Raw genomic sequence first — 51523 nt, 5'->3', positions numbered from 1 at the left:
CGAAGCTCCTGGGGATGCTGTTGCTCTTGGTCGACAACGCATCTACCAGGGGCTTCTCTGCTTGTAGGTCAAGATCGAGAGCCTGCAACATGCTTGTGACCTGGCGCTTCAGGATGGAAATGGCTCAGTCGTTCTCTCGGCTTCGAGTGAAACGAACAAGATCTATGAATACGGTCCTGACGTTTGCCCAGGTGCGATGTGGAAGATTCGCAATCGTTGATCTGTAGGACAGAATCTCGAACGCTACTCGTCGCTGGCGCCAGCGTGTTGCCGCGCGTCTAACCTGTGGGTGAGGCCGAGGTGGCGCTTCTGTCCGGATGTCAATAGCGGTGCCCCCCACCCACGCGGTTGCTCGTTGGTTGCTCTTCGGTACATGGCACGTGTCAGCACGTGGGGGCATTCTGGGGTATTGAGCACCCGATAGAAGCCGTCACAGTGCCACAATCAGGTGTATCTGGGCGTGACTTAACACCAGGACTAGCGACTCTTAATCAGCGGGTCCGGGGTTCGAGTCCCTGGCGGCGCACCATCATAGAAACCCCAGTCCAGCGTACTGAGCTGGGGTTTCTTGCTTCTCGGGGAGCCTTGGGCGGGGTCAAGTCTCGCCGATGGTTGCTCGCTGGTTGCTCGTCGGTAGGGTTCCGGCGCATGGCTGGTGCTTCGGTCACCGGTTCGGGGCGACGGGGCCGTCGGGCTTGAGCGCCGACGCCGGCGCTGGAACACCCGCATCGAGCTCGCAAACGCGATCTTCGAATGCCTGGAGATCTGGCACAACCGGCAACGACGACACAGCAGCCTGGGCATGCTCACCCCGATACAGTTCGAGAACACACCCACCGTGGCATGACAATCCAAGAACGCGTCTCCACCGAACTCGGGGCGATTCAGGGATTGTCGTGGGCAATTCGCCCCATCGGCGGTGAACTTCTTGTAGCGGAGGAACTCGTGCTCGGCGGCCTCCGATCGAGTCTTGGCGTAGTGCATGGTCATGGCGAGGGTGAGGCGGCCGAAGTACCTCATCACCACGTGAATGGGAACGCCCGCGTTGATCAAGTCGGTTGCCCGGGTGTGCCGGAAGTGGTGCGTCTGGGAGATGTGAACTGGCCGGCCCATGCTGTCGGTGACGTTCAGCCGCTGGGTGAGGTCTCGTAGCCGTGACTGATAGGTCTCGGCCGGGTAGGGATGCCGGCCGAGCCGGTTGTCGTGCGTGCGCAGGAACAGATAGCGCGGCAGGACTTCGGCGCCGCTCTTCTGATCGTTGAGCATCTGACGTGCGACTTCTTGACCCCGCCTGACCTGGGCGGACTTCCCGATCTTCATGATTGGCAGCCCGCCGGTTGCGTTTAGCCCAGAGCGCCCGGCCCATTCAGCCCGCGCCGCTGCCGGGCGGGTCAGGCAGGCGCGTCGCCGGTGCCGGCGGTGCTCGGTGCCCCTTCGCGGGCGCCGGTTCGATGACCGGGGCCACGGGCTCCAGCCAGTCGAGCCGCTCCGCCAGGTGGCGGGCGCTGTCGATGACGCTGGCGATGTGCGAAGAGGGGTTGTCCTGGTGCCACAGCAGTGACCACGGGTAGTGCGTGGCGGGGTCGGTCAGGGGCCGCCAGGTGGTGCCCGGCCGGTTGGAGGAGCGGAAGGAGGAGGGGACACAGTGCACGCAGCGGTGCTGGAGGACGAGGTCAGCGGCGGCCCGGGAGCTCTCGACGGTGCCCTCGTAAAGGGCGGGCGTGAACCCGGCCGAACGGCACAGCGCGAGCACGAACTGGTTGAGCTCCGGGGTCTGCGACTCCTCACCGAGCAGCAACAGCTCGTCGGCCAGGGCGATGACGGGCACGCCGTCGAGTTCGGCGAAGCGGTGGTCGTCGGGCACCAGGACGCCGAGCGGATCGAGCCGGACGAGCTTGGACGTCACCTCGGCCGGGGCCTGGGAGGCGTGTCCGATGGCGATGTCCAGGCGGCCGTCGGCCAGTTGCCGGTACTGTTCGGGAGTGCCCGCCTCGACCTGGTGGATCGTGATGCCGCTGTGGCTCTCCTGGAGTTCGCGCAGGATCTTCGGCATGGTGTCGTAGCCGGCGTCGATGATGCCGACGCGCAGTGTGGGCGTCGAGGCGGCGGCGTTACGTGCGGCCTGCCCGGCCCTGCTGACGTGGTTGAGGATCTGGCGCGCTTCGACCAGGAACGCGGAGCCCGCCGGGGTCAGGGCGACATGGTGGGTGCTGCGGTCCAGCAGCCGTACGCCCACCTCGCGTTCCAGCCGCTGGATCTGCTGGCTCAGCGCCGACTGCACGATGTGTTCACGTGCGGCCGCCCGACCGAAGTGCAGCTCTTTGGCCAGTGTCACGAAATAGCGCAGTTGCCGTAACTCCATGCCCGCCCCCTTTCTGCCCTGGGCGGCGTCGATGCGGGCTGTCGTCTCCACTGTAGGTCCCCCAGGAGCGGGTGAACCCCGAGGCGGTGCCTGCCGGGCTGAGGCGGCGGAGAGCGGCAGGCCCTTCGGTCAGTCTCCGGCCGGCGCGCGGGCCTGCCGGCGCGGACCGACGCGTCGGCGTTGGACGCGTTCTCGGTCGGGCCAGTGCACGTCACCCGCCCAGCCGAGCCGTTCGAACAGGCCGATCATGGCGGCGGACGGGTCGAGCTGACCGCGGTCGAGGCCGTGGCGGGCGCAGCTCGGTTCGCTGTGGTGGCCGTTGTGCCAGCTTTCGCCGAAGGACAGCAGGGCCAGCGGCCACAGGTTCGTCGAGCGGTCGTGGCGTCGGGTCTTGAAGGGCCTGGCACCGATGACGTGGCACAGGGAGTTGACGCTCCAGGTGACGTGCTGGAGCAGCGCGACGCGGATCAGTCCCGCCCAGAGGAAGGCGGTAAGCCCGCCGTACAGGGTGCCGGTGATCGCCCATCCGGCCAGGAACGGCAGCGCCAGCGACAGCGCGCACAGCGCGGGAAAGGCGCGTGCGACGCGGGACATCGCGCGGTCGGTCAGCAGATCGGGGGCGTAACGTTCGGCCGGGGTCGGATCGTCGGCGAACAGCCAGCCCAGGTGGGCATGGACCAACCCCCGAAGCTGCCCGCGCAGCCCGGTGCCGTACCGGTAGGGCGAGTGGGGATCGCCGGGACGGTCGGTGAAGGCGTGATGGCGGCGATGCACCGCCACCCAGTCGATCACATTCCCCTGGAAGCCCATCGAACCGGTGACCGCCAGCGCCACGCGCAGCCAGGGCCGCGCGGTGAACGAGGAGTGGGTGAGGAGCCGATGGAAGCCGATCGTCACCCCCAGGCCGGTCACCACGTACAGGATCGCGGCCAGCAGCAGGTCAGTGAGCGTGACTCCCCGGCCCCACGCCAGGAGGACCGCGGCGCCGAGCGCGACGAACGGCAGCACCACGATCGCCCCCGTCAGGGCCACCTGGAGCCGCCCGGCCGGAACGTGGTCCTCCGCCTCGGGGAAGGGCGAGGTGCCGTCGTAGTCCTGGTGGCGTTCCGCCACCTGTTCGGAAATGGTCATAGATCTCTTTCCTCTCGTCTCTACGGTGCGGCTATACGGTGCGGCGGTGCACGTAGCACCAGCGCCAGGTCGGATTCGTCCCCAAGGCGGCGGCCACCGGGTGGTCGGTCTCCTGGTAGTGGGCCTTGGCGTGGCCGCCCCGCGAATCGTCGGAACAGGCCACCCAGCCGCAGGTCAGGCACACCAGCAGGCGTGTCCAGGTGCGGCCGAGGGACAGGCACTGTTTGCATTCGGGCGGTCCGTGCCGCACTTGGGGGAGTTGGTCGATGTGCTCGCAGCGTGGGACCTGACCGTTCAGGCCTGCGCGGTCTTTCGCGTCCGTTCCTTGTGCGTCCAGGGTCATCACGACCCCCTCACGGTGACAGCGACGCGAGTTGCGCCGGCTGGTCACTCACCAGTCAAGGCTCTCGGCCGGCTGTGCGGAAACAGGCAATCCCAGCTAGCCTCATCAGCTGAGGCGATCGCGAGCCTGCGGGTACGTTCCCACGATGCCTGATCGAACGTCCCGACTCGGAGCCAAGGACGGCAGGTGGATGATGACCGATGCCCGGCCTCCGCAGCGGCCAGGCCCTGACAGTGGTCTGGATGAGGCCCTGGCCGACGTTTTGAAGGCGGTCAGCACGGCCTCGCGCGCTCTCGCCCTCAGGGACGCGATGAGCATGGCCTGTCATGGTGACCGGCAGCGGCTCGCCGCGTGCCTGGAGGCGATGGCGCCGGGTCAGCTCGCCGAGGTGGCCGCCGCCGCACGCCTGGTCAGCGCCGCAGCCGACCAGGCGCTGGCCGGGAAGGTCCGCGACGGAGGCGCGCCACCGCCCGCCCCGGCCTCTGCCTGCCGTACGGCCCCATGAGCCCGCCACCGCCCGCCTCGGATTGGGTCAATCCTGCTGCTCGGGTCCCTTCTCAGGAGGTACGGGTCGCCCGGGTGGTTTCGGGACCGGTGCTGCCGGGAGGGGAATCGGGTCGTCCTTGAAGAGCTCCGGCACGGCCCGGTAGAGGATTGCGGTGATCGGCACGGCCACGACCGCGCCCGCGATCCCGGCCAGGATGCCGCCGACGGCCAGCACGATGATGATCGCGAGCGGGTGGAAGTGCAGGACCCGGCCGACGATCAGCGGCTGGAGCACGTGGTTCTCCAGTTGCTGCTCCACGATCAGGATGCCGATGAAGATCAGCGCGTAGACGGGGCCCTTCGCGCCCAGCGTGACCAGCGTCGCGACCGCACCGGCGAAGAGGATGCCGACGATCGGGACGAAGCTGGCCAGGAAGATCAGTACGGCCAGTGCCGCCCACAGCGGGACTCCCATGACGGCCAGCACCAGCCCCATGAGCACGCCGTGCACCGCGGCCACGGCCACCGTGCCCTGCACGTAGTGGGACAGCGTGGTCCAGGCGGTCCGCCCGGCCCGGTCGACCCGCGGCGCCATCCGGCCGAACCTCTTGAGGAACCAGGACCAGATCCGGTCGCCGTCCTTGAGCAGGAAGAACGTCACGAACAGCAGGAGCACGATCGAGGCCAGCACCTCGACCACCACCACGGTGCCCACGAGGACCGTCGAGGTGATCTGCTGCTGCCGCTCGGTGACGAACTTGGCGATCTCGTCCACCCAGCCGCTGAGCTGGATGGGCTTCAGGTGCAAAGGCCCGGAGTAGAGCCAGTTCTCCACCGTCTTGGCCGTCTGCCTGACCTGCGTCACCAGGCCGGGGAACTCCGCGTTGGCCCGCACGCCGATGATCCACCCCGTCCCGCCCAGCACGGCCAGGGCGACGAGCATGGTGATCCAGGTGGCGTAGATCGCCCGCAGCCCCGACGCCCGCAGCCGCCGGGTGAGCGGGAACAGCAGCGCGGTCAGCAGCAGGGCGATCGCCACGGGCAAGGCTATGAGGCGCATCGACGCCACGAAACCGAACACGTAGTTGGCCACGACGCCGATGACGATCAGGCACGCGCACCAGGCGGCCATCTTGGCCAAGGTCGCCGGCACTAACCGCAGCAGGCGGTCCTGAGGTGAATCCATGGACGGGTACTTCCCTCCCGGGCGGAATCAGGCGTGCTTCCAGGCTCCCGGTCGGGGAAACAAAGAATAAAAATCGCCTTATGGGTAGGCCATCCGCCCTACCAGCTTCTCACGACGGCAGGGTGAGCCATCTTCTGCGAAACGACCGCGGCACGTGATCACGGCCGTGTCCCCCCGACGTACCGGCTCCGGGCATGAGCGCCGTCCGGCGCTGGGCGGGCTGGCTGGCGAGAGGCTGGGAGCGGGCCAGGAGCAGGTACGGGTGGCTGGATCACGTGGTGCGCGCCCTGATCCGCTACGACAAGGTCGACGCCGGTCGCCTGTCGGCGGCTCTCACGTACTACGCCTTCTTCGCCACCTTCGCCCTGGCCCTGCTGGGGTTCGCCGTCCTCAGCCGCGTCCTGGACCACCCGGCGGTGCTGAGCGGGATGCAGCGCTACCTCAGCGACACCTTCCCGCGCCTTGACGTCCAGGCGCTGCGCGACGCCGGAGGAACAGCCGGGCTGGTGGCCTGTGTGGTGCTGCCCCTGACGGGCCTGTACTGGATGGACACGCTGCGCTCGGCGACCAGGGCGATCTGGCGGCTGGAGGAGTATCCGGGCAACTTCTTCCTGCGCCAGATCATCGACCTGGGCGTCATGGTGGGGCTCGGGACACTGCTCTCGCTGTCGCTCACCGTCGTCTTCGCCGCGGAGTGGGTGCTGAGTCTGCTTGCGGTGAACACCGTGGGCGTGCAGGCCGCCCCCGCCCAATGGATGCTGTCGGTGGCGGCGTTCGTGCTGGGAATCGGGGTCAACACCCTGCTGGCCATGGCGCTGCTCACCGCGCCACCGCGGCTGCACCTGTCGCCGCGACGGGTGATCGGGCCGGCGCTGGTCATCACGATCGGCTTGGAGATCCTCAAGACCCTGGGTCAGGCCGTGCTCAACCTCACCGCCGCGAACCCCGCGTACCAGGTCGTCACCGGGGCGGTGGCGATGCTGCTCTTCCTCAAGGTGCTCAACCAGCTCATCCTGTTCGCCACCGCGCTGGCGGCCACCAGCACCACCGGAGACGTCACCGACCTGGCTGTTCGGGCAGGCCCGCCGAAAGCGTGAGCCGCGATCAGCTCCGGCGATGAGCTTTGCGCGGAACGCCGCTTCGGTCACCGACGTGCCACCGTCGACGACCTCGTCCGGCTGGCCACTGTCAGGGCGTGTCGGGCACGCCCGCCTCGGCGCTGTCTGTCTTCGACACACGCGCCGACACCACGTTGGCGAGGTTGATGACTATGCCGTTAACGTCGGCTTCGCGATCATGTCTTGCCCGGATCAACACCAGGCTGCGCCGCTCGTCTACAGCACGAGCGATCGCCGCCACCGCCTCCGGCTCTCCGTCGAAGTCTCCGCTGATCACGGAGACGTCTTCGCCGCCCATCAGGTGGAATCGAATGATCAGTGCGACATTCTCATGCACGGCCGGCTCCTTTCGCCAGAATCCGCAAGGGGCCCCTGCCTAGGGTCGAACGCTGTAGGCGGTGGCCCTCCGCATTCGCCTACCGTGGCGCGGACGCGGTGCCCTCCAGCCGGGCGGGGATACGGAGTGTCGGTCGCGGCACCCGGTCCGAACCGGTTTGCTGCTCTGGTCAGTGGTCGGTGATGAGGGCGTCCAAGGCGGCTTCCTTGTCGGCTTCGGTGGGGTCGTCACTCAGGCCGACGGCGTCGCCGAGGCCGGTGATGTCGCGGGGGCGCGGTCGCTCAGCCGGCCGCCGCGGTGGTTGAGGAACAGCGCGGCGTGGGTGCCGGCTCCCTTCCAATCGGCGCGGGACTGCAGCCCGTCGGTGAAGTCGTCGATGGCCGACAGGTAGGTGTCGATGGTGTTGGGGGCGCGGCGGCCGTTCTTCAGATGCCGGCGGAAGTCGCGCACGGCGCCGGCTGCGGTCGGGTCGATGAGCGGATCGCCGTCCAGGGCGCAGGCGTCGGCCTGGTCGGCCAGCCAGGCCAGGTGACCGCGCAGCCGGGAGGCGTACTCGGTCTTGGTGGAGCCGGCCAGCGGGGCGTGCGCGAGCGCGGCGGTGTAGTCGGCCAGGACGACAGCGTGCGGAGCGGAAAGCGGCCGAGCCCGCGACCGGCCCGTGTTCCGGAAGCTGCTCCGTCCGGTTCCGCGAGCTCTGCGGGCTCGTTTCCGGATGTCACCCCCTCAGTCCACTTCCGGAATTGCCGAATTTCGGAAGTCATGCCGTACACTGAGAGTACCGAGGTCTTATCGAGCGTTGGCATTCAGGTCCGCGTCGCCCCCGGCGAACCACCACCGGCCTCTTCGGAGGCCTGGACAGGTCAGGCGACCATGACGCCGACGCTTCTTTCTCAACCCGCACCGCTCAGCCCCGCCTCGCCCGCGATCCCTCGGGTCGATTCCGCGCTACGGCTCAGCCTCAGCCCGGTGCCGAACAGGCTGGCTGTGGTGGACGGGGCCTGGTGGCCCTCCTCCCATGACGCGGCCGCCGAACTGCCCGCCCTCATCGCCGCCGTGGACCGGCTGCTGGATCGGGTCACGCTCCGCATAGGCCTGCACCGTCACGTGTGGCAGAACATTCCGCGCCGTATCCCCGCGCGCGGGCGGCAGGTCCGCATCGGCTGGTTCCGCCACACGGACCCGCGCGTGATCACTCTCAGCTTCGCCACCGGCGAGCCGGTCGGCCTGCTGATCGTCCCTTCGGGCACCGCCGCCGGCGCAGCCGAGGCCACGCTCAAGCTCACCGCCCAGGACATCGCCGGCATGAGCATCGACGCCATCCTCACCCTCGCGCATCTGCCCGCCGGCCCCGCTCCGCGTGCCACGGCCGACGGATCGGCCCGCTGGGAGGACGAGGGCGGGTCGGTCATCGGGCAGGCAGCGCAGCCATCCATGGGACGGCCGACGCCGTCGCCATGACCCGTGCCGCCTGCCGGCCGGATCGAGCGGTCCTGGCACCGCCCGTACTGGCGGCGGGCCGATCTCCGGCCGGCAGGCATCTCATCACTTTCAGCTTCTCCCGTGAGGAGACATTCCATGACCGTCATCGACACCGCCCCGCTCGCCGGGGTGAGCGCCTCGGCGCCGACCCTGGTGCATCTGTCAGGGGACATCGACATCTTCACCACAGCCCGGCTGCGCCGCCGGCTGATCAACACCCTCGATCACAGCACCGACCTGCTGGTCCTGGATCTGTCCCAGGTCACCTTCTGCGGGGCAGGCGGGTTGGGCGTGCTGGTCGGCGTGCAGAGCCGTGCCCGGACACGGGGCATCACGCTGGCCCTGACCGGCGTTCCCCCGCGCATGGCTGGATTGCTGCGCATCACCGGCCTGGACCGCCGCTTCCCGGTCATGGCGTGACCGGCATGCCGACCGCCGGCCGCATCGCCGCCGAGGCGGGCTATGACAGCGATGCGCCATTCCCCCGCCCCGCTGCGCCCGTGCGGGCCGGCGTCATCCCGGTGACCCTGACCGCGGCGATCGTCATCGCGCCTTTCCTCGCGCCGGCGCCGGCAAGCACACACTGCGCACCAGCACGCCCGGGAGACGTTAGCCCTGGTCAGCACGCTTGAAACAAGCTCGTACCGCAGGGGGGAGACGATCTATTGTGAGGGGAGAGGCTCCAGGGGAAGGCGTCAAGGTGACGGGTGATGGTGAGCGGATGCTGGGCGGCCTGCTGGACGCCACTGCGAGCGGCTTGAGGCGATCCGGATCGACGCCACCATGGCCGGGCGCGCCTTCCGCGGCGTGGAGATCGTCGAGGCCCGGCATGTGATGGATCCCGCCGCTCCTGAGAGAGTCCCTGCCTCGTCGGCCGGCGAGGGACCGCAGCGACTATGGGTGCCGTTGCTGAGCGGCACCGAACGGGTCGGCGTCCTGGGAGTGAGCGTGCAGCGGGGATCTGAGGCCGCGGCATTGCTGGCCGGCCGGCTGGCCTCGCTCGTCTCGCTGCTGCTGATCAGTAAGCGCCCCTACAGCGATTCCTACGCCCGCCTGGTCCGCGCCCGGCCGATGACGTTGCCGGCCGAGGTGTTGGGGAATTTGCTGCCGCCTGAGGGCTTCGCCGATGACAGGGTGGTGGTCAGCGCTGCGCTGGAGCCGGCCTACGAGGTGGGCGGCGATGCCTACGACTACGCGATCGACGGCGACACCCTGCATGTGTCGATCTTCGACGCGATGGGGCACGACACCGCGGCCGGGCTCACCGCCACCATTGCCATCGGGTCCGCTCGCACCAGCCGCCGCCAGGGCACGAACCTGCCCGCGACGAGCGAGGCCATCGACGCGGCGATCGCCGAGCAGAGCACCGGCCGCTTCGCTACCGGTGTCCTGGCCGATCTCGATCTGCGGACCGGCCGGCTGGCCTGGGTCAATCGAGGTCATTATCCGCCGTTGGTGATCCGAGGCGGCCAGCAGGTCGCCACCTTGACCAGTGTGCCCGACCCACCGATGGGTCTCGGCCTGGACCTGTCCACCGGCCTGCTGCACTACCAGCTCGAACCCGGGGACCGGCTGCTGTTCTACACCGACGGCATCATCGAGGCCCAGAGCCCGAACGGGGAGCTGTTCGGGCTGGAGCTGTGGTCGAGGTCGGCGAGTTGCAGCACCTTGGCCACATGTGGGTGGGGAGCGGCCAGGGCGATGACGATGTCGAGGGCTCCTGCCTGGTCCCGGATCCCGACCACGACGCTCAGCCCGGCAGCATCGCAGAACGACACCCCGGACAGGTCGAGGTTGAGCAGGCCGGTGCTGCGGTGCAAGGCTCCCTGAAGGCGCTCGCGTACGGCCTCGCTGGTGCTGAGGTCGAGCTCGTCACACATGCGCACGACGGTGGCGGCTGCGGGACGAGCCACAGAGCCGCCTCGGGAGAGGGGTCGAGAGTGGTCATGAGGTGTCAACCGGGCCGCGCCGACGCCTGGAGGTCGAGACCGGGTGTCTGGTGCCAGCCGGTCAGCTCGAGCAGGCGTCGCATCTGTGCAGGCGCCGAGCGCAGCGTCAGAACCTGGTCGCCGTCGCCCTTGTGGATGGCGGTGGCGGTGACGACGAAGGCACGCAGGCAGCCGACGTCGATGAATTCCAGGCTGCTCAGATCCACGCAGAAGTCGTCGTCCCCGCTCGCCAGTGCGGCCAGCGCGCGCTTCAGCGCCGGCAGGGTGGCGTAGTCGAGCTCGCCCTCGATCCGCAGACCTGCGCGCTCGGCGAGCGGGGTGATGCGGAGGAGGCCGTCGGTGGTGACGGTGGTGGCGGAGGTCGGGAGAAGCGCGGTAACAAGCCGTTCGATCAGGGCGGCGAGCACGAGTGCGGACGCGCTCGCAGTGTGGGTGTTCATGTCGGGCTCCTACGGGGGGAGACAAGGGGGGCAGCCGGTTCGAGGCGGCGGCGTGAACACGTTGCTGGACGCCGGCGTGAGCGGTGTCGTGCGCGCAGTGCTTCGATCGTCCGGCAGGCCGGTCGGAGCGGTAGTCACCAGACCTGCGTGGCAGCGCGCCTATCGGGTGTCGCCGTGGTTGCTGCCGGGGTGTTTCGTGATGTACTGCACGGCCCAGTGAAGGACATGGTCGGCGACGCGTTCCCATTGGGGGGCGGCAAGGGCGAAGTGCGGCATGCGGGCGAACTCATGGTAGTTGGTGTGCGCGCGGGACTTCTGATAGCGCTGGTAGGTCCTCCGTACCAGGGTGGCGGGGACGGTGTGATCGGCGCCGCCGGCGACCAGGAGCAGCGGGGCGCGCGTGTCGTTGCGCACGTCGACTCCGGTGGCGGGGTGCCGTCGCAGGTTGGCGGTGGCGGCCTGGAACACCGGCCGGCCCGGGGCGGGTACGTGGTAGCGCTGGTAGAGCCCGTCCGACTCCTGCGCGGTCAGGGTGTTGGTGAACGCGTAATGGAACTGTCCGGCGCTCAGCGCCACGGTGCGGGAGCGGTTGGCGGGGTTGGACAGGACCGGGAAGGCCGAGCGCAGGCTGCTGAGCGGCTGTCTCAGCACGCCCTGGATCGGGGTGGGGTGGATCGCGACGCCTGCGGCGCCGAGGCCGCGGTCCAGCAGGATCTGGGTGATGAGGCCGCCCATGGAGTGGCCGACGATGACGGGGGGCTGGGACTGCTCCCTGATGATCTTCTCGTAGAAGTCGGCCACCTCGGTGACGCCCAGGCCGTTCATGACTTCCGGGTTCTTACGCAGCGCCTCGACCTCGATCTCCATCCCGGGCCAGGCCGGGGCGGACACCTCGTGGCCGCGTTCGGCGTAGCGCTCGATCCAGTGCTCCCAGGCGCGCGGGGTCAGCCACAGCCCATGAATGAGGACGACGGGGGGCTTGGCCTCGGTGCTTTCGGTCATGGGTCTCTCCTATGGAGTCATCGAGCAGGCGGCCGGCAGCCAGGAGGTCGAGAGCCGGGCTGTCCCCTTCAGCGCACAGGAGTCCACGGCCAAGGGAAACGGGCAATTCTTGCGCCGCTCATCTGCGGAGCTGATAACCGGTGCCTTCGGTGACCGGCACGGCAGCGGCGCCACCGCCGTGTCCGGCGACGGGCGGCGTACTGTGAGTGTTGTGACCTATCAAGACGTGCCGACCGACCCGCCGCATGACGCGGTGGTCCCGGTGACCGCACTCGTGGACGCCTGCCGGCACTTCGCCACCCACGTACGACTCCTGGCTGACCAGCTCGGTGCGGTGGAGCTGAGCGATGACGACGTCGAGCGGGTCCACAACGCCGTCCATCAGGTTTTCACCGCGGCGGGGCTGGCGGGCGCCCTCGCCACCGGGCTGCAACGGCACACCGGCGAACAGGACTGCCCTCACTACAACGTGCTCACCGACGCCGAATGGGACCCGCTGGCCGAGGGGGGCCGACACGGGCGCAAGGCCGTCTACGGCTGTGAGCTTCAGCCCGGCCACGCGGGCGCCCACGCGGCGCATGTCCAGGTCCTGCCCGGACCGGACCGGTTCATCTGGATCCGCTGGGACCTTCGCGCCCGCGAACTCGTCACGTTGCCGCCGTGCCCGGCCGAACGCGCCGACTCCGACCCCGACCCGCGCTCCCCCTACGGGGACGAGCCGGCGCCCTGCCTGCTGTTCGAGGGGCATGTCGGGCCACACCGCTACTGACCCGGATCCGGATCGCCCGCAGCGGGCCGCCGCCTCGGCCCAGCACGGGTCAGGTGGTCGCGGGCGGCGCGGTCGCAGGATCGGTGACGCGGCCGCCCTCGTTCTCCCAGGAGGCCGTGCCGTCCCTGCCGGGTGAGCCCTTCGCGGAGGCGGCGGGTCGCAGGATGTCGGCGGGGCGGACGCCGACCGTGCCGGAGGCGGCAAACGCGAGTGCGGTCTCGGCGGGGCCGGCCGCGGTGCTGGGCGGGATGACCAGCAGGGTGACGGGTGCGCTTCCCGCGATGCTCAGGGTGATCAGGTGCGGATCGGCGCTGCGGAACCAGCCCACCCTGACCTTGCGGCCCCCGACCGTGGTGCGGCGCGGGATGTGATCCCAGGCGTCCAGATGCACGCCCACACGCAGGACGGCCCTGCCGAGCCGCCGGTCGACGGCGGAGATGAGGGCGGGCAGTTCGGCGGCGGCGTCGCGGGTGTGCGGCCACCACGCCCCGTCGACCGTGCCTCGCCGGTCGAGGGCGGCGTTCAGGCTGAGCCTGGGCGCGGATGGGGTCTCGGGAGCAGAGCCTGCCGGGGAGAGAAGTGCGGTCATCATGGTTGCACGGCCTTTCGGGCCCTCGTCCAGGGGGCCGGAACCGGTCTATCGCCGCGGGCGACGCCAACTCGGATGTCAACGCTCGAAATGTCCTCGGTAATTTCTATTATACCTCTTCGTGCGAGGCCGGAAGAGGCGTCGATCCGCCGCCGGGGAAATCGCCGCGAAAAAGGGTGCTGTTATCGGCTGCGGTGATAATCAGGTCGGTGATTGCCTGTTTCCCGTTCTCGCCGGAAAGGCCACCCTGGAACCAAGGTCGCGTTGCGTCCGGAGTAGTCGAAGGGAAGCGCCATGAGCCTGACCAGGAAGATCAAGTCGAGAGTACGGGCCGTTCAAGGGTGGGTCATGCTCAACTTCGGCCGCGCCACCGGAAACCAGCACCTGGAGTCGAAGGGCTTGGCCATCCGGCCCGAAAATGACCCGGGGCGGCACGACGAGAAATCCGGGGGAACGTTCAGGCGCTGATCCCGGAGATCGGCGACGACATCGAACAAGCGGGCCTGGAATATTCGCGCTTCGGTGGATCAGAAATTGCGGACACAAACCTGGAGAAGCCATGAATCAAGTCATTGTCGTGGGCACGGACGGTTCGGACGCCGCGACCGCGGCTGTCGAGTGGGCCGCCGACGACGCCGCTCGTGCCGGGGCCCGGCTCCGCATCGTCCACGCCGTGGAGCGCACGCCGTACGAGATCGCGAAGTTCTCCGCCCCCGGCCAGGATGATGTCATCGCGCTCAGCGCGCAGAGCGTACTGAGCGACGCCGAGACAGTGGCACGCAAGCGACAGCCCGGCATCGATGTCGACTGCGAGCTGCTCCAGGGCGCCGCCGCGGCGAGGTTGCGCAACCAGGCCGGCGACTCAGCCGAGATCGTGATCGGCGGCAGCGGCCTCGGCGGCTTCCCCGGAGCCGTGCTGGGCTCGGTGAGCACCCACGTGGCCGGGTACGCGCACGGCCCGGTCGTCGTCGTCAGATCCGCCCCCGACACCGCCCACGGGGAGGTCGTCGTCGGGCTCGAGGACTATCACGCCTGCGAGCCCGCCCTTGCCTACGCCTTCGAGCAGGCGATGCTGCGCGCGAGCACGCTGCGCGCCGTCCATGCGTGGCAGCCACCGGCGCACGCCCACATCCCGAAAAGCGCTCATGACCTGGACGAGATTCACGCGGCTCAGTGCCGGACCGCGGCCACCGTCCTCCAGGGCTGGCGGCAGCGGTATCCGCAGGTTCAGGTGATAGAGGACGTCCGTCGCGCCCACCCCGTCGACGCTCTCACCCGCGCTTCTGAAGGGGCGGACCTGGTGGTCGTGGGCTCCCAGGGCAGAGGGGCGATCGGCACCGTGATGCTCGGATCCGTCACCCTCGGGGTCTTGCACGCCGCACGCGCCTCCGTCGCGGTGGTGCGGCCATGAGGGGACCTCACCGCTGCTGAGCCCACCGCGGGCCCGACGCGCGAAGCTGCCGGGCTCGCGTTCTCCCGGCCTCAGCCGGGGCCAGCATGGCTCAGTCGTCCTGCGCCGCGTCGAGAAGGTGCGCCCCGGCGTCGTGCAGGGTGATGCCGTGGCCCACCGCGTGGTCGGCCGGCGCCCCTTCCCGTGTCGCGCTGGTCGCCTTGAAGCGGGTGTCGCGGGTCGGACCGTCGCCGACGAGGTGGCCGAGCAGCTGGCCGGCGCGGTCGTACACGGCCCACCGCCCGGTGCCCACCTGCGGCATGGAGGCCGGGTTGTCCTTGAGCCACTGCGCGTTGGCCGCGTGATCGGGCCGCTCGGCGGTCTTGTCCGGGTGGGAGGATGCCTGTGCGGCATGACCTTCGGTTTTGCGAGCACTGCTCATGTCGCGTCTCGCTCTCTGATGACGGCTGATGTCTCCGAGATGTCGGAGAAGCACTTTCAGCCTTGCACCACAGGGTATGGCACAGATCCCACTGCACGCGTGATCACAGGCGATACCGAGCCAGCGCGTCGGCGGACACAACCGCTCCTCATCGGGGATCACCCCTGATAGCCGACCGTGGACCGCCGGCTGTCCCCGACCGGGAGCGGTACGCCTACCTTGAGAGGAACGCGTGGCCCAGAGCACGTCCGATGATCCAGGTCGGTGGTGGGCGACGCAGCGGAGTTCTGGCGGGAGGATTTCGGCCATCTGGGCGCCGCCTGGCCGGCCAGATGCTCAGGGCCAACGCCGCCCCCGGCGCAGGACTCCCCCGCTCGAGCCGCCCCCGCCGCCCTGTACCGGGCCATGGTCCGCCTCACCCACCCCGTCTCCGGCATCGAGGAAGACACGGAGTAGATCAGACAAGCGTGGCGACCACCAAAGCCCACGCCCTCCATCACGCTCAGGTAGGCCTTCGAGGAACCTGAGTGCAGAGATTGGCGGTAGATAGCTGATCTTGATGCCGGTTCGATGACGGCCGCTGATCCTGCTGATCGCAGGTCATACGGTCCGGGGCCATGCCTTTCGAATTCCTCTCCGATGAGCAGGTCGCCCGCTACGGACGCTTCCCCGAAGAGCCGTCCCCGGCGGAGCTTGAGCAGTTCTTCCGCCTGACCACACAGCACTGGGAGTCTTGGAGACCGAGCGCCGTCCGGCGACCAGGCTGGGATGGGCTGTGCAGTGGGGGACGGTTCGCATGTTCGGGGTGTTCCTGACCGAAGACCCGCTCGCCGTCCCGCCCGAGGCCGTGGCCTTCGTGGCCGAGCAGGATGCGGCTGGATCGGCTTGCCAGGCCGGGATCAGAAGCGTTCGTAGGTGACGCGCCAGCCTTCTGATGCGTCCGTCGGCCTGAGGAGCAGCGTGTCATCCGAGACCTTGAAGGTGCGTGTCAGGCGCTGGCCGATGAGGTCGGGCACCAAGGATGACTGGATCGTCATGGTGAACGTCCGGGCGGTCTCATCGACGGTGTAGGTCCCGTAGTAGGCCTCATAGCCGGTCCTGGTGTACGGCGTGTCCGCGGCCTTGGCATGGGGATTCATGGCCTGCACCGCCACGCCGCCGGACTCGGTGAAGATGATCTGGCCGGAGTGCGGCACGGTTGCGGGTTCCCGGCGGTGCCTGTCTCCAGCGAAGTCATCCGCCACGAGCCGACGAGCGGTGAGGTGCTGTCCGGTGTCGCGCTGGCGGAGGTGCTGGGGGAGGGGAGAATTGAGCGGTGCTGGGCTGGGCGCAGGAAGCGGTGGACGCCATCGTGCGTGCCAGTGCGAACGCGAGCGAGATGCTCTTCAGCTTGCTCATGTACCCAAACACGCTCACTGCGCTGGCTGACCCGTCGCCGAAACGACCCGTGAGCCCTGAGGCCATGGGGTGGTGGCCTGTGCGGTTCAAGAATCGCGCACGGCCCGCGCCTTGGTGGCGATTCCGGCGGCCAGACCCGCGGCCTGCAGCACGGCCAGGACGATGACCCCGGTGCGGAATCCGGCGGCACCGCCCGAGGCCAGGCCGTAGGCGAGGGCTGCAAGTGACGGCCCGACGGTGAAGGCCAGGGTCCGGACGGTCATGCCCACACCGGCGCCCGTGCCGATCATGCCGGGCGGGGTCGCGGCCAGCATGGCGGTGTTGACCGGGACGTTGAACAGGCTCTGCCCGATGCCGACCAGCGCGAGCCTCCACGCCAGGTCGGCCACGCCCGCGTCCTGGCCGAGCGTGAGCATGCTCACCGTACCGGCGAGGGTGAGGGCGCCGCCGGCGCCGAGGACGAGGCGGGGCGGGTAGCGGTCGGCCAGCCAGCCGCTGATCGGCGAGCCCAGCGCAACGGCGCCGATGAAGAACAGCATCGACAGCCCCATCATCCCCGCGCCGCCGTGCAGCACGTCCGAGACGTAAAAGGGCAGCAGGAAAAGCGTGAGCCCGATGTAGGAAGCCATCAGCAGCAGCGACAGCAACGGCAGCCCGAACGCCGGGCGCCGGGCCAGCTTGATGATCGGGCGGGACGACCGCAGCCGCACCCACCAGGCCGTCAGTACCACCGTCAACACTGCCAGGACGGCGGCGGCTGCCACGGCGCCGACCTCGATCCGGTCGAGCGCCAGCAGCAGGGCGGTGACGGCACCGCCGAGCACGAGCGTGTCGCCGAGCAGCGACCGGCCGGGCGCCGGCAGCCCGCCCTTCCCGCGTGGCAGAAGGCGGCCGCCGAGCCACAGCACGAGCACCAGCACGGGCAGCTTGATCAGGAAAACCGGGCGCCAGCCCCAGCCGTCGGCCACCAAGCCACCGAGTGGGGCGCCTGCCAGGGAACCGACCGGCATGATCGTCGCCACGTATCCCAGGGCCCGGCCACGCTGCTCGGGCCGCACGCTCGCCGCCACGATCGGCATGTAGACGGCGGCGACCAGCGCGCCCATGACGCCCTGCAAGAACCGGGCCGCCAGCAGGATCCAGAACGCGGGGGCGGCCGCGGTCACCAGGCTGGTCAGCCCGACCCCCGTCACCGCGAGCAGGAAGACCGCCCGGGCGTCCGCGTGGTCCACCCAGCGCCCCAGCGGGATAGCCAGGGCCGCCGCCGGCAGCGCGTACGCCAGGATCACCCACTTGGTCGCCGCCGAACCGACGCCCAGCTCCGTACCGATGGCCGGCAGCGTTACGGAGGCGAGGCTCATCTCCAGGGTGACCATGAGCATGGCCAGGCCCATCGCCAGGATCGGACCCCAGCGAACGGGCTCGGTGGTCGCCGGCTCCGGGGCTTCATCGGAAAGTCGCGTCATGGCGCCGACCGTAGGAATCCATGCCCGGCCGCCGCCTCTGCCGGACGACTGGGATCGCGACCCGGACACGAACCCGGTCACGTGACCGAGGCGGACCCAGGACGGCCGCTCTTAGCGTCGTCACCAGCAAGAGCACAGCAACAACCGAGAGGATCGACCCGTGTCGAGCGATCCACTGCACGTAGCCGTCATCACCGGCAGCACCCGCGAAGGCAGGTTCGGCCCAACTGTGTCCTCCTGGTTCCTCCAACAGGCCGCCCGCCGCGACGACCTGACGGTGGACGCCATCGACCTGGGTGAGACACGCTTGCCAGACGCGCTCAGCAGCGAGCCGACCCCCGAGGTGGCGGCCGTGTCGCCAAGGCTCGCCGCCGCTGACGCGTTCGTCGTGGTGACGCCCGAGTACAACCACAGCTTCCCCGCCTCACTCAAGAGCGCCATCGACTGGCACTACACCGAGTGGCTGGCCAAGCCCGTCGGCTTTGTCTCGTACGGCGGGATTGCCGGTGGGCTGCGCGCTGTGGAACAGCTCCGGCAGGTCTTCGCCGAGCTGCACGCGGTGACCCTGCGCGACACCGTCAGCTTCCACGCCGCCGGGGAGTTGTTCGACGAGGCCGGGGGACTGCGGCAGCCCGACGCGCCCGCCGTCGCGGCCAAGGTTCTGCTCGACCGGCTCGTCTGGTGGGGCTGCGCGCTCCGCCACGCCAGGACGGTCCAGCCGTACGCCGTCTGAGCCGCCCAGCATCGCTTCGGCGCCGACAGCAGGCCCGCGCCGAGAAGAAACCGACGATGACAGGAGTTCGATCATGCACGCCATCCGACTGTACGAGTTCGGCCCGGCCGAGAACCTGCGGTACGAGGAGGTCCCGGATCCCGAGCCGGGTCCCGGCCAGGTACGCATCGCGGTGAAGGCCGCCGGAGTTCACCTGCTCGACACCGCGCTGCAGGCGGGCCGGGGCGACCTGCTTCCCTTCCCGCTCCCCGAACTCCCGGTGACGCCCGGCCGTGAGGTTGCCGGGGTGGTGGACCAGGTGGGCGAGGGCGTGGACGAAAGCTGGCTCGGCCGTCGCGTGGTCACCCACCTGGGCCTGGTCAACGCCGGATACGCCGAGCTGGCCCTGCGGGAGGTCGAGGCGCTGTTCCCGTTGCCCGACGGACTGACGTACGAGGCGGCGGTCGCGATGGTCGGGACCGGCCGGACCGCGCTGAGCATCCACCACATCGCGCAGGTCGAGCCCGACGACGTCGTGCTCGTGACCGCGGCGGCCGGCGGTGTCGGCACGCTGCTCGTCCAGGCGGCACGCAACGCCGGCGCCACCGTGGTGGGTGTCGCGGGCGGGCCGGCCAAGGTCGAACGCGTCCACGCCTCGGGCGCCCACATCGCGGTCGACTACGACGAGCCGGGGTGGTCCAAGACGGTGCGTGAGGCGCTGGACGGCCGCGACGTGACCGCCGTGCTCGACGGTGTGGGCGGTGCCGCGGGCCGCGAGGCGCTGGAGATGCTCGGCATGGGCGGCCGTATCCTGCTGTTCGGCTGGTCTGCCGGCTCGCTGACCGAGATCACCGGCCAAGACCTGGTCAACAGGATGCTGTCGGCCACGGTCCCGCTCGGCCCCCGGATGATGCGCGTACCGGGCGGGCTGCGCGCCATGCAGCAGAAGGCGCTGGACGAGGCGGCGAGCGGGCGGCTCGTCCCGGCGGTGCAGGCGTTCCCGCTGCGCGAGGCGGCGCGGGCGCACACGGCGCTCCTCGAACGACGAACGGTTGGCAAGGTCGTCCTGCTTCCGTAGTAGACACCGCGGGCAGATGCGTGGGGCGACGCGGCAGGACTGGAACGGGGATGAAGCGGTCTGGCTCGCGAGCCGAGGCCGATTCGGGCGAATTCGGGCAATGTGGCTGTATTACAGTTCTAGGCATGCTGCATGGCAGAGCCGACGAGCTGGCCCAGATCGACCGGCTGCTCGTCGCTGCCCGCGACGGCCGGAGCGCGGCGGTGGTCATCCGGGGCGAAGCCGGGATCGGCAAATCGGCACTGCTGGAGCACACCGCCGCTGCGGCCTGGGACATGCGGGTGCTGCGCACGATCGGCACCGAGGCCGAGAGCGAGCTGCCCTTCGCGGGCCTGCACCTGCTGCTGGGCCGCGCCGCCGACCGCGTTGGCACCCTTCCCGACCGCCAGGCCCAGGCGCTGCGCGGCGCGCTCGGGCTGGAACCGGTGTCCGGTCCTGAGCGCTTCCTGGTCGGCCTCGCCCTGCTGACCCTGCTGGCCGAGCTCGCCGAGGAAGGACCGCTGCTGTGCCTCATCGACGACGCGCACTGGTTAGATCCCGCCTCGGCCGACGCCCTGCTGTTCGCCGCCCGGCGCCTCAACGCCGAAGGGGTGGTGATGCTCTTCGCGGCCCGCGACGCGCACGCGCCGCCCTTCCCGGCACCTGGCCTCACCGAGCTGCGCCTCGCCGGGCTGGACCATACCGCGGCCGCGGACCTGCTGGCCGAACACGCCAGAGACCTGCCGCCGTACGCCCGCGACCAGATCCTTACCGAGGCTCGCGGTAACCCGCTGGCCCTCCGCGAGCTGCCCACGGCCCAGCGCGAGGGGCAGATCCCCGAGTACGCCTTCCATCTGGGCACCCTGCCGAGCCACACCCGCATCCAGCAGACCTTCGCCGACCGGATCGCCGCCCTGCCGGAGCCGACCAGGACACTGCTGCTGGTCGCGGCCGCCGAGGGCACCGGCGACCTCACCGTGGTCGCGCTCGCGGCCGGCCGGCTCGGCGCACCCGTCGAGCACCTCGACCCGGCCGAGCACAAGGACCTGGTGCACCTGACCGACGGGCGGCTCACGTTCCGCCACCCGCTGATCCGGTCCACCGCCTACCAGAGCGCTCCGCTGGGCCAGCGGCTCGCCGCCCACCAGGCCCTCTCCGATGCACTGCCCTGCGTCGGCAACATCGACCGGCGCGCCTGGCACCTCGCCGCCGCCACCACAGAACCCGACGCGTACGTGGCCTCCGTGCTGGAGAAGACCGCCGAGCACGCGCGAGCCCGGGGCGGCCACGCCGCCGTGGCCGCCGCCTACGACCGCGCCGCCCGGCTCAGCCCCGACACCCACGACGGTGCCCGACGGCTGGCCTTGGCCGCCCGCGCCGCCGCCGATGCCGGGCAGACCCGGCGCGCCGCCGAACTGGCCGACCAGGCCGCCCCGTTCATCACCGACCCGCTCGTCCGGGCGGAGCTTGCGCAGGTCCGCGCCCTCGACCTGTACGTACGCGGGCTGCCGAAGGCGGCGCACACCGTGCTGCTCGATGAGGCGCTGGCGAGCGCCGGACAGGTGCCACGCAAGGCCGCCTTCATGCTGTTCGACGCCATGGGCGCGATCTGGCCGACCGGGGACGCCGCAGCCCTCCGCGACACCGCGGCGCGCATCCGGAACCTCATGCCGACCAGCGAGCCCGGGACGCGTCCCTTCATCGAGGCTGCGTACGGCCTGGCGCATCTCGCCGCCGGCGAACCGGAGGCAGGACTCCCCGCCCTGCGCAAGCTGATGGGCAACGGCGAGCTCCTACGCGGGCTGCGGCCGATGGAACGGGCCTGCGCCGAGGAATGGGCCGTTCTGACCGGCGATCTCGACGTCGCCCACAAGTTGTCCACCACGCTGGAACGCGACTGCCGCGACCAGGGTGCCCTCGGCGTGCTCCCAGAGGTGCTCCGGGACCTGGCCCGCATCCAGCTCTTCCGCGGCCGGCACCGCGACGCGCACACCCTCGCGACCGAGACGCTGCGCATCGCACAGGATACCGCCCAGGTCCTCTACACCGACGACGCCCGCGGCGTGCTGGCACACCTGGCGGCCATCGCGGGCGAGGAGGAACACTGCCACGCGCTCGCCAGCCAGACGTACGACCGGCTCGGAGAGCCGCACGCGGACTGGGCCGCGAGTGCCCTAGCCCTGCTCGACCTTGGCCTGGCCCGGTATGAGGACGCGCTGCGGCGGCGTGAAGAGCTGGGCGCGGCAGCCGCCCGGCACAGCGTCATCGGCCTCTACACCCTGCCCGACCACGTGGAGGCCGCCGCCCGCCTCGGCCTGCCCGGCCGTGGCGCCGAACCGCTGGCCCGGTTCGAGGCCTGGGCCAACGCGACCGGACAAGCGTGGGCCCAAGCCGTCGTCCTGCGCTGTCGCGCTCTGCTCACACCCGATGAGGAGGCCGGCCCGCTGTACGCCCATGCGGTGCAGCTCCATCAGAAGAGCGAGCGGCCGTTCGAACGCGCCCGTACCGAGCTGCTGCACGGCGAGTGGCTGCGGCGCTCCGCGCACCGCTCCGACGCCCGGAATCCGCTGCGTTCCGCTCTGGAGATCTTCGAACGGCTCGGCGCCGCCCCCTGGGCCGACCGCGCCCGCAGCGAGCTACGCGCCACCGGCGAGAGCCGCCCCCGCACAGCGGGGGCGACCGACCTGCTCAGCCGCCTCACTCCCCAGGAACTACAGATCGTACGGCTGGCCGCCACCGGTCTCACCAACCGCGACATCGGGGCCCAGCTCTTCCTCAGCCCCCGGACGATCGGCTACCACCTCTACAACGCCTACCCCAAGCTCGGCGTGGCCTCCCGCAACGAGCTCGCCCGTCTGGACCTCGGCACCACCAGCTAACCGCCCTTATGCCCGGCCGGTGACCTCAGTGACCAGGACCGGGTTTTGATGGCCCGGCGCTCGGGTCGGCCTCCGGGGAGGACGGATTTGGCGGTAGCACTCTCTGTGGCATAGGTGACTGACAGTGCAGGCGTACGCTTCGGTTCGGATGTTCCTCGCGGCGTGCGTGTGTCGGAAAACGATCGTCTGCCGACACTCACCGAGCTGATCACGGAACCGCAGGTGAGCACTGTCGATAACTCGTGCCGAAAATCAATGTCGGTGAACGGTGTGTGGAGTAGATTTCGACAGCGATCTTCGGGCGCGCGCGGGTCTCGACCGCCGACCAGAACTCCGACCATCAGATCGGCGCACTCCTGCGTGAGGGCGACACCCGGAAGGCCACCCGCCTGGAGGGCATGATCGGCCCAGTCCGGCTTCGGCCGGGTGACCTGACGCTTCAGCACTGCCACCCCATGCCGAAGGACCATGATCTGAGGGAGGATTCGCCGCCGTAGCCAGTCGCGGGTGCGCGGTGGATCCGACCAGCACCGAAGCTCGCTATGTCCGCACGGCACAGCGCGCAAGGTGATCGCGGCCGGTCAGCCTGCCGCCGGGCTCTGTTCGCCGTCTTGGCGTACCGTCCCGAGGGGGATGAACCTCGGGCGAGGTCGGGTCGTTGCTCGCTGGTTGCTCGTCGGTACGGTTCCGGCGCATGGCTGCATAGTGCGTGGGGGTACGGGCCTCGGCTGCGTCGCTGGGACGGCTCGACTCTGCGAACCGGCCCGCGCGCCGGCGGGCACCGGGACGTGCCCTGCACTCAGGGCTACCGCTTCCACCTGCGCCGGCCTGGCTGCACATGGCGGCCACCACGCTCAGTCAGCACCTCTGGACCGGCCTGCCGTACGGCATCTTCGCGGCCACGACCGTCCAGGAGTTGATGGACGGCTGGCGGGGCGCCGTACTCGGCGACTCTCACCACCACGTCGACTCCCTGCACCTGTATGAGCGGGACCTGCCCGCTATGGAGACGCCGTGGGAGGGATTCGACGCAGTCCTCGCCGACGTGCGGTCTGGCAGGCCGGTCCGCCATCCCGGCTGGAACGGCATGGCCGCGGTGCTGGCATGGAAGCGGGGTCACCGCGAGGCCGCTCTTCGGAGCAGGTGCCGCCGCCGCTATGCCGACCTGGCTACCGAGCACAGCGTCGGTTCCGTCACGCGGGCTACTACTTCCTCATGGAGTGCCGCTCACCGCCGCGGGTGCTCGTGGCGGCGAGCGGTGGTCGCGTCAGTAGCTTCTGATGACGGTGGAGTTGTCGGCGTAGTCCCACTCGCGTGCCGAGGAGATGGCGTTCACCGTCAGGTTGAACGGTCCGGGCCCGGCCTCGTACCGTCGTACCGTCACCTCGAAGAACTGCGGGTACGAGCCGGACATCAGTTCGCAGGTCGCCGCGAAGGTGGCGATCTGGCAGTGGGCGGTGCCGTTTCGCACGCCGGTGATGACCTGGCCCTTGGACACCTGGAAGTTGACCTTCACCCGGTCCACCGGGCCTTCCGCGCCGACGCCGACGGCGTAGACCTCTGAGCCGATCGCCTCGCCGTTCACCCAGACGTTCGCCGGTGTCCCGGCGTGGGCGGCGCTGCTCAGCATCGTGGTGACGGCAAGGGCGGTAAGGGCGGTGATGGCCAATTTCTTCTTCATGAGAATCTCCTGTCAAAGTTCCGGCCGTAAGGAGCCGGAGGGGGTGAGCCTGTTGTCTCGGCAGCTCCCCCGGAGGTGGATCGGGGTGCCGGTCTCCTTCGTGATCGGATTCCTGGGCGATCACGAAGATACGGAGACGGCGGCGGCGGGGAATCCGCCGTGCTTAGGTACTTCCGTCGCACGCCTTCAGTACGGCGGCGGTCAGCTCGTGGTCGAGTTCGGTGTCGGCCTGGCCGGTGGTCGCCTGACTGATCTGCTGCTCGCGGACAACGAGGCCGCCGCCACCTCGCCCGCACCGACGCGCAGACCGGCGGATGACGAGAGCCGAATCGGAATCCACCTGCCTGCGGGCAGCCACTGTCGGGTGCGCCTGGGCCTCATCAGCGCCGGGCCTGACCAGCTATGGATCACCTGGGCACCCGGCCCGGGAGGGCAAGGGGTGCTGCCGCGTGGTCGTGGTGGCCGGCAGCTGAGACCGAAAACGGTGCACAACTTCCGTGGCGCACCGTACGTCTCATGCATGTGTGATCAGAAAAGCGATGGTTGCCGCCCTGGTGGTTGGCTCCGTACTGGCGGGAACGGGCGTGGCCGACGCCGAGGCGAGCAGGATTCCGAAGAATTTCCTGCTGAGTGAGAAGGAGGCGAGGGCGCCGCGGGATGAGGCGGACTCCATCGAGTACTGGTGGAAGATCAGCGACAAGCTGTCCAACCGTCCCCTGCTCGCCCCTTGCCGAGGGGCGCGCACTGTCCGCGACGGCCGGGTCGCGATGCGGACGATCACGCATCTGACCAGCGCCCCGTCGTCGGACGGCGAGCAGCTCGTGCTCTATCGGAGTGCGAAGGCCGCCCGCGCGGCCTTCCTCGGCCTGCGGGCCGAGGTGAAGCGGTGCCCTGGAAAGGACCTCCGCCTGATCGCCAGGACCGTGCGCATCGGGGACGAGGGCATGTTCGTGGGGAGGTACGACTACGACAAGGGCAAGCGGGATCGGGAGCCCGTCCATTCGTGGGCGGTCGGGCGTCGGGGTGCGGCCTTGTTCGTCTACAGCGCCGATCAGGCTTACACCACCAATCCGGGCAAGCTGGTCACGGGCCGGGCGAAGCGGATGGCGAAGAAGGTGTGCGAGCTGCGGAACGTGTGCCGCTGAGCGAGCGGGTGGCAGGCCCGGTCGACCGAGGTCGTCGAGGTCGTAGATCCGAAGTACGGGAACGTTCTGGCCGTCGACCAGGGCAGACAGTGGCCGTCATCGAATCGTCGTCAAGATCGAGCTCCGCAGGGGTGCCGTGGCGGGTCAGCCGATCTTGGGTGTGGCTCGCATGACGAGGGGACCGGCGGGATGGGCGGGGTGGCGTCCACACGCAGCCGGTGCCGCGGCGGGAGTGGACCCCGGCCGCCATGCGCCTGCACGGCGCGGACGTGCGGGTCGAGGAAATCATGCGGACGTGGTCACGGTGCCCGGGTGGCAGCACGGCAAGCTCGCCGAGCAGGGCGGCACCGAGCTGGTTCCGGACCAGAGCCCGGGTAACGGCCGAGCACCAGGACGGGGTGTCGACGCGGTCGGCCGGTAGCCTCCGTGTTACCTGCTGCACGGCTTCGACCGGCCCCTCCGGCTTGCCGGGATCAGCGAGGCGGAGCGCCCGGCGCTGCGGGTCCTCGTTCGGCTCCGCGGGAACCCGCTGGGGGAGACCGGTTCCGGTAGGCCATGTTCGGCAGCGGTGACCGCGGTACTGTGGCCGAACAGGTGCTTGCGCCTCGGACGCCGCGGATTTCACCGTCCTCTTGTCTCGTCGGAGAACGGGGGAGTGTCTGACCGGTCGAGGGGGAAGCAGACGCTCTCACGCGGCCGCTGCTGTTCCCTGAGATCACCCACGTGCTCCGTGATGACGGCGTTCTGGTCAGCGTCAGTCATTTCGCTGCCGGCGGCCCGCTGTTCGAGTCACCGGCACGGCGCCTGGAGCGACTGTTCCGATGAGCCGGAAGGTGGGCGATGGCGGAGTTGCCGGTGATCCGGGACGGGCTGCTCGGCATCGCGCCAGGCCGGCCCGAGATCGCCGTCGGAACCCCGCAATGGCGCGCCTGGCTGGCCGAAGCCACCGCGTTCGCCGTCGAGCATCCGGCGGGAGGCTTCACCGTGCGCCGGGAGACGTCCGGCAATGGACGCGGCACGGGCTACTGGCGGGCCCAACGACGCGTCCTGGGCGTCCGGCGGCGGGTCTACCTGGGCGGTTCGCATCAGGTGACCGCGAAAGCGCTGGACGCCGCGGGCCACGCGCTCGCCGCCGCGGCGTCGGACAGCGAACCGCTCGAGGCCACCAAGGTCGGTGTCCCGCCGGCGCGTACGGGCGCGGTGGCCCGGCCACAGCTCTACGCCGCCTTGGACCGTGCGGCCAGGCTGCCGCTGACGCTCGTCTGCGCGCCCGCCGGGTCCGGGAAGACCACGACGCTGGCGGCCTGGGCGGCGACCACGTCGGCGCGCGTGGCCTGGCTGTCCCTGGACCGCGACGACAACGACCCGGTGACGTTCTGCCGGGGACTCGCCGCCGCGCTCGACGTCACGATGCCGGACACCGCCATCCACTCCCGCCCGGCCCTGCGCCGCCGTTTCGCCGGCCTGATCAACGAACTGGCCGGCCGCCCCGGCGACCTGGTCCTGGTGATGGACGACTATCACCTCATCGGCTCGGCCGACCTGCACGATGCCGTCGCCCACCTCGTCGAGCGCCTGCCGCCACGCATCCATCTGATCATCGCCACCCGCTGCCCTCCACCCCTGCCGTTGGCCGCCTGGCGGGCCAGGCACCGGATGTGCGATCTGGACGCCGCACGCTTGCGCTTCACCACCACGGAGACAGCGGCGTTCCTGGGCGGGACGATGGGCCTGCGCCTCGGCGCCCGGGCCGTCGCCGACCTGCACGCGCGGACCGAAGGCTGGCCCGCCGGTCTGCAACTGGCGGCGCTGGCCCTGAGGCGGGGCGCGCCCGCCGGGCACGAGATCGCCGCAGCCACCGGCGACCTGGACGACTACCTGGTCACCGAGGTGCTGGACGGTCTGCCTGACGAAACCCGGCGGCTCGTCCTGGCCACCTGCGTCCTGTCCAGGGTGACTCCCGCATTGTGTGACGCGCTGACCGGCCGGACCGACGGCGCTCGAGCCCTGACCGCGCTCGCCGGCAGCGGCCTGTTCCTGTCCCCTCTCGACGCGAGCGACGGCTCGTACCGCTACCACCAGCTGTTCGCCGCGGCCGTGCGGCGGTACCTGGCCCGGCGGAGTCCCGAGCTGCTCCCGGAGCTGCATCGGCGCGCGGCCGACTGGCACGGGTCGGCTGGGGACCTGCGCGAAGCGGTCGAGCACGCCCTTGCCGGAGACGATCCGCACGCTGCGGCCCGGCTGCTGGCCAGGCTGGCCGAGCACGACGGCGGACTCTGGCTGGAACACGCCCGGCTCAGCCGGTGGCTGGGCAGGCTGCCCGAGCCGACGCCGGCCGACAACCCGGTGCTGTGCCTGCTCGTCGCTTTCACCCTCATCCACGGCTCGCTCCGGGAGGGGGCATGCTCCCATCCGTACGCGACGGACGATCCCGCCGCTTGGCTGGCGCGGGTGGACGCCGCCCGCCTGCCGCCGAAGGCGCGCGCCCTCCATGCCACGATCCTCGCGCACCGCCTCTTCCTCGACGGCTCACCCGCGGCGGCGATCGACGCCGCGCAGGCGGCCCTCAACCAGCCGTACCTGACCGAGCCGGGCATGCGTCTCCAGACCGTGCTCCGGCTGACCGACCCGCTGGGCCACGGGGTCCAGGAAGGTCCTGGCCGGCGCGCCCAGCAGGAGTGCGCCCGTCTGAGCCGCTCCGAACACGACGTGACCCACCGCCTGGACGCACTGCTGGTGCTCGCGCAGGCGCATCTGTGCCGCGGCGACCTACGGCGGGCGATGGCGAGCTGCGGGGAGTCCGCCGCGCTGGCGGCGGCGCGGCGCGTCGAGCCCGACGAGCATCTCGCCGCGGCCCCGCTGGTGATGGTGGAGGCACTGTTGGAGGGGCACCGGATCAGCGAGGCCGTGGCACACGCCCACGACCTCCAGGCCACGACGGACCACCACGACCCCGGAGTACGGCTGCACGGATACCGGGCCGCGGCCGACCTCTGCCTGGCCCGCGGCGATGAGCGGGGAACGCTCCACGCATTCGACGCGATGGCGGACTACATCGCTGGAACACCGGGCCTGGACAATCCCGGTTTCGGCGCCGCCGCGCGCCGGTCTGCGGTGGCGCGGCGAGCGTACGCGCTGCTGACGTTCGGACACCTGGCCGCGGCCGAGCACACGCTCACCCAGGCCAGAGCCATCACCGTGGCCGGCGGCGAACCTCCGGCGGGCCTGCGCCTCTACGAGGAACTGATCGCCGCCCAGCTCGCGCTGGCCGGACGCGACTGGGCCACCGCGGACGCGATCGCCTCGCAGGCGATGACGCGGCACGCCGACGTCGTCTGCGCCGCCTCCCACCTGCGGTTGCGGGTGGTTGCGGCGTTGGCTCGGCAGGCAGCCGGCGATCGGCCCCGGGCGCTGGCGGCCCTCGCCGGAGCGCTCGCGCAGGCGGCGCCGGGCGCGTACCTCAGACCGTTCGCCGAGCATGGCGATGACCTGGCCCCCCTGCTCGCCGAGGCGGCAGGCAAGGCGCGGCAGCTCGCCGTCCAGGAACGCTTCACCCGCCAGGCATACCTGGCCTGCACCGGCACCGCAGGCGCCAAGCCCGGCGCACCGGAGCTGAGCGGCCGCGAGATCGAGGTGCTGAGCCTGCTGGCCGAAGGACTGTCCGCACCGCAGGTGGGCGAGCGCCTGGGCCTGGCGGCCAGCACGGTGCGGTCCCACCTGGAACGCGTCTATGCCAAACTCGGCGCCCACACCGGTCCACAGGCGGTGGCCCGCGCCATCCGCCAGGGTCTGCTCCCCGGACCCGTTAGGTAGCGCCGATGTTCGGCCCGCCGGCTACCGGGCGGTATTAGGGCAATCGCCGGAGGCGGCACACCGGTCACGTCCCTACCTTGTCTGCGGTGACTTCGAACCCATCGCCGACCTCCCATGACACCGGCACGCGCACCGAGCCACCGCATGCGCTGTGGATGTTCTTCGCCCTCGCCTTCGCCTTCAGCTGGCTGCTCTACCTGCCGATCGTGCTGTCCGACGATGGGCTGGGCCTCCTGCCGATCGGCAAGGACAGCTGGCTGCTGGACGTCTGTGTGATCGCGGGCTCGTTCGGCCCGCTGGCCGCGGCCCTGGTGACGCTGCGCACCACCGCGGGCCGGGGCGCGGTGCGGAGCCTGCTGCGGGGGCTGCGATCCTGGCGGGTGCCGGCGCGCTGGTACGTCCTGGTGATCGGCGGCGTTCTCGCGGTGCCGGTGATCGCCGCCTTCGCCATCCCGGGCACCGCCGCTCACTTCACGTTCTCGGCGGACGTGGTGCCGTCACTGGTTATCATGTTCCTGACGGTGCAGCTCGTCATCGGGGCGCTCGGCGAGGAGCCGGGCTGGCGGGGATATGCCCTGCCCAGGCTGCAGCAGCGGTACGGCCCGCTGCCCGCCGCCCTCATCCTCGGGCTGATGTGGGGCGGCTGGCACCTGCCGCTGTTCGCGTCGTCGGCATGGGCGGACCCCAAGGGCGGCGCCACCCCGGGCGCCATCGTGCAGTTCCTGCTGCTGACCACGGTCCTGACCGTCTTCATGACCTGGGTGTTCAACAACACCGGCGGCAGCCTACTGATCATGGTGCTCCTCCACGACGCGTTCAACTCGGGCATGAACGCGGTCAGCGACCTCTTCGGCGGCTCCCCCATGACCCGGAGCTACGTGCTCCTGCCCTCGATGATCGGCTTCGGCGTACTGGCGGTCCTCGTCCTCCTCACCACTCGCGCCAGGCTGTCGCATCGACGCTCCTGACCGGACGGGTCCGCCGAGCGTGGCACAGATCGCCGCGTCCACGAGCAGAACCCCAGAGCGCTCCACAACGGTGACGGCAACCTGCATCGACCCCGAAAGGGCCACCGTGCCTCTCGAACGCGCTCGGAGACCGCTGCGGACACGCGAGGGAAACGCCAGGGAAACACGTCGTCCCGTTGGGTGAGTTCGCGACTCACGCCTCATCTCGGCGGCGTGACCCGTCCAACTACGACGTGAGGACCCAGGCATGACCCCTCCAGCCGATCCCCGTACCCCCGGCCGCCGCGCGTTCCTGCGGCGGACGGGGCTGGCCGTGATCGCCGGCGCGAGCCTTCCCCTGCTGCCTTCCGCGCCGAGCCCGGCGTTCGCCTCCGCGGCCGACCCTGATCAGCTGTTCAAGGCGGGCAGGTTCGCCGAGGCCGAGCGCGGCTATCGCCGTCTCCTGCGCGAGGATCCGCGGAACGCGCACGCGTACGCCCAGGTCGGATACCTCGCCCTGCTGTGCAACCGGTTCGGTGACGCCGAGCGGCATCTGTCGAAGGCCATCGCCCTGGACTCCCGCGACATCGCCTCCACACAACGGCTCGCCGAGACCTTCGTACGGCAGGACCAGTTCGCCCGCGCGGTCCCTTTGCTCAGGAGCACGGGCCGTCCCCGTGACAAGGGCCTCGTCGAGCAGTACTCGCGGATCAGCGGCACACCGTGGCAGATACACGGCGCGCAGAGCACGCGGGTGCCGTTCCTCACCCTGGACCCGGTGCCTGCGGTGGAAGCCTCGGTGAACGGCGGGCCGCCCGCGAAGTTCTGGCTCGACACCTACGCGACTCTCGACCTGTCACAGGAGGCGGCGGAAGCGGCGGGGCTGCGCGCGGTGGCCGAGCTGCCCGGAGGGGTCGCCGACACCCATCCCATCACCATCTACCTGGGCATTCTGGAATCGTTCCGGATCGGGAACATCGAGATCCGCAACCTGCCGGTGCAGTGGAGCGACGTGCAGCGGCCACCGCTTCCCGACGGCTCACAGGTGGCCGGCGCCTTCGGCACCACGATCTTCTACCACTTCCTGACCACGATGGACTACGCGGGCAGGGCTCTGATCCTGCGGCGGAATACCGTGAAAGCGCCGCGCCCGCGCGCCCGAGGTGACCGGCTCCCGCTGTGGCTGGCCGGCGACCACTTCCCCTGCACGGTCGGCAGCCTGGGCGACTACGGCCCGCGCATGGTCACCGTCGACACCGGCGGCATCGGCAGTGCCATCGACACGACGGCGGAGATCGCCGAACGGGTGGACGGATTCGAGGTGGACTACGCGCACCCGAACGAGCGGTTCGGCATCAAGAGCTATCCGATCACGGCCGAGCGGATCAGCCTGGGCCGGGCGGTCAGGCACGGCGTGCGAGGCCTCGCCTTCGAGAAGGCCATTCCCGGTTTCCCAGGTCCCGGCCAGTCGGAGCCGTTCGGTTTCGACCTGATCGCCAACTTCACCCACGAGTTCTTCAAGCCGTTCGCCATCACCTTCGACTACACCGACATGCACCTGTACATCACGCGCGGGTGAGCTTGCGCCGCCCTGCGATCGATCACCAGCCAGGCTGGGTGAACAGCCCGGCTTCCGTTCGAGTGAGGTGCTCAGCCGAGCGCGGTGGGCTCGCCCCGGGAGGCTTGGGGCAGGCCTTGTGCAGTGCGCAGTGATACGCCGTGGGTGTCCGGTCAGCGGTGGGTGGGCAGGCCGAGCCCGAGCAGGTGCACGGGGGGCGAGATCACCGACTGCGAAAGGTCCGCGAACGGCACGCCGTACGTTCTCAGCGCGGCGACGAGCAGCCGGGCGGCGGTCCGGGCCTCTTCGGGCCCGAACGCGGGGAAGCGGCGGATCAGCCGGCCCTCGGTGTCGGGCGAGTCCGGCCGCGACCAGCCGAGCCCGATCAGGTCGCTCTCCCAGGTGGGGCCGGGTTCGGCGGGGATGGCGGCCTGGATCTCCAGGCCCCACGCCGGGTCGGTGGTCCACTGCGCGTAGGCGCGCTCGCGGGGGGTGCGGATGACCGCGGTGAAGTGGCTCGACGGCTCCAGGAGGGCGAAGTCGGCGACGACCGAGTGCAGGGTCCTGGCCAGCCGTTCCTCGAACTCCGCCCAGCCGTCGGCGGTGTAGCCGCCGGGGATGAACAGGTCGGTCGCCTCCGGCTGCCGGCCGATCATCTGCCAGTAGCCGAGCTGCCCGAGCCCGTCCTCCGCCTCGGCCCACTGCGCGGTGCGGTACTCGTCCTTCTCGACCGCCTCGGCAGGGCAGGCTCGCAGGTAGGCGGCATCGCGGATCCGTTCCAGCTCCAGCAGCCGGACGGGGCCACGCCAGCGCAGCAGCGGCCCCGGTCCGCGCAGGAGGGACGGCGGGCCGAGCACCTCCTCCAGGAACGAACGCAGGGCGAGGAAGAGCTCGTCGCCCTGCCCGGCGCGCAGCGAGATCTGGGTGCGGACGTCGTCGGCGCCGTGCCGGGCGAAGGTTCCGCTCTCAGGGCCGAGAACGGTGTCGTACTCCTCGGCGCGATACAGCCTGGGGAACCGGGCGCGCCGGGCTTTTTTCTCGGGGGAGTGGACCGCGGCCTGCCAGCCGAGGTGCTCACGGGCGCGGCCGAAGGAGGCGTCGTCCCACCCGGTCAGGTCAAGGGTGGCGAAGCGGCGGACGAGCTCGCGGAGCTCGGCGTCGTCGGGTGTCATGCCGGGTGATCCTAGCCGGGGCCTGTCGTGGGGCCGGTGCGTGGCATGCGCCAGACTCGTCTGGTGGAGGCCGGGGAGCGGGACGTGGTGGCGGGACTGGACTCGGTGAACTGGTCGGTGGTGCTCGATCCCGGCACCGCCGCCGGATACGGGCCAAGGCTCGTGATCGACCTGTGGCGGGTCGAGGCGGCCGAGGCGGCGGTCCGGACGTTGCGCCGGGTCTGTGGTGTGGGCGAGTACCTCTATCCGGCGGCCGTCGAGCTGCTCCCCTTCATGGCCGTGGCCGCCGCCGACCCGGCCGTGCCGGTCCGTGCCCTGCTCGTCGAGTCGATCGGGGAGATCGCCGCGACCGCCGTCCGCGCGGAGGCCCTCGGCCGGCCGGTGCGGCTGCCCGCGATGGCCTCCCTGCGGACCGGTCCCGGCCCGTCGGCTGCCTCGCGAGCGCGCCGAGTTTCGGCCGCCGGCTGGCCGCGCGTCTGGGACCGCGTCGTCACCGGCCTGTGCGCGTTGCTGGACGACCCTGTCCAGCCGGTACGGCGGTGCACCGCGGTCGCCCTGACGCAGGCGACCGGCCGGGCCGAGGAGGTCACCCGGCTCCTCCAGTCCCGCTGCGCCGCCGAGCACGACCCCGTGGTGGCCGAACACCTCCTCGCCGCCCTCGGCGAACTCGCCACCCACGTGACGGAACCACGCCGGCGGGAGATCGTGACCTGGCTCCGCGCCCACCTGAAACCAGGGGACGCGGCGCCGGCCCAGGAGGATCCCCACCCGTCCTCGCACGACTCCCATCCGCTCTTCGCGGATCCGCATCCGGCTGCGGAGGGCAGGCGCCCTGCGGATCGTCCTCACCCGAACCGAGGCGACGGGTCCTCGGCAGGCGACGGCCGGCCGGAGGTCCGGGTGGCCGCGGTGCGGGCGTTGCGGCGCGTGCTGCCCGGCCAGGACGACCCGGCCTACGCCCGAGCGGTGGCTGAGGTGCTGCTCGACCCCGGCTGGAGGCCCTCGACCCGGCGCGCCGACCTCTTCGACCTGCAGGCCTCGGAGGTGCGCGGCATCGGCGAGCTCCTGGGCGAAGACCTGCCCGGCCTCCTGGGCCTCGCTCGCGCCCTGCTGAGCCACGACCGCCCGGAGCACCGAACCGGCGGCCTGGAACTCGCCGCCGCCCTCCTGGCCGACCGGCGTTCGGCGGTCCCGGCCCTGCTGCCGGTCCTGGCCGGGCTGGTCGACGACCCACTCGCCGCCAACCGCGCCCTGGCCCTGCGAATCCTGGCCATGTGCGGATCCGCCTCCCGCCCCTGGGCCGACGCCGCAGCCGCGCACGCGACGCCGGCCGGCGAGCCGGATCCGCTGGTCCGGACTCAGGCGTTGTGGGCACTGGCCAAGACGGGCGACGACCGGTGCGTGCCCTTGCTGGCCGTACGGATGGCCGCCGGCCCGCGCCGGGAACGGCGGGACGGCTTCCGCGACTGGTTGCCGCTGTCCAACGTGGGCCGCTGGAGCGACCTGGAGCTGAACTTCTGCGAGCTGCTCACCCCCCTGCACGCCCACCACCGCGGCCTGCTGCTCCCCTTGATGGCCAAGATGGCGGCCCGGCACGACCGGCGCCACTACCCCCTCGTCCTGGCCGCCTGGCACCGGGCGGGCGTCCCGGTGGTGCCCGGCCTGGTCGAGCTGCTCGACACCGGGTACGCGCTCTGGGCGGCGCACGCGCTCGGGGCGATCAGCCCCGGCCCGGTGGCGGCCGGCCGCGAACGCGGGCTGCGCAGGCTCCTCGGCCCTCTCGATCCCGGGGGCCGGGATCCGGCGCGCATCGACCCTCTGATCCACTGGCGGCTGACGGGGGACGCCGAACCCGTCCTCGCCGCGCTGGACGGCGAGGACACGGCCTCCTGGTACCGCGCGGAGATCTACGCCGAGCTGGGACCGGCGGCGGCCGGGGGAGCGGAGTGGCTACGGCAGGAACTGCGGACCTTGCCCCCTCTGACAGGCCTGCGCCACCTGCGGGCCCTGTGGCGGGTCACCGGCGACTCCGACGAGGTCGTGCCCGCGTTGCTGGCGCTGACCGCCCCAGGCACGGGCGCTTCCGACGCCGCCCCGGCGTTGGTCACCCTCACGGAGATCGCCCCGACCGGCGAGGTCCTGGACCGCCTCCGGAACCTGATCCACCAGCCCCACCGCCTCGGCCACCGGCACACCCTCGCCCTGGCCCGCGCGCTGTGGCGGCACAGCCGCCGCGCCGAGGAGATCGTCCCCGCTCTGATGACCCTGGTCGAGCAGCTGAGCGAGCCCAGCGGGTGGTTGCCGCACAGCCGGCTGGAGCCGCTGGCCCTGCTCGCGGAGGTCGCCGCCGCCGACCCCGAGGGCGTCGCCCCGGCCCGGCCCCGGCTCCGCGCGCTCCTCGACCTCGACCGGCGCCCGTTCACCTACCGCAACTGGCGCCCCGTCGAACGGCGGCACTGGCGCTCCGTCGAGGACGACGAGGCTCTCCGCGCCGCGGCCCTCGGCGAACGCTTCGCGGCGTCTGATCATTCGCGTACGGGCAGGCCGCCAGGTGGCCGCGGGCCGCGGCATACCCGCGGCATACCGCTGCCCACTACTTTGCGGTGCCATGAAACGACTCTTGACGGTGGCTGCCGTTACGGCAGCGACTGCTATGACACTGACGCTCAGTGCAGCTCCGGCCAGCGCAGCAGGCCACGAATATCGCACCAAGGAGGCCTGCACGGCGGCAAAAATCACCCGTTCGATGATGTACCCCTCGCGGTACTACTACTGCACCAAGTCGCTGGCGCCCAACGTGGGCCCCTGGCTCCTGTACTGGCGTGCACGATGATCGCGAAGTCACGCTGAGGTACTGAGCGGCAAGAAGTAAGAACCTCGGCTCTCTCTCGTGGCGGGGGCCTTTCTCATGTCTGGAGGCAGCGTGGCGGGTGTCTACCGCTTCGGCTTCGACCAGGGCGCCGATATTGCACGGACACTGCGTCGGACCCGTGAGGGCCGGCCCGCAACCTCAACAGTGCTCGCGCCCGCATGGAGACGCGCGCGCGTCCGTGGGCGGCGGGCTGATGCACCGTCTCGGCACAGACAACGGCGGAGGATGGCGCAGGTCGACTCCCGGCGGGCGATCCACCCGTTGACGGGTCTGGCGGCGCCCGGCTTCTGCCGGCCCCGCCTGGACGTGCGTCCGTCTGCCGTCTACCCGATCGTCGACGATCGAGGGAACAGTGCGCGGACGGCGGCGCGGACACGGCCGCTCGCCTGCTCGGGTGTCGAGGTGTCGAACTTTCCGTCGAGGTGGAGGAAGGCGAGGCCATGGGCCAGCGCCCAGACCGCGTCCGCCAACGGCTCGGGGTCACGGTCGGGAAAGACGCCGCGTACCAGGTTGTGGAGATAGCCGGAGATGGCGGTGATCGCCGCGGCGCGCTCCTCGCTGGCCGGGTCGCACGGCTCGGCGAACATGACCTTGAACATCGCGGGCCGTTCGAGGGCGAAGCGAACGTAGGCGACCGCGATGTCGGCGAGGTCGTCGGGACTCTTGGGCGCGGGATGGGCTGCGGCCAGGTGCTCGGTGAGCTCGCGGTAGCCGTGTGCGGCGACCGCGGAGACGAGTGCGTCGCGGTCGGCGAAGTGCCGGTAGGGGGCCGTCGGCGACACGCCTGCCCGCCGTGCCACCGCCCGCAGCGACAACCCTGCGGCGCCGTCCTCCTCCAGGAGTTCCCGTGCGGCACGCACGCAGGCGGCGCGCAGATCGCCGTGGTGGTACGAGCTGCCGGGATGCGGCACGGGACGCTCCTTCCGATGTATGCGCTGCACACAATCGTACCGTGGCGAGATCAGCGGGCGCCGAGGGCCTTCAGCACCTTCAGCGCGCTGGTCAGCAGGTTCGCCCAGCCCTCGGGAGAGACGCGGCCGGGTGGTGAGAATCCCAGCAGGCGCTGGTGGGCCACGGTTTGAGGTTCGGTGTACTTGAGAAATCCGTCGGCGCCGTGGCGACGGCCGAGCCCCGAGTCGCCCATGCCGCCCATGGGTGCGTCGATGCTGCCCCAGGCGGCGGCGAACGCTTCGTTGACGTTGACCGTCCCGGCGCGCACGCGGCCGGCGACCGCGCGGCCGCGTGTGGCGCTTCGAGACCAGACGCTGGCGTTCAGTCCGTACGGCGAGGCGTTGGCCCGCGCGATCGCCTCGGCGTCGTCGCGGACGGCGTAGATCGCGACGACCGGCCCGAAGGTCTCGTGCGCGTACAGCGCCATGTCCGGGGTGACGTCGGTGAGGATGGTCGGTTCGTAGAACAGCGGCCCCGCATCGGGTCGCGCCCGGCCGCCCGCCAGCAGCCTCGCGCCCTTGGCGACGGCGTCGTCGACGTGCGCGGTGACGGTGGCCAGCTGGGCGGGCGTGGTGAGGCTGCCCACGTCGATCGTGTAGTCGTAGGCGGCGCCTAGCTTGAGCCGCTTCGTCCGGGTGACGAACGCGTCGACGAACCGGTCGCGGATCGACTCGGCCACGTAGAGGCGTTCGGCGGAGACGCAGAGCTGGCCCGCCGAGGGGAAGCAGGCGGCGACGGCGCCGTCGGCGGCTCTGTCGATGTCGGCGTCGTCGAGGACGATCATCGCGTTCTTGCCGCCGAGCTCCAGGGACGAGCCGATGAGCCGTTGACCGGCGTCCCTGGCCAGGAGGCGCCCACTGGCGGTCGAGCCGGTGAACATCAGGTAGTCGGCGCCGTCCATGAGCGGCTCCCCGAGGGACCTCCCGCGTCCGACCACCATCTGCCACACCCCGGCCGGCAGACCGGCCTCTGTCATCAAGTCGAGCGCCCACAGCGCGGTGAGCGTGGTCTGGGTGTCAGGCTTCTGGACGACGGCGTTGCCGGCCATGAGTGCCGGGATGGCGTCCCCGGCGGCCATGCTCAACGGGTAGTTCCACGGCGAGATGATCGCGACGACGCCCTTGGGGTGGCGCAGCTCGGTGGTGTGGGTGAGCACGGGGATCGCGCCGCGGCGGCGGCGGGGCGCCAGGAGCTTGGCGGCGCTGCGTGCGTAGTAGCGGGCGGTGATCGCGGTGTCGGTCACTTCGAGGAACGCGTCGCGGCGGGTTTTGCCGCTTTCGGCCTGCATCAGGTCCAGCGCCTGGTCCTGGCGGGCCAGCACCAGGTCGTGGAAGCGCAGCAGAACGGCCTTGCGTTCGGCGATCGGGGTGGCGGCCCACGCGGCCTGGGCGGCGCGCGCCCGGGTGAAGGCGTTCTCGACGTCGGCCGGCGTGGAGACCGGCAGGTCAGCGAGAGGAAGACCGGTGTAGGGGGCGTGGGTGGTGACCCGGTCGGCGTCCGGTGCGGCGGTGACCAGGCCGCTGAGCCGGTTGAGCAGGGCCGGTGTCAGGCGGGCGGGCAGGATCGCCCGTTCGGTGATCATGAAGGGTTGCCTGCCTTCCGGTTCGGCACGGAGAAGGGGACGGGCAGGTGCAGGGCGATCTGGCCTTCGGTGACGACGTCGAACTGGATGGTCCTGATCGGCCGCAGCGAGCGCAGATCCTCGGACAGGCGGCCCTGTCCGAGCTGCAGCTCGAGTCCGCGGGGCAGGCGGGCGCTTCCGGCGGAGAGCATGTTGGTCTGGCTGAGCGTGGAGTGCCAGGACTCCCCGATGCGCGTGTAGGAGGTGAGCGTGGAGACCTTGGCGCCGCTCGGGTACGCGCGCTGCGGGGGAGTGGCGGCGCTCAGCGCCAGGTCGGTTCCGCCGGTGTCGTTGGCGACGCGGGCGATCGTCCGGTGGGCGTCGATCTCGACGTCGAGGCCGGTGACCCACTTGGGAAAGCCGTAGCCGTCGTGCCCGCGCACCTGGGCGATCTCGGTGCTGACCGGCAGGGACAGCACGTAGGAGTCGAGGCTGTCGTTCTTGAGAGCGGCGAGCAGGTCCACAGAACCGAGCCGGCCGTGCCGGGCCGGCTGGACGGCGATGCCGACGGCGGCCTCGGTGTAGAAGTCGATGTCGCAGACGTCGTAGCGGAAGAACATGGCCGACACCAGGCCCACGCCGGGCGCGATCTCCAGGGGAGCCAGCTCGGCGGGCAGCCGGCCGCGGATCGCGCGGGACGGGGCCGGCATGGTGAGCCGCGCGGTCGAGACGCGGTAGTAGAAGTTCGGGGTCAGCGTGGGCCCGATGGGCGAATCCACCCGGGTCTTGGGCAGGCGCCGGAAGAAGTCGACGCTGCTGACCCGAGGGTCGCGGGCCACCTCGTCGAGATCGGTGTCCATCCGGTAGCGGTCGTACAGCCCGCCTTTCGGGACGGTGACCGTGCGGCTGCCGAGGGTGACCTCGACGGTATCGGGCTGTGCCGATGGCATTCGTGCCCCCTTTCAATGTTTGCGATGCATACATCAACGTACGCACAGCATGTAAGCACTGTCAACACTGGGCAGGGGCGGTCCGCACGGCTGGTCCGGTTACTGCGGGTGCAGGGCCGTCTTCAAGGCGTCGACGGCGAGCTTGCGGGCGACGTTGGCGGCGCGCGTGTCGCGCAGGCTGTCCAGCAGCAGGAAGTCGTGCACCATGCCGGCCACCCGGACGGCGGTGACGTCCACGCCGGCCTCGCGCAGCTTGTTGGCGTACTGCTCGCCCTCGTCGCGCAGCACGTCGGCCTCGTCGGTGATCACCAGCGTGGTGGGCAGCCCGCGAAGCTGCTCCAGCGAGGCCTGAAGCGGGGAGGCGTACACCTCGGCACGCTGCGCCGGGTCGCTGGTGTAGGCGTCCCAGAACCACTTCATGCCGTCGCGGGTCAGGTAGTACCCCTCGGCGAACTGCACGTAGGACGGGGTGCCGAAGTCGGCGTTGGTCACCGGATAGAGCAGCACCTGGGCCTTGAGGTCGATGCCGCCGCGCTCCTTGTTCATCAGCGCGAACACCGCGGACATGCAGCCGCCGACCGACTCGCCGGTCACGGCGACGCGCGAGGTGTCCAGGCCGTGTTCCGCGCCGTGCTCCATGACCCACTGGCCCACGGCGTAGTTCTGCTCGACCTGGGTGGGGTACTTCGCCTCCGGCGCCCGGTCGTAGACCGGGAACACCCCTGCCGCGCCCGCGCCGACGGCCAACTCGCGAAACAGGCGGTCGTGGGTCTTGTCGTCGCCGAAGACCCAGCCGGCGCCGTGGATGTAGAACATCACCGGCAGCGGCCCGCCCGCGCCTCGGGGCCGGATGATGCGGACCCGGACCGTCCCCCACTGCCCGGTGTCCACCTCGACCCATTCCTCGTCCACCTCCGGGCGGGGCACGCCGGGGCCGCTCTGCAGGTCGAGCAGGATCTGGCGGCCCTGCTCCGGTGGGACCTCGTAGATGCGCGGGTGCGGGTCGGTCGCCTCGGCCAGCTCTTTCGCGGCAGGCTCCAGGTAAGGTGTGATCGGCGGCGGAATCGCGGTCATGTTCACTCCGTGTCACGAGCACAGGCATGCTCTGTCGTGCGGCTCGACGGGCCGCGCCTGGTGGACGCCTCCAGACATTTCTGGGCGGCGACGACTTACCTACCCAGAGTGACGAATCCTGAGTCCTGGGCCCCTGACGCCAAGAGATGCCGGTCCCGCCCCGGACTTACTCGTTGACCAGCAGGATCTTGCCCACGTGCTGGGAGTCGGCCATCAGCTGGTGGGCCCGGGCCGCCTCGGACAGGGGCAGGACCTCGTCGACGATCGGCCGGACCGCGCCGGACTCGATCATGGACCACACGTACTCGCGCAACGCCGCGACGATCTCGGCCTTCTGCTGCCCCGAGCGCGAGCGCAAGGTGGTGCCGAACACCGACTTGCGCTTGAAGACCAGCTCGACGAGGTTGAGCTTGCCCTCGAAGCCGCCCTGCATGCCGATGATGACGAGCCGTCCGTCGAGATCGAGCGAGCGCACGTTGCGCTCCAGGTAGTCCCCGCCGATGACGTCCAGGATGACGTCGTAGGGGCCGAAGTCCGCGAAGTCCTCGGTGCGGTAGTCGATCGTCACGTCGGCGCCGAGCTCGCGCACCCGCGCGGTCTTGGCGGCGCCGCTGACGGTGGTGACGACGCGCGCTCCCAGGGCCTTGGCGATCTGGATCGCCATCGTGCCGACCCCTCCCGCGCCGCCGTGCATCAGGAAGGTCTCGCCCTCGGCCAGTCGCGCGGTCATGACCACGTTCGACCACACCGTGGCCGCCGCCTCGGGCAGCGCCGCAGCCTCGACCAGGCCGACCCCCTCGGGCACGGGCATCAGTTGCTCGGCGGGGACGGCGACCTGCTGTGCGTACCCGCCGCCGGTCAGCAGCGCGCACACCTCCTGGCCCACCTGCCAGCCGCTCACCCCCTCGCCCAGGGCGCTGATCCGGCCCGACACCTCCAGCCCTGGGTACGGCGAGGCGCCCTCCGGCACGAGATACAGCCCCAGCCGCTGGGCGACGTCGGCTCCGTTCAGCGCGGTGGCGGCCACGTCGATGACCACCTCGCCCGGTGCGGGCGCCGGGTCGTCGACCTCGGTCCACTTCAGCACCTCGGGACCGCCCGGCTCCGTGATCGTGATCGCCTTCATGGTGTTCGTCTCCTGTCGATGAAGGGCCTGGCCTGCGGCGTTCCAAGCTGTCATGGAATGCCGGAGGAATGTTTACACTGCTTATATTACGTCAAAGTATGCACTGCAAACATGAGGTCCGGCAGGCACAGGTCAGCGCAACTCGCCACCGGGCGGCGGGCGAGCCGTTCGCGGAGGCCGGTATAGAGGCTGCGATCTACCTCGATGTGCGGTAGCAGCGGAATCAAGCAGGACGGGATACGCCACTGCCTGGGCATACCCAGCTCGGGCCCGGCGACCGAAGCGGCGGAATCGCCGCCCGAGTGATCGCGGGCGGGCCTTCGTAGCGGTGTGAGACGGGGTTTCACCTGCTTGGGCATGTCGCCAGGTGGTTGGACCGCGAGGGTGACACGATCGCGTATGTACTGGTCCGCCGCTCGTGGGGGAAGACATCCATGCATGCTCCGAATTCAGCGCCGGACGCGGCAACCGCGGACGGGGCGGCTTCCCGGCAGGCGGTGCTTTTCACCGGAGCGCGGGTCTTCGACGGCCGTTCGGACGAGCTGACCGAGCCGACCAGCGTGCTGATCGCCGACGGGAAGATCGCCGCGATCGGCGGTCACTCCCGTGGAGGGGGCGAACACGGACTTGGCCTATCACGGGCTGTACGGCGCGTCGATGGCGAAGCTCTACCTGTCGCGCGGCTACACCACGATCCGGGACACCGGCGGCAACACCTTCTCGCTGAAGAAGGCGATCGACGCGGGGATCACCGACGGGCCCCGGATCTTCCCGTCCGGGCCGATCATCTCCCAGACCTCCGGGCACGGTGACTTCACCCCGGCGGCCGAACCGTCCCGCCTGGTGGGAGGGCATCGCGACCCCATGCAGAAGCTCGGGCATCTGCTGGTGGTCGATGGCGTTCCGGAGATGCTGCAGGCGGTGCGCTACGTGCTGGGGCGCGGCGCCTCCCAGATCAAGCTGGCCGTGAGCGGCGGCTGCGCCTCCGAGCGGGACCCGCTGGACATCGCCGAGTTCACCGCCGAGGAGATCGAGGCGGCGGTGAAGGTGGCCGGCGACTGGAACACCTATGTCGCCACCCACGTCTACAACCCCACCGGCATCCGCCGCGCCGTCGAAGCCGGCGTACGCACCATCGAGCACGCCAACCTGATCGACGCCAAGACGCTGGAGCTGATGAAGGACCACGGGACCTGGCTGAGCCCGCAGGTCAGCGTCTACGTCAACGACCCCCACGGCTTCGACCCGGCGCTGAAGAAGAAGTTCGCCGAGGCCCGTGAAGGGCTGGACGTGCTGTTCAAGCTGGTGAAGAAGACCGGGTTCGACCGCGTCGGCTTCGGATCGGACATCATCAGCGCGCCGGACACCCTCGCGAAGGTCAATGAGGAGTTCGTGAACCGGACCAAGTGGTTCAGCCCGGCCGAGATCCTGTGCCAGGCGACCGGCAACAACGGCCGGATGCTCGCGCTGGCCGGACCGCGCAACCCCTATCCCGGCGCCCTCGGGGTGATCGAGCCCGGCGCGCTGGCCGATGTGCTGCTCATCGACGGAGACCCGCTGGCCGACCCGTCCGTCCTCGCCGACCCTGAGCGGAACCTGGCGGTCATCGTGAAGGACGGGCAGGTGTTCAAGAACCTGCTCGATCCCGGTAAGTAGGCGTCCCGCCGCCCGCCGGAGGGACTGCCGGGGCGGGCCCGGACTCCCGGCCTTTCCTGTCCCGGCGGCACACGTCCCGCCCCGGTGGCCCAGGCCGACGGACGCCGACGACACCACCGCTGGAACCGGTTCGCCGCGGATGGACCAGCTCAAAGACCTGCAGTCCCTGCGCGGCGTCGGGAGGTGAGGGAGGCCCCACCCCGCTCGGAGCCGCCCACGCCCAAGCGGATCGAGCGGCTAGCAGGTGCGGACAGCGGGTGCGGGAGGCAGTCTTGGCCACAGCTACGCGGAGGGCATCGGTGACCAGAGTCCGGTCGCGGTTCCCTCCTCGACGTGCTTGCGATAGATGACGACCTTGTCATGGATGATCTCTAGGCTGGCCGTCAGATCGGCGATCCTGTCCTGGACGGTTCTTTCGTGCTCCTCCAGGAGTGCGAGCCGCTCCGCCTCGTTGCCCGGACCAGACCGGACGAGCCGAGCGAACCTCTTCAGGGTGGCGATGGGCATGCCGGATTCTCGTAGCCGGTTGCACAACAGGAGCCACTCCACGTCCGCCGGTTCGTAGACGCGCTGTCCTCCGGCCGTGCGCGGAATCGGACGGATGAAGAGTTCCTCACGTTCGAAGAACCGCAAGGCGTGCACGCCCAGGCCGGTCGCCTTGGCGACGTCTCCGATGGATAGGCCGTCCGCGTTCCTGCTCATGCCGCACCGCCATAGCTTGACCTAGATTGCACTCTAGATTTTAACGTCGAGCACATGACAATCACGCAACACAAGATCGGCTCGGGATACAACGCACGCAGCACGGCGGACGACGTCCTGGCCGGCATCGACCTGTCCGGCAAGAACGTCCTGATCACCGGCGGCTACTCGGGTCTTGGACTGGAGGCCACGCGCGCGCTGGCCCGTGCCGGGGCGCATGTCATCGTGCCCGCTCGCCGCCCTGCCGTGGCGGCACAGGCGCTGTGCGGCATTCCGCGAACGGAGGTGTGGGAACTCGACCTGGCGGACCCCGGCAGCATCCGGACGTTCAGTGACCGGCTCCTGGAGACCGGCCAGCGCCTCGACATCGTCATCGCCAACGCGGGTGTCATGGCCTACCCGAACACGCCCATCGGTCCGGGTTGGGAAGCGCACTTCGCCATCAACCACCTCGGGCACTACGCCCTGGTCAACCGCCTGCGTCCGGCCCTGGCCCCTACCGGGGCGCGAGTGGTGTCCGTCGCCTCGTCCGGGCACTTCTTGTCGGACATCCGCTGGGACGACCCGCACTTCCGCCGCGGCTACGACCACTGGCTTGCCTACGGGCAGTCCAAGACGGCCAACGCCTTGTTCGCCGTCCATCTCGACGCCCTCGGCGCAGCCAGTGGCATGCGTGCCTTGGCGGTGCACCCGGGCAGCATTCTTACTCCGCTGCAACGGCGTATCCCCCGCGAGCAGCAGGTCGCCCAGGGCTGGATCACCTCGGACGGCCGCCAGGCCGACGGCTTCAAGACCCCGGCGCAGGGTGCGGCGACGGCCGTGTGGGCGGCCACCTCGCCCCTGCTCGACGCGTACGGCGGCGCGTACTGCCAGGACTGCGACATTGCCGAGCCCGCGACCACCGAGGACATGCTCGTCGGCGGCGTCAAGCCGTGGGCGACCGATCCCGATTCCGCATCTCGGCTATGGGCCCTCTCCGGCGAACTCACCGGGCTGGATTGCTTCTCCTGACCCAGGGGTGAGGTCACGCGCCACACCTCGTGCGCCTGCCGGAGAGCAGGGTGTCTTGAGCATTACGCAGCCGAAGGGCTGGAGGCCGGTGCCGTGACCGGAGACGTTCGCCGGTGCCGCTGTCGATAGCGCAGGGGCGCCTCGCCCACCTCTCGCTTGAAGGCGGTGCTGAAGGCGCTCTCGGAGGTGTAGCCCAGCTGCGCGGCCAGTTCCCCGATCCGGACGTCGCCGTCGCGCAGCGCCCGCCGGGCCAGCAGCATCCGCCAGGAGCTGAGGTAGGTCAGTGGCGGGACACCGGCAACGGAGCGGAAGCGCACGGCGAACGACGTCCGCGACATCGCCGCCGCACGGGCCAGTTCCGCCAGCCCCCAGGGCCGGCCGGGTTCGCGGTGCATGAGGGTCAGCGCGGGGCGCAGGCTGTCGTCGGTCAGCGCCCGCAGCCACCCCGGCGGCAGTTCGGCCTGGTTCAGGTACGCCCGGAGCACCTCCAAGATCAGCAGCTGGGCGTGCTGGCGTACGGCGAAGGCCGCGCCCATCCGCTCGGCCGTCACCTCCTCGACCAGCCGGTCGACGCACGCCCGCAGGGCGGGCGCGGCGGTGTGGCAGGAGCGAACGAGCGCCACCGGCGGCAGCGCCTGCGTCAGCAGCGCCGCGCCGGCCTGGTTCAGCTCGACGTGACCGCCGAGGATGACGTCGTCGGCGGCGAAGTCCGCACCGCCGACGCGCAGGGCGTAATCACCCGGCTCAGGCACGAACTCGACCGGCGGACCGTCACCGGTGCCGCCCTCGGCACGCATCCAGGAGCGGCCGGTCAGGACTGCGACGTCACCGGCCTCCATCTCGATCGGGGTCTCCAGCCCGTCGGCCGACAGCCGGCACCGGCCGTGCACCATCACCGTCAACTTCAGCGGGCTCGTGATCACCGACCGCGTGACCCATCGTCCCCCCACCGCGAACGCGCCGGAGACCTGGCCGCGCACCTCAAGGAGATCGAACACCTCCGACAACTGATCGACCACCACGCCCCGAACTATCGCGAAGGAAATCCGCACCGTCAAGCATTCATCGTTCGCCCGATCCCACCCATGCTGGAAGCGTGACCCACTCCTCGGAAATCCGGCAGCCACCCGGCTCCGGCTGCACCGCGACGGAAGGCGAAGGGCTCGCCGGGCCCTCCACCTGGGCAACGGGAACGATCCTCAAGGAGCACTCCATGGCACTCAACGACGCTGCGAAAGACCCGACGACATACGCTGCCGGCATCCCGGTGCCGGACCCCGAGCCCATCTTCTCGTACCACCCCGTCCTGATCGATGTCCCAGGGCGCCCCGTTCCGCTGGCGGTTCGCGTGACGGCTCCGGCCGTCGGCAGTGACCTGCCGGTCATCGTCTTCTCGCACGGACACGGCCCGTCGACCTTCGTCCCCTCCTTCTACGGATACGGTCCGCTCGTCAACTTCTGGGCCGCGCACGGCTTCGTCGTGATCCAGCCCACGCACCTCGACGCCACGTTCCTCGGCCTGCGGGAGGCCGGCGATCCGGATGCGCCGCTGTACCTGAAGTCGCGCGCCGACGATCTTCGCCAGGTCGTGGACCACCTCGGCGAGATCGAACGCGCCGTTCCGGGACTCGCTGGGCGCCTGGACCCAGGCCGCATCGCCGCTGTCGGTCACTCGGCCGGAGGCCACACCGTCGGCCTGGTCTCGGGACAGACCATCGCCGACACCAGCGACGGGTCGACGGTCGGAGCCGTCGACGACCGCTTCAGCGCCCGCGTCATGATCGCCGCTCCCGGCTGCGGCGAAGACCTGAACGGTCCCGCGGCGCAGCTCTACACCGCACTCACCAGCACCGGGTTCGACGGCATGACGCCCAAGGCGCTCATCGTCGTCGGCGAGAAGGACTGGAACCCCTTCTTCTCCGACCGGCAGGACTGGCGCAGCGACCCCTACGTCGCGGCGCCCGGGCCGAAGACCCGGCTGGAGATCTTCGACGCCGAGCACGGGTTCGGCGGCATCTCCACCTTCGACGCGGTCGAGACCACCGACGAGAACCCCGATCGGGTTGCCGCCGTACGCGCGCTCATCTGGGCCTACGTGCGGAGCGAGCTCTACCCCGATGATCCGGCCTGGACGCGGGCCACCGCAGCGCTCGACGGCAGCACCACCCCGATCGGACGCGTCGAGTCCAAGTAGACCCCTGCGTACGCTGACGTGCTGTACCGCGGGCCTCGCTCAGCGGGCCAATCCCGGCCGCCGTCGTGCCCCAGCCGTCGAGCTGACGCTTCCGGGCGGCCGGGCTGTCTGTCAGTTGAGGCGGGTGATGCGGCCCAGCGCCGGGGGCTGGAGCGGGCTGTTCGCGCGGATGTGGGCCTCCAGCGCCTCGATGTCGCGTACCTTCTCGACCCGGTCGGTGCCCTCGGTGAGCACGCTGAACCCGTCGCCGCCCTCGGCGATGAAGGAGTTCGCGGTCACCCGGTACTTCTCGGCAGGGCTGATCGTCGTGCCGTTGAGCTTGATGGTCGCCGGGTCGATCTTGTCGCAGGCGGGCCTGGCGTTGTCGTAGGTGAAGGTGAGCCCCTGGGAGACGCCGAGGACGCGGGGCGTGCCCTGGCCGCACCACTGCTGCTCCAGGAAGCGCTCGACCTGCGCACCGGTCAGAGTCATCGTCACGAGCATGTTGCCGAACTGCTGGACGCGGATCGCCTCCCCGTGAGTGACCAGGTTGGCCACGTCGTTGCCCATGGCCGAGGCGTACAGGTCGCCGCCGATGCCGCCGCCGTACGGGGGCTGGACGGCGATCTGGGCGCCGCCGGTCTCCGGGGACGAGGTGGCGGCGAGACGGGCGTCGGCGAGGGCGTGCCCGATCGTGGACTCCCCGGCGGCGTTGCGGCTCGCGGTGAGGTCACGGTGGATCATGCCGATGGGCCGGTCCATCAGCCGGTGGGCCTGCTCGTCGGCCCGGCGGCGCAGCGCGGCGATCCGCGCGTCGGGCCGGATGTCGTGGGTGGTGGTGGTGATGTTGTCGGCCTTCGCCGCGACCGGGTTGCCGGTGGCGCGGTCGACGGTGAGCTTGATCCGGGTGACCTCGCGGCCGAAGCCGGACGTCTGGGTGACGGGAATCCCGTTGATCACGCAGTTGTACGGGTTGTGCGTGTGGCCGGAGAACACGGCGTCGACCTCGGGGTCGAACTTGGCCACGATGTCCTTGACCGGGCCTGCCAGGTTGCCGCACGCGTTGGGCAGGCCGCCGCCGGTCTGGCCGCCGCCCTGGTGGAGCAGGACGACGACGGTGCGCACGCCCTTGGCCTTGAGTTCGCCGACGTAGGTGTTGACGGCTTCGGCCTCGTCGCGCCCTTCCAGCGGGGCGGTGGGGGAGGGAGCCTCGAACAGGGACCTCTTGTAGGTCACGCCGATGACGCCGACCTTGACGCCCTTCACCGTCTTGACGATGTAGGGGTCGAAGGCGGGCTTGCCGGTCGTGGTGTCGACGATGTTCGCCCCCAGGTAGGGGAAGGATGCGCCGGCGAAGCGGCCCAGCACGCAGCCGGTCGGGTGGCAGCCGCCGTTCTCCAGCCGGCGCAGCTCGGTCAGGCCGCGGTCGAACTCGTGGTTGCCGACGCTGGAGGCGTCCAGGCGCATGAGGGACAGCGCCTCGATGCCCGGCTCGTCGTGCATGACGGCGGAGGCGGGGCTGTTGATGATGTTGTCGCCTACCGCGAGCCGCAGCGTGCCGGTCGGGTTGTCGCGCTGGAGGCGGTCCAGGTGCGCCGCCAGGTATTCGGCTCCGCCGGCCTCGACCGGGCCGTCCGGCGTCATGGCGACGCTGGACGGCAGCGCCGAGTGGAAGTCGTTGATCCCGAGGAGCTGGATGTCGACCGTGTCGGTCGTGGCGGCGGTGGCGGCCTGGACGGGCAGCAGGGCTGTTCCGCCCAGCAGCAGCGTGGTGAGCAGGTTACGCATGTGCGTCCCTTCGGGGGGTGTCTGTCGCGGGGCGAGCGTAGCCACGCCTCCGCGAAAAAGTAAAGACTCCCGTAGATGGGTGTAGGTCAGGGGAATTATTAACACGACCATCCGTCCCGACCCAGCTCACTCTGGTGAACTATTGACATACAGAACATGGATGGAGCAAATTTCTCCCATGGCCGAGCCGGCAGAGAACTATTCCTCCATCCTCACCCGCATCCGTGGCGTCGAGCCCACGCTGACCGCCGCCCACCGGCGCATCGCCGAGATGATCCTCGCCGAGCCCGCCGCCGTGGCCGCGTCCACCATCACCGAGCTGGCCGAACGCTGCGCCACCTCGCTGACCACCATCACCCGGTTCTGCCGCGAGCTGGGGCTGGCCGGCTACCCCGAGCTCCGGCTGGCGCTCGCCGCCGAACAGGGCCGGACGAACGCCAATCCGCGCGATACGGCGCTCATCGCCTTCTCTCCCGACGACCCGGCGAGCGTGGTGCTGCGCAGCCTGCTGGCCAGCGACGTGCGCGCCATGGAGGAGACCGCGGCGCACCTGGACGTCACCGCCGTGGACCGGGCGGTCTCCGCTCTCGTGCGGGCCAGGTTCATCGACTTCTTCGCGGTCGCGGGCAGCGCCGGCGTCGCCATGGACCTGCACCTCAGGCTGCACGCCATCGGCCGGCCGTGCGCGTTGTGGACCGACGTGCACAACGCCGTCTGCAGCGCCAACGCGCGAGACCATCGCGACGTGGCAGTCGGCATCTCCCACTCCGGCACCACGGCCGAGGTCGTCGAGCCGCTGACCATCGCCAAGGAGCGCGGCGCCACCACCATCGCCGTCACCAACTTCCCCCGCAGCCCGCTCGGCGAGGTCGCCGACGTCGTCCTGACCACCGCGGCGCGCGACACCCCCTTCCGTGCCGGAGGAGTGGCCGCCCGCCACTCCCAGATGCTCGTCCTGGACTGCCTGTACATCGGCGTGGTCCAGCGCACCCACGAGACCAGTGACCAGTTGCTGACCGCCGCCACGGAGGCGGTGGCCAAGCACCGCCTGCCCCAACGCTGACCAGGAGCCTTCATGCGTCTGGCCCCCCTTGCCGCCGCCGTCCTGCTGTCGGTCGCCGCCTGCGCGCCCAGCTCGCCCTCGACCCCCGCCCAGTCCCAGGACAAGGTCACCCTGTCCGTCTGGGGATGGGGCCCGGAGGAGAACTTCGACGAGATGTTCGCGGCGTACGAGAAGCTCAACCCGGGCGTCGACGTCGACGCCCGCTCCTTCACCACCTCCACCGAGTACGACACGATCCTCGCCACAGGGCTGGCCGGCGACAGCGGCCCCGACCTGGCCTGGCTGCGGGCCGGCCCCAAGATTCAGCCGCTCGTCGAGGCGGGCCGGCTGCTGCCGCTGGAAACCGCCGACATCCCCGGCCTCAAGGACTACGACGAGGACGTGCTGCGCTCCGCCAAGGGCGACAAGGACGGCAAGGTCTACGGGGTCCCGTTCGCCGTACAGACCCTACAAGTGATCTACAACAAGAAGATCTTCGCGGACAACGGCCTCACCCCGCCGCAGACCTGGGCCGACATGATCGCGGCCGCCGAGAAGCTGAAGGCCGAGGACATCGTCCCGTTCGCGTTCGGCGGCAAGGACGACTGGATGCTGCCCATCGTGGCCGGCATCTTCGGCACCGCCAACTGGGGCGGCGACGCCTTCCTCGACGACGTCCGGGCCAAGAAGAAGAAGTTCACCGACCCCGCGTTCGTCGCGGGCATCGACCAGCTCAACAAGCTCCGGCCCTACTTCCCCGACCACATGACGGGCGTCTCCTACACCGACGCGCAGATTCTCTTCTCGTCCGGCAAGGCGGCCATGTTCCCCGGCGGCCTGTGGGAGCTGAACTTCTTCACCGAGAACGCCAAGGACATCGACCTGGGCGTGTTCACCCCGCCCGCGCCCGGCGGCGGACCCGGCCTGATGCCCGGCTTCACCGACGGCTCGTACGGCATCAACGCCAAGACCAAGCACAAGGCGGAGGCGTTGAAGTTCGCCGCCTGGCTCGCCTCCAAGGAGTACGGCCAGCTCTACACCGACACGTTGCGGGTCTTCTCCGCCGTGCCGGGCGTCACGCCCACCGACCCGCTGCTCAAGGAGGTGTCCACCACCTTCGACAAGCAGGGTGCCACGTACTTCATGAACGAGTTCGCGTACGGCAACCCGTCCTCGCAGACCGTCTTCTCCAAGGCGCTGCAGGAGATGCTGCTGGGCCGCATCACCGCCGAGGAAGCGGCCGGGCAGCTCGACCAGAGCGTGGCCACATGGCTGTGAGCACCACCCGGCGGGGATCGTCGCACCTGTTCCTGATCCCCGCCTTCCTGCTGTACACGCTCTTCGTCATCTATCCGCTGCTCACCGGGCTGAGCTACAGCGTCTTCACCTGGAAGGGCACGCTCCGCGACACCTTCGCCGGGTTCGCCAACTACGTGCACCTGCTCACCGGCTCGTTCCTCGACCAGCTCCTGCCCGCGCTCGGCCACAACTTCCTGCTGTTCGCCGGCACCATGCTCGTGCAGAACACGCTCGGGCTGGCCCTGGCCCTCGCGCTGTCGCGGGCACGGCGGGGCAAGCGCGTCCTGCAGACGATGTTCGCCCTGCCGTACCTGGTCAACCCGCTCGTCATCGGCTACCTCTGGACCCTGCTGCTGAGCCCGACGTTCGGGCCGGTCAACGCGCTGCTGCGCGGCGCCGGGCTGGACGGGCTGGCGATGCCCTGGCTGGGCGATCCCGCCACCGCACTGCCGACCGTCATCGCGATC

At 70.4% G+C, this 51523-nt stretch carries 45 protein-coding genes and 3 pseudogenes (1 of these 48 cut by a window edge); 24 read left to right on the top strand and 24 right to left on the bottom strand.

Going from position 1 to position 51523, the window contains the following annotated elements; all coding sequences use genetic code 11:
• Nucleotides 1–706: 706 nt before the first annotated feature.
• A pseudogene (locus KME80_RS10180) lies at nucleotides 707–847 on the top strand (IS3 family transposase); the annotation flags it as partial.
• A gap of 128 nt (nucleotides 848–975) precedes the next feature.
• On the opposite strand, the pseudogene KME80_RS50160 reads toward KME80_RS10180, so the two are convergent.
• The 4 genes and pseudogenes from KME80_RS50160 to KME80_RS10165 form a co-directional block, all read right to left on the bottom strand.
• A pseudogene (locus tag KME80_RS50160) lies at nucleotides 976–1320 on the bottom strand (tyrosine-type recombinase/integrase); the annotation flags it as partial.
• A gap of 46 nt (nucleotides 1321–1366) precedes the next feature.
• On the bottom strand, nucleotides 1367–2413 hold the full coding sequence (locus KME80_RS10175; protein WP_219503180.1) for a LysR family transcriptional regulator: 1047 nt from the start codon (nucleotides 2411–2413) through the stop codon (nucleotides 1367–1369).
• Between the two features lie 78 nt (nucleotides 2414–2491).
• A complete protein-coding gene (locus tag KME80_RS10170; protein WP_219503177.1) occupies nucleotides 2492–3493 on the bottom strand; it encodes an acyl-CoA desaturase in 1002 nt (333 codons plus the stop codon).
• A 31-nt stretch (nucleotides 3494–3524) separates the two neighbouring features.
• Nucleotides 3525–3836: a UBP-type zinc finger domain-containing protein gene (locus KME80_RS10165; RefSeq protein ID WP_219503176.1), complete on the bottom strand. Its 312-nt coding sequence runs from the start codon at nucleotides 3834–3836 to the stop codon at nucleotides 3525–3527.
• Nucleotides 3837–4152: 316 nt separating this feature from the next.
• On the opposite strand from KME80_RS10165, the gene KME80_RS10160 reads away from it, so the two are divergent.
• On the top strand, nucleotides 4153–4341 hold the full coding sequence (locus tag KME80_RS10160; protein ID WP_219503174.1) for a hypothetical protein: 189 nt from the start codon (nucleotides 4153–4155) through the stop codon (nucleotides 4339–4341).
• Nucleotides 4342–4368: 27 nt separating this feature from the next.
• Here the strand turns inward: KME80_RS10160 and KME80_RS10155 are convergent, their stop codons facing one another.
• On the bottom strand, nucleotides 4369–5508 hold the full coding sequence (locus KME80_RS10155) for an AI-2E family transporter (protein WP_219503172.1): 1140 nt from the start codon (nucleotides 5506–5508) through the stop codon (nucleotides 4369–4371).
• 194 nt (nucleotides 5509–5702) lie between these two features.
• On the opposite strand from KME80_RS10155, the gene KME80_RS10150 reads away from it, so the two are divergent.
• Nucleotides 5703–6605, top strand: a complete 903-nt coding sequence (locus KME80_RS10150) for a YihY/virulence factor BrkB family protein (protein ID WP_219503170.1) — start codon at nucleotides 5703–5705, stop codon at nucleotides 6603–6605.
• 91 nt (nucleotides 6606–6696) lie between these two features.
• On the opposite strand, the gene KME80_RS10145 is transcribed toward KME80_RS10150, so the two are convergent.
• On the bottom strand, nucleotides 6697–6963 hold the full coding sequence (locus tag KME80_RS10145) for a hypothetical protein (protein ID WP_219503168.1): 267 nt from the start codon (nucleotides 6961–6963) through the stop codon (nucleotides 6697–6699).
• Nucleotides 6964–7194: 231 nt separating this feature from the next.
• Nucleotides 7195–7413, bottom strand: a complete 219-nt coding sequence (locus tag KME80_RS10140) for a hypothetical protein (RefSeq protein ID WP_219503166.1) — start codon at nucleotides 7411–7413, stop codon at nucleotides 7195–7197.
• A gap of 420 nt (nucleotides 7414–7833) precedes the next feature.
• Between KME80_RS10140 and KME80_RS10135 the strand changes: the two genes are divergently transcribed.
• The 3 genes and pseudogenes from KME80_RS10135 to KME80_RS50155 all read left to right on the top strand — a co-directional run.
• Nucleotides 7834–8421 (top strand): DUF5994 family protein, encoded by a 588-nt coding sequence (locus KME80_RS10135; RefSeq protein WP_219503163.1) that lies wholly within the window; start codon nucleotides 7834–7836, stop codon nucleotides 8419–8421.
• 117 nt (nucleotides 8422–8538) lie between these two features.
• Nucleotides 8539–8862: an STAS domain-containing protein gene (locus KME80_RS10130; protein ID WP_219503159.1), complete on the top strand. Its 324-nt coding sequence runs from the start codon at nucleotides 8539–8541 to the stop codon at nucleotides 8860–8862.
• 363 nt (nucleotides 8863–9225) lie between these two features.
• Nucleotides 9226–10071, top strand: a pseudogene (locus KME80_RS50155) (PP2C family protein-serine/threonine phosphatase); the annotation flags it as partial.
• Here the strand turns inward: KME80_RS50155 and KME80_RS53160 are convergent.
• From KME80_RS53160 to KME80_RS10110, 3 genes are all read right to left on the bottom strand, one after another.
• Nucleotides 10023–10322: an STAS domain-containing protein gene (locus tag KME80_RS53160; RefSeq protein WP_219503156.1), complete on the bottom strand. Its 300-nt coding sequence runs from the start codon at nucleotides 10320–10322 to the stop codon at nucleotides 10023–10025. The pseudogene KME80_RS50155 and the gene KME80_RS53160 overlap by 49 nt on opposite strands.
• Before the next feature lie 74 nt (nucleotides 10323–10396).
• Nucleotides 10397–10831, bottom strand: coding sequence for an STAS domain-containing protein (locus tag KME80_RS10115; RefSeq protein ID WP_219503153.1), 435 nt, complete (start codon nucleotides 10829–10831; stop codon nucleotides 10397–10399).
• A 159-nt stretch (nucleotides 10832–10990) separates the two neighbouring features.
• Nucleotides 10991–11833, bottom strand: a complete 843-nt coding sequence (locus KME80_RS10110) for an alpha/beta hydrolase (protein ID WP_219503149.1) — start codon at nucleotides 11831–11833, stop codon at nucleotides 10991–10993.
• 211 nt (nucleotides 11834–12044) lie between these two features.
• Here KME80_RS10110 and KME80_RS10105 point away from each other — a divergent pair, with 211 nt between their 5' ends.
• Entirely contained in the window at nucleotides 12045–12602 is a 558-nt protein-coding gene (locus KME80_RS10105) for a hypothetical protein (protein WP_219503147.1), read from the top strand.
• Nucleotides 12603–12651: 49 nt separating this feature from the next.
• On the opposite strand, the gene KME80_RS10100 is transcribed toward KME80_RS10105, so the two are convergent.
• Nucleotides 12652–13194 carry a DUF5994 family protein gene (locus KME80_RS10100; RefSeq protein WP_219503144.1) on the bottom strand — a complete coding sequence of 181 codons (543 nt, stop codon included), beginning with the start codon at nucleotides 13192–13194 and terminating at the stop codon, nucleotides 12652–12654.
• Between the two features lie 291 nt (nucleotides 13195–13485).
• On the opposite strand from KME80_RS10100, the gene KME80_RS10095 reads away from it, so the two are divergent.
• Complete coding sequence (locus KME80_RS10095) at nucleotides 13486–13659, top strand: hypothetical protein (protein WP_219503141.1); 174 nt, start codon at nucleotides 13486–13488, stop codon at nucleotides 13657–13659.
• Nucleotides 13660–13750: 91 nt separating this feature from the next.
• Nucleotides 13751–14602 (top strand): universal stress protein, encoded by an 852-nt coding sequence (locus KME80_RS10090; RefSeq protein ID WP_219503139.1) that lies wholly within the window; start codon nucleotides 13751–13753, stop codon nucleotides 14600–14602.
• Nucleotides 14603–14693: 91 nt separating this feature from the next.
• Here KME80_RS10090 and KME80_RS10085 read toward each other — a convergent pair whose 3' ends face one another.
• Nucleotides 14694–15023, bottom strand: coding sequence for a hypothetical protein (locus tag KME80_RS10085; RefSeq protein ID WP_219503136.1), 330 nt, complete (start codon nucleotides 15021–15023; stop codon nucleotides 14694–14696).
• A 724-nt stretch (nucleotides 15024–15747) separates the two neighbouring features.
• On the opposite strand from KME80_RS10085, the gene KME80_RS53155 reads away from it, so the two are divergent.
• Nucleotides 15748–15942, top strand: coding sequence for a DUF4158 domain-containing protein (locus KME80_RS53155; protein ID WP_372455350.1), 195 nt, complete (start codon nucleotides 15748–15750; stop codon nucleotides 15940–15942).
• Here the strand turns inward: KME80_RS53155 and KME80_RS10075 are convergent.
• Both KME80_RS10075 and KME80_RS10070 read right to left on the bottom strand, forming a co-directional pair.
• Entirely contained in the window at nucleotides 15923–16267 is a 345-nt protein-coding gene (locus KME80_RS10075) for a lipocalin-like domain-containing protein (protein ID WP_219503129.1), read from the bottom strand. The two genes, KME80_RS53155 and KME80_RS10075, sit on opposite strands and share 20 nt — an antisense overlap.
• Before the next feature lie 240 nt (nucleotides 16268–16507).
• The gene (locus KME80_RS10070; protein ID WP_219503126.1) at nucleotides 16508–17887 is read right to left on the bottom strand and encodes an MFS transporter; all 1380 of its coding nucleotides are present in this window, start codon (nucleotides 17885–17887) and stop codon (nucleotides 16508–16510) included.
• Nucleotides 17888–18047: 160 nt separating this feature from the next.
• Here KME80_RS10070 and KME80_RS10065 point away from each other — a divergent pair, with 160 nt between their 5' ends.
• The 3 genes from KME80_RS10065 (at nucleotide 18048) to KME80_RS10055 (ending at nucleotide 22535) form a co-directional block, all read left to right on the top strand.
• A complete protein-coding gene (locus tag KME80_RS10065; RefSeq protein ID WP_219503123.1) occupies nucleotides 18048–18620 on the top strand; it encodes an NADPH-dependent FMN reductase in 573 nt (190 codons plus the stop codon).
• Between the two features lie 73 nt (nucleotides 18621–18693).
• Nucleotides 18694–19677 carry a zinc-binding dehydrogenase gene (locus tag KME80_RS10060; RefSeq protein WP_219503120.1) on the top strand — a complete coding sequence of 328 codons (984 nt, stop codon included), beginning with the start codon at nucleotides 18694–18696 and terminating at the stop codon, nucleotides 19675–19677.
• Between the two features lie 125 nt (nucleotides 19678–19802).
• Nucleotides 19803–22535 carry a helix-turn-helix transcriptional regulator gene (locus KME80_RS10055; RefSeq protein WP_219503117.1) on the top strand — a complete coding sequence of 911 codons (2733 nt, stop codon included), beginning with the start codon at nucleotides 19803–19805 and terminating at the stop codon, nucleotides 22533–22535.
• 1267 nt (nucleotides 22536–23802) lie between these two features.
• Here KME80_RS10055 and KME80_RS10050 read toward each other — a convergent pair.
• Nucleotides 23803–24216 carry a hypothetical protein gene (locus KME80_RS10050; RefSeq protein ID WP_219503115.1) on the bottom strand — a complete coding sequence of 138 codons (414 nt, stop codon included), beginning with the start codon at nucleotides 24214–24216 and terminating at the stop codon, nucleotides 23803–23805.
• Nucleotides 24217–24740: 524 nt separating this feature from the next.
• Here KME80_RS10050 and KME80_RS10045 point away from each other — a divergent pair.
• The 4 genes from KME80_RS10045 to KME80_RS10030 all read left to right on the top strand — a co-directional run bounded on the left by KME80_RS10045 (nucleotide 24741) and on the right by KME80_RS10030 (nucleotide 31700).
• A complete protein-coding gene (locus KME80_RS10045) occupies nucleotides 24741–25361 on the top strand; it encodes a hypothetical protein (RefSeq protein WP_219503113.1) in 621 nt (206 codons plus the stop codon).
• 840 nt (nucleotides 25362–26201) lie between these two features.
• Nucleotides 26202–29174 carry a helix-turn-helix transcriptional regulator gene (locus tag KME80_RS10040; protein WP_219503110.1) on the top strand — a complete coding sequence of 991 codons (2973 nt, stop codon included), beginning with the start codon at nucleotides 26202–26204 and terminating at the stop codon, nucleotides 29172–29174.
• Nucleotides 29175–29260: 86 nt separating this feature from the next.
• Nucleotides 29261–30142, top strand: coding sequence for a CPBP family intramembrane glutamic endopeptidase (locus tag KME80_RS52675; protein ID WP_219503107.1), 882 nt, complete (start codon nucleotides 29261–29263; stop codon nucleotides 30140–30142).
• A 247-nt stretch (nucleotides 30143–30389) separates the two neighbouring features.
• A complete protein-coding gene (locus KME80_RS10030; protein ID WP_219503104.1) occupies nucleotides 30390–31700 on the top strand; it encodes a tetratricopeptide repeat protein in 1311 nt (436 codons plus the stop codon).
• A gap of 152 nt (nucleotides 31701–31852) precedes the next feature.
• On the opposite strand, the gene KME80_RS10025 is transcribed toward KME80_RS10030, so the two are convergent.
• Complete coding sequence (locus KME80_RS10025; RefSeq protein ID WP_219503101.1) at nucleotides 31853–32851, bottom strand: TY-Chap domain-containing protein; 999 nt, start codon at nucleotides 32849–32851, stop codon at nucleotides 31853–31855.
• 45 nt (nucleotides 32852–32896) lie between these two features.
• Here KME80_RS10025 and KME80_RS10020 point away from each other — a divergent pair, with 45 nt between their 5' ends.
• Entirely contained in the window at nucleotides 32897–35701 is a 2805-nt protein-coding gene (locus KME80_RS10020; RefSeq protein WP_219503098.1) for a HEAT repeat domain-containing protein, read from the top strand.
• 345 nt (nucleotides 35702–36046) lie between these two features.
• On the opposite strand, the gene KME80_RS10015 is transcribed toward KME80_RS10020, so the two are convergent.
• The 5 genes from KME80_RS10015 to KME80_RS09995 form a co-directional block, all read right to left on the bottom strand.
• On the bottom strand, nucleotides 36047–36634 hold the full coding sequence (locus KME80_RS10015) for a TetR/AcrR family transcriptional regulator (protein ID WP_219503095.1): 588 nt from the start codon (nucleotides 36632–36634) through the stop codon (nucleotides 36047–36049).
• A 50-nt stretch (nucleotides 36635–36684) separates the two neighbouring features.
• The gene (locus KME80_RS10010) at nucleotides 36685–38256 is read right to left on the bottom strand and encodes a succinic semialdehyde dehydrogenase (protein WP_219503092.1); all 1572 of its coding nucleotides are present in this window, start codon (nucleotides 38254–38256) and stop codon (nucleotides 36685–36687) included.
• Entirely contained in the window at nucleotides 38253–39185 is a 933-nt protein-coding gene (locus tag KME80_RS10005; RefSeq protein ID WP_219503089.1) for an acetoacetate decarboxylase family protein, read from the bottom strand. The genes KME80_RS10010 and KME80_RS10005 overlap by 4 nt, the downstream gene beginning before the upstream one ends.
• A gap of 99 nt (nucleotides 39186–39284) precedes the next feature.
• Nucleotides 39285–40259 (bottom strand): alpha/beta hydrolase, encoded by a 975-nt coding sequence (locus KME80_RS10000; RefSeq protein ID WP_219503086.1) that lies wholly within the window; start codon nucleotides 40257–40259, stop codon nucleotides 39285–39287.
• 166 nt (nucleotides 40260–40425) lie between these two features.
• The gene (locus KME80_RS09995; protein WP_219503084.1) at nucleotides 40426–41385 is read right to left on the bottom strand and encodes an NAD(P)H-quinone oxidoreductase; all 960 of its coding nucleotides are present in this window, start codon (nucleotides 41383–41385) and stop codon (nucleotides 40426–40428) included.
• A gap of 657 nt (nucleotides 41386–42042) precedes the next feature.
• On the opposite strand from KME80_RS09995, the gene KME80_RS09990 reads away from it, so the two are divergent.
• On the top strand, nucleotides 42043–43041 hold the full coding sequence (locus KME80_RS09990; protein ID WP_219503081.1) for a metal-dependent hydrolase family protein: 999 nt from the start codon (nucleotides 42043–42045) through the stop codon (nucleotides 43039–43041).
• 282 nt (nucleotides 43042–43323) lie between these two features.
• On the opposite strand, the gene KME80_RS09985 is transcribed toward KME80_RS09990, so the two are convergent.
• The gene (locus KME80_RS09985; RefSeq protein WP_219503078.1) at nucleotides 43324–43743 is read right to left on the bottom strand and encodes a MerR family transcriptional regulator; all 420 of its coding nucleotides are present in this window, start codon (nucleotides 43741–43743) and stop codon (nucleotides 43324–43326) included.
• Nucleotides 43744–43797: 54 nt separating this feature from the next.
• On the opposite strand from KME80_RS09985, the gene KME80_RS09980 reads away from it, so the two are divergent.
• Nucleotides 43798–44754 carry an SDR family NAD(P)-dependent oxidoreductase gene (locus KME80_RS09980; protein WP_219503077.1) on the top strand — a complete coding sequence of 319 codons (957 nt, stop codon included), beginning with the start codon at nucleotides 43798–43800 and terminating at the stop codon, nucleotides 44752–44754.
• Between the two features lie 62 nt (nucleotides 44755–44816).
• Here KME80_RS09980 and KME80_RS09975 read toward each other — a convergent pair whose 3' ends face one another.
• Nucleotides 44817–45776 carry an AraC family transcriptional regulator gene (locus KME80_RS09975; RefSeq protein WP_308125691.1) on the bottom strand — a complete coding sequence of 320 codons (960 nt, stop codon included), beginning with the start codon at nucleotides 45774–45776 and terminating at the stop codon, nucleotides 44817–44819.
• A gap of 191 nt (nucleotides 45777–45967) precedes the next feature.
• Between KME80_RS09975 and KME80_RS09970 the strand changes: the two genes are divergently transcribed.
• Entirely contained in the window at nucleotides 45968–46948 is a 981-nt protein-coding gene (locus tag KME80_RS09970; protein WP_219503062.1) for an alpha/beta hydrolase family protein, read from the top strand.
• Nucleotides 46949–47059: 111 nt separating this feature from the next.
• Here KME80_RS09970 and KME80_RS09965 read toward each other — a convergent pair whose 3' ends face one another.
• Nucleotides 47060–48715 carry a bifunctional metallophosphatase/5'-nucleotidase gene (locus KME80_RS09965; protein ID WP_219503059.1) on the bottom strand — a complete coding sequence of 552 codons (1656 nt, stop codon included), beginning with the start codon at nucleotides 48713–48715 and terminating at the stop codon, nucleotides 47060–47062.
• 178 nt (nucleotides 48716–48893) lie between these two features.
• On the opposite strand from KME80_RS09965, the gene KME80_RS09960 reads away from it, so the two are divergent.
• The 3 genes in view from KME80_RS09960 to KME80_RS09950 are tightly spaced (at most 12 nt apart) and all read left to right on the top strand, a layout consistent with a single transcriptional unit that may run on beyond the window.
• The gene (locus tag KME80_RS09960) at nucleotides 48894–49778 is read left to right on the top strand and encodes a MurR/RpiR family transcriptional regulator (protein ID WP_219503054.1); all 885 of its coding nucleotides are present in this window, start codon (nucleotides 48894–48896) and stop codon (nucleotides 49776–49778) included.
• 12 nt (nucleotides 49779–49790) lie between these two features.
• A complete protein-coding gene (locus KME80_RS09955; protein WP_219503051.1) occupies nucleotides 49791–51035 on the top strand; it encodes an ABC transporter substrate-binding protein in 1245 nt (414 codons plus the stop codon).
• Nucleotides 51026–51523, top strand: the 5' portion of a protein-coding gene (locus tag KME80_RS09950; RefSeq protein ID WP_219503038.1) for a carbohydrate ABC transporter permease. Its footprint extends 399 nt past the window's final position; only the first 498 of its 897 coding nucleotides appear in the window; its start codon is at nucleotides 51026–51028; the stop codon falls past the right edge of the window. The genes KME80_RS09955 and KME80_RS09950 overlap by 10 nt, the downstream gene beginning before the upstream one ends.

This window comes from Nonomuraea ceibae, from assembly GCF_019396325.1.
In the GTDB taxonomy this organism is placed as follows: Bacteria; Actinomycetota; Actinomycetes; order Streptosporangiales; family Streptosporangiaceae; genus Nonomuraea; species Nonomuraea ceibae.
Note: the sequence above shows the minus strand (reverse complement) of the source record. Positions and strands in the feature narration are given on the sequence as shown.

Bases quoted from the DNA above. Each gene is read 5' to 3' on its own strand.
- KME80_RS10090 (WP_219503139.1), top strand. From the start codon at position 13,751: ATGAATCAAGTCATTGTCGTGGGCACGGACGGTTCGGACGCCGCGACC.
- KME80_RS10135 (WP_219503163.1), top strand. From the start codon at position 7,834: ATGACGCCGACGCTTCTTTCTCAACCCGCACCGCTCAGCCCCGCCTCG.
- KME80_RS10115 (WP_219503153.1), bottom strand. From the start codon at position 10,831: ATGAACACCCACACTGCGAGCGCGTCCGCACTCGTGCTCGCCGCCCTG.
- KME80_RS09985 (WP_219503078.1), bottom strand. From the start codon at position 43,743: ATGAGCAGGAACGCGGACGGCCTATCCATCGGAGACGTCGCCAAGGCG.
- KME80_RS10055 (WP_219503117.1), top strand. From the start codon at position 19,803: ATGCTGCATGGCAGAGCCGACGAGCTGGCCCAGATCGACCGGCTGCTC.
- KME80_RS10025 (WP_219503101.1), bottom strand. From the start codon at position 32,851: ATGACACCCGACGACGCCGAGCTCCGCGAGCTCGTCCGCCGCTTCGCC.
- KME80_RS10040 (WP_219503110.1), top strand. From the start codon at position 26,202: ATGGCGGAGTTGCCGGTGATCCGGGACGGGCTGCTCGGCATCGCGCCA.
- KME80_RS10005 (WP_219503089.1), bottom strand. From the start codon at position 39,185: ATGCCATCGGCACAGCCCGATACCGTCGAGGTCACCCTCGGCAGCCGC.
- KME80_RS10165 (WP_219503176.1), bottom strand. From the start codon at position 3,836: ATGACCCTGGACGCACAAGGAACGGACGCGAAAGACCGCGCAGGCCTG.
- KME80_RS10130 (WP_219503159.1), top strand. From the start codon at position 8,539: ATGACCGTCATCGACACCGCCCCGCTCGCCGGGGTGAGCGCCTCGGCG.
- KME80_RS09990 (WP_219503081.1), top strand. From the start codon at position 42,043: ATGGCGAAGCTCTACCTGTCGCGCGGCTACACCACGATCCGGGACACC.
- KME80_RS09995 (WP_219503084.1), bottom strand. From the start codon at position 41,385: ATGAAGGCGATCACGATCACGGAGCCGGGCGGTCCCGAGGTGCTGAAG.
- KME80_RS09980 (WP_219503077.1), top strand. From the start codon at position 43,798: ATGACAATCACGCAACACAAGATCGGCTCGGGATACAACGCACGCAGC.
- KME80_RS10095 (WP_219503141.1), top strand. From the start codon at position 13,486: ATGAGCCTGACCAGGAAGATCAAGTCGAGAGTACGGGCCGTTCAAGGG.
- KME80_RS10100 (WP_219503144.1), bottom strand. From the start codon at position 13,194: ATGATGACCGCACTTCTCTCCCCGGCAGGCTCTGCTCCCGAGACCCCA.
- KME80_RS10110 (WP_219503149.1), bottom strand. From the start codon at position 11,833: ATGACCGAAAGCACCGAGGCCAAGCCCCCCGTCGTCCTCATTCATGGG.
- KME80_RS10155 (WP_219503172.1), bottom strand. From the start codon at position 5,508: ATGGATTCACCTCAGGACCGCCTGCTGCGGTTAGTGCCGGCGACCTTG.
- KME80_RS09970 (WP_219503062.1), top strand. From the start codon at position 45,968: ATGGCACTCAACGACGCTGCGAAAGACCCGACGACATACGCTGCCGGC.
- KME80_RS09955 (WP_219503051.1), top strand. From the start codon at position 49,791: ATGCGTCTGGCCCCCCTTGCCGCCGCCGTCCTGCTGTCGGTCGCCGCC.
- KME80_RS10150 (WP_219503170.1), top strand. From the start codon at position 5,703: ATGAGCGCCGTCCGGCGCTGGGCGGGCTGGCTGGCGAGAGGCTGGGAG.
- KME80_RS10170 (WP_219503177.1), bottom strand. From the start codon at position 3,493: ATGACCATTTCCGAACAGGTGGCGGAACGCCACCAGGACTACGACGGC.
- KME80_RS10030 (WP_219503104.1), top strand. From the start codon at position 30,390: ATGACCCCTCCAGCCGATCCCCGTACCCCCGGCCGCCGCGCGTTCCTG.
- KME80_RS09960 (WP_219503054.1), top strand. From the start codon at position 48,894: ATGGCCGAGCCGGCAGAGAACTATTCCTCCATCCTCACCCGCATCCGT.
- KME80_RS10000 (WP_219503086.1), bottom strand. From the start codon at position 40,259: ATGACCGCGATTCCGCCGCCGATCACACCTTACCTGGAGCCTGCCGCG.
- KME80_RS53160 (WP_219503156.1), bottom strand. From the start codon at position 10,322: ATGTGTGACGAGCTCGACCTCAGCACCAGCGAGGCCGTACGCGAGCGC.
- KME80_RS10160 (WP_219503174.1), top strand. From the start codon at position 4,153: ATGGCCTGTCATGGTGACCGGCAGCGGCTCGCCGCGTGCCTGGAGGCG.
- KME80_RS10060 (WP_219503120.1), top strand. From the start codon at position 18,694: ATGCACGCCATCCGACTGTACGAGTTCGGCCCGGCCGAGAACCTGCGG.
- KME80_RS10010 (WP_219503092.1), bottom strand. From the start codon at position 38,256: ATGATCACCGAACGGGCGATCCTGCCCGCCCGCCTGACACCGGCCCTG.
- KME80_RS10050 (WP_219503115.1), bottom strand. From the start codon at position 24,216: ATGAAGAAGAAATTGGCCATCACCGCCCTTACCGCCCTTGCCGTCACC.
- KME80_RS09965 (WP_219503059.1), bottom strand. From the start codon at position 48,715: ATGCGTAACCTGCTCACCACGCTGCTGCTGGGCGGAACAGCCCTGCTG.
- KME80_RS10070 (WP_219503126.1), bottom strand. From the start codon at position 17,887: ATGACGCGACTTTCCGATGAAGCCCCGGAGCCGGCGACCACCGAGCCC.
- KME80_RS10085 (WP_219503136.1), bottom strand. From the start codon at position 15,023: ATGAGCAGTGCTCGCAAAACCGAAGGTCATGCCGCACAGGCATCCTCC.
- KME80_RS10020 (WP_219503098.1), top strand. From the start codon at position 32,897: ATGCGCCAGACTCGTCTGGTGGAGGCCGGGGAGCGGGACGTGGTGGCG.